We start from the raw sequence: 51,528 nt of genomic DNA, 5'->3' as shown, positions 1-51,528 counted from the left end.
AAAGAGCGATAAGCTCATTTTGAATCTGACGAGATTAAAAATCTCATTTGTGCTCCAGCCGATTCAAGCCAAGGCTTGTTTCCAACTTTCGCGTTCATTCTGCAAGCAGAATATTTACTCACTCGTTGTTCAGTTTTCAAAGATCAAACTTGTTTTTTTGTCACCATTTTCTCTCAGCGGCGACTTTTATAATATATCATACTTCGTTTGTTTTGGTCAAGTGTTTTTTTGAAATTCTTTTTCGAAGCTCGTTATGAACTTCTTCATTTCATCAAAAGCATGTAACCAAGCAAGCAAAGCAACGAGATATAATGTACCATATAAATAATCCCGAAGTCAACTATCCGAACAAAGAAATTTTTAACCCCAATAACAGCCCTACACCTGGCAATCCCAAAACAGTTACAGTCCCTATCGTTGCAGGGTTCAGCGGGATGTAGGTACCTGTAATCCAACCGGAATAATTCACGATGTAAATCCCTACTGCAGCCAGCACCAGATGAATTCCAAAAGACGTGAAAAACGATAACCCTATTCGCTTTCTGAACAATACAACGAAAAGTCCCAGTAACGATACAACCAATATACTCCCCAATACAATACTCTTCATATGTACACCTCCGTGTTTAATGTAAACCTGACTCTACATACTAACCCCTCGCTGTGATGTAACATCATCATTCGCCCGGGCTCGCTTCGCTCTCTTCAAATGAATCTGGTACTTCCGCTCGGCTGCCTCCAACACATAAATGGCATAATCAATCTCATCCTGCCCCTGCGCATCTTCGAACTGTCTCATTGCCCGCTCCCATTCCTGTTTTGCCAACTGAATATCTGCATAGATTTGATCCGCCTCAAGTTCCTTCAACATTCTGTTGCGCTTCTCCATCGAGTTCCGTATATTTCGCCACTTAAACATAAACTCTCCCCCTCCTGATCAGTGCAGCATATTCTCATACTTATCAGGGAAAGGACAAACTTAGAACTTGGACATTTCATTTTCCTCACAAAAAAAGAGAGCCCTAAGGCTCTCTTGGTTAAAAGAATCATATTTAGCACACAAAGTCTCTCCGGAGTATGCTGTGTTTAAAACAAATACACTAACGCATCTCCCTGCGCCCTTCCAAGGCTTTCGAAAGAGTCACCTCATCGGCATACTCCAGATCGCCTCCTACAGGCAATCCATGGGCGATTCGAGTCACACTGATCTCAAACGGACGCACCAAGCGGGAGATGTACATCGCTGTAGCCTCACCCTCAATATTGGGGTTCGTCGCCAGAATGATCTCTTTTATCCGTTCATCACTTAATCGAACCAGAAGTTCCTTCAAACGAATATCGTCCGGGCCAATTCCCTCCATAGGTGAAATCGCACCCTGTAACACATGATAGTATCCATCGAATTCCTTGGTGCGCTCCATGGCAACCAGATCTTTCGAATCCTGAACTACACAGATAACAGAGACATCCCTGGACTTATCCTGACAGATGCGACACGGATCCGTATCGGTGATATTACAACACACTGAGCAGTAATGAAGATTGCGCTTCACACTCACGAGTGCTTTGGCAAAATCGATAACGTCATCTTCCTTCATGTTAAGCACATGAAAAGCTAAACGCGCTGCTGTCTTGGGGCCCACACCTGGCAAACGGGTAAAGGCATCAATCAGCTTGGCTATTGGTTCGGGATAATACAATCGATTATGTCTCCTTTGACAGGATCAATTTAAATTAAAATAGTCCCGGAATATTCATGCCACCTGTGAACTTGCCCATATCTTTGTTGGCAATCTCATCGGCTTTGGCCATTGCATCATTAACTGCTGTCATAACGAGATCCTGCAACATTTCAACATCTTCCGGATCTACTGCTTCAGGTTTGATCGTGATAGCAAGCAATTTCTTGTGTCCGTTAACTTCAGCCGTTACAACGCCGCCGCCCGAAGTACCTTGGACTGTTTTGTCCGCCAGTTCCTCTTGTGCTTTCAGCATTTGCTCCTGCATCTTCTTCACTTGTTTCATCATTTGGTTCATGTTGTTCATAATTGTTCATCTCCTTTGTTATAGTTATCGCGCTATGCGCATTATTCTTTGATCACTACAAGGTCCTCACCAAAGAGCTGGATGGCTTCATCAATCCAAGGCTGTTGGTTGCCTGAACCGCCGTCTTCATGCTCAGGTTCAAGCTTAAAGTCCTCCTTTGGCGCTTCAGAAGCTCCTTCCATTGCTCCGGTCCAATCTTTGAGCATCATCGTCACCAATCGTGCCGGACGCCCAAGTTGTTCGGACAACACCCGCTCAATGACTTCGCGGTTAGCCTGCTTCTCCGTCGTTTCACGGTGAATATTGTTTTTGAAAGCAACCAGAACGTTGTCTTCAAGCAATGATACTGGCTCACCATCCACAAACCAGGCGTGAACGGTAACTCTCTCTTCCTTCACCCGTTGCAGGATCTGACTCCATTTTTTGCTGATCTCTGCGAACTCAGGGGCTCCCTTGCGCGCAACATATTGATCCAACTGTGCAGGAAGCTTCGCAGGCGAGTTCCCTCTCGATACAGGGGCTCTTGTTGCCGGACGCGACGGAGCACTTGATGCGCCATCTCCACCAGACAACCCGCTCTTAAGTGCACGATCCAATTTCTTCTCCAGCTCAGCAAGCTGCTGCTTCAAGCGGTTGATCTCTCCCCCATCAGCTGGCGCCGCATGAGTTGAAGCTCCCACCTGAACAGAAGCCTCTCCTTGTGCTGGAATACTACACAGTTTAAGCAATGCGACTTCAAATAATGTCTGTGGCTGTACCGCATATTTCATTTCACTCTGGTACCGATTAAGGGTGTCGATCATATGGAACAGTTGTTCCTTGGTGAATGACTCCGCCATATCACGGAAAGCTTCCGGATTAAGTACCCGGTCCGTCAGTTTGTCTGCATCAGGTACCATCTTAATCATAAGCAAATCACGGAAATAATACAGTAAATTCTCCATACACTTGTCTGCACTTTTTCCTTCATGCATGAAGCCTTCAATCATCTGCAAAATATGACCAACATCACCTTTGAGCAGTGAAGCAGCCAGTTTGGCAAATTGCTCTGAAGCAATTCCACCCGTCATGTCCATAACCTGCTGGTACGTTACTCGTCCATCCGTAAATGAAGAGATCTGATCCAGCACACTAAGTGCATCCCTCATTCCACCATCCGATAAACGGGCAATGTATTGGAGAGCGTCCTGGTCAGCTTCCATGCCTTCCTGTTCACAGATCAGTGTAAGTCTTGCTGTCTGCTCTTCTAGGGAAACCCGGCGAAAATCAAATCGCTGACAGCGCGATATAATGGTAGCCGGAAGGCGGTGCGGTTCCGTTGTTGCCAAAATAAACATCACATGTGGCGGTGGCTCCTCCAATGTTTTGAGCAAAGCATTGAATGCCTCCGTCGTCAGCATGTGCACTTCATCGATAATATAGACTTTCTGCCGGACTTCGGTTGGCGCATATTTTACCTTTTCCCGAAGATCACGGATCTCCTCAACGCCCCGATTGGATGCAGCATCAATCTCCTGCACATCCATCACAGCGCCAGTCGTAATCCTACGGCAAGCTTCACACTCGTTACAAGGTTCAGGCGCAGGCCCACGTTCGCAGTTCACAGCTTTGGCCAAAATCTTGGCGGCACTCGTCTTTCCCGTTCCTCTGGGCCCGCTAAATAAGTAGGCATGGGAAGTCCGCTGTTCACGAATCGCGTTCTGCAAGGTCTGAATAATATGCTGTTGTCCCACCATATCTTGAAACGACTGGGGACGCCAAGCCCGGTATAACGCGATATGCTCCATGATGCGTTACCTTCCTTCCACTTCGCATTCGAGTCCTTTGTCGTTCCCCTATTATACTATATTCCAGGGTGAATCCAAACTTTATCTGACTCATTCATGCGTGGTTTTTTAAGACATATCAAAAAGACCTCTGCATACATACAACTGCAAAGGTCTCTACATTTAAATGGTAAGCCGTGCACCTGCTATCGATATTTGCGATCCAAGTGGCACCCCTGAACAATAGCTCGGGCTAGGCGACCCTCCGGCACAAGAGTGATCTCACTTATGGCTGCTTCCTTCCGGACCTGACCAGGTTCATGAGTACTCATTGCGGAGGACCCAACCGTCAACACCACGTTCAGGGACCAAACCTCACATCGACAAAACCTCTAGCAGGAATTCAACCTCGCTATAGCGGATTGCGAGTTACAGGGCACCGCTACCTCCCCATCTAGCACGGTAAGAAATAGTATAACGTAAGGTTATCCAAATTGCAACCAGAAGGAACGCAGCAGCAACAATGTATATATAAAACATATAAAAAACCCCTGCCAGATCAGCAGGGGTGGGTTGGATGCAATTAGCAGACAACTCCAAGAATTGTCCTATTAGATTCCGTATTTCTTCTTGAAACGATCAACACGGCCGCCAGCATCGATAAACTTCTGTTTACCTGTGAAGAACGGGTGGCACGCGGAGCAAATCTCTACACGAAGTCCGTCTTTAACCGAACCTGTCTCAAAAGTATTCCCGCAAGCGCAAGATACTTGACCAATCGTGTAATTAGGATGAATTGCTTCTTTCATTACCTTTCACCTCTTTCCGCCCTGAGCCTCAAGCGGACCCAGAGTAAATGGCACAACTCTGAGATTATAACACGGCCTAATGCCTGTTGCAATCCATTATTGTTAAGAGGTAATTAACCGTTTTGGACGTGCCATTCCAGCTGGTGGAACGTGAGTATACGATCCAATCACCACATCAGGCAACTCATCTTCAAAGATTTCAATCATCTGCTTCATGCCCAAGATATCACCTTGAGCCGGAGGAATTAACTCCAGATAGCTCTCCGGATCAATATTGAGATTGCGCATCTGAATCAAACGCAGATCCGTTCTTCGTGCAAACTCAATCATTGCCTCAATCTCTTCCTCACGATCTGTTACGCCTGGGAAGATCAAATAGTTAATGGAGGTGTATACCCCCTGCTGCGCTGCATATTTCATCGACTTCTCGACATTGGCCAAGGTATAGCCACGCGGCTTATAGTAGGCGTTATAGTGGTCATCCAGTGCACTAATTGTACTTACGCGCATTAGATCCAATCCAGCGTCAACAATTCCTCTAATGTGATCATTCAGACCCGCATTGGTATTAATGTTGATATACCCCATATCCGTGACGGAACGCACTTCACGAATGGCTTCGATAATCAGCTTGGCCTGCGTGGAAGGCTCCCCTTCACAACCTTGTCCAAAGCTAATGATGGATTCCGGTGTCTTCAGGTGCTCCATCATGACTTGGACAATCTCATCCACCCGCGGGCGGAAGTTCATACGTGTCTGCGGGGAAACAAAACCACTATCATCCGGTTGCTCGGAGATACATCCGAAACAACCCGCATTACAGGAATAGGATACCGGCACCCCGCCTTCCCAACGATTCAGGAACGTGTTCGACGAAGTTAGACATTCATATCCGAGCGCACAATTGGACAGATGGGTATAAAGACGGTTCTCGGGATATTGCTCCGTCAACCGTTTAACTCCGGAACGCACATCATCCCGATCACAGTTCAGCGGATTCCATTGGTCAGGACTATCCGACTTCGCAGCCGTGACATAGAAACCGCCATCTTTCCAAACTACTGCGGAATAGCCGAATAACGGCAATTTATACTCTTTATCCGTCTTCACATAACCAGGGAGACACAAACGAGTGAATCCCTGTGGAAGCAACGCACCTACAGCCTGTGTGTCCGTTGGCATCGGCAACATCTCACCTGTATCCGGGTCCATACCAATGGGCCGAGTACTTGGGAGTCCAACCAAAGTCGCACCCTCCGGCAAAGGGATAAGTTCATCCTCCATAATTTCAACGATCATATCTCCGCTGCGGGCAAGCCCGTACAGGGATGGGTGATCAAATACATTACCTTTTTCATCTGCGTATACTAAATACATGATGTTCTCCTCACATCTAATGGGTTAAACCTAACGACGAGTGTATTGTAAAATTCACAGCAACGCTGCTAAACGCATGTTATGGGTCGAGCGACACTTATGTCGATGTACCTGACGTAGCTGTCTGTCTTGGTGAGCGACGGGTTGTTGTTGTCCCCGAATTGCTTGTTGGACTATTACCAGCTGAATCAAATGCCGCCAAAAACTCTGCATTTGTCTTGCTGTTGCGAAGTTTCTTCAGGAAACCTTCGACAAAGTCATGGGAATCATTCATATTCTTGCGAATCGCCCAGATTGTATCCAGCTCTTCCTTGCTGAGCAACACTTCTTCACGACGCGTACCAGAACGACGAATGTCGATTGCCGGGAATATACGACGTTCAGCCAGACGACGGTCCAGATGCAACTCCATATTACCCGTACCCTTAAACTCTTCATAAATGACGTCATCCATACGTGAACCGGTATCAATTAATGCCGTTGCCAGGATGGTCAAACTTCCGCCTTCTTCCACATTCCGTGCAGAACCGAAGAAACGTTTCGGACGATGGAATGCAGCTGGGTCAATACCACCACTAAGCGTACGACCAGATGGTGGAATAACCAGGTTATATGCACGGGCAAGACGTGTAATGCTATCCAGCAGGATAACGACATCCTTTTTAGCCTCAACCAAACGAAGCGCACGTTCAAGCACCAATTCCGCCACCTTGATATGATTCTCAGGCAGTTCATCAAATGTCGAAGCCACAACTTCCCCTTTTACCGAACGTGACATATCCGTTACTTCCTCTGGACGTTCATCAATCAACAGGACAAACAGTTCAATTTCTGGATTGTTAGTTGAGATGCTGTTGGCAATTTCTTTGAGGAGAAGCGTTTTACCCGCTTTGGGAGGTGCTACGATCAATCCGCGCTGTCCCAATCCTACTGGGGCGAGCACATCCATAATGCGTGTGGACAAATGGTTGGGGGATGTTTCGAGAACCAGTTTTTTCTGCGGATACAGTGGGGTTAGTGCCGGGAAGTGAAGTCGCTCTGCAGCCGCCGATGGATTCTCACCATTTACAGCGTTGACTTGCAACAAACCGAAGTATCTCTCGTTTTCCTTAGGCGTCCTACACTTGCCTGATACGAGGTCACCTGTTCTTAGGTCAAACTTGCGAATCTGAGAAGCTGAGATGTAGATGTCTTCCGTGCTTGGCAAGTAGTTGATCGGCCGAAGAAATCCGTAACCTTCAGGTAAAATTTCGAGTACGCCTTGCATGAACATCAGACCGCTTTGTTCGGCTTGTGCACGTAATATAGCAAAGATTAATTCTTTCTTTTTTAACGTACCATAGTAAGGAATCTGATATTTTTTGGCCAGCTTGTAGAGGTCCGTTAGTTTCATTTCTTCCAAATCGGAAATTTGTAGATCCATATAATAACCACCTATTCAATTAATAAGTCCGTGTGAAATGGATAGTTTCGCTAGATGTTCCGGCTATAGAGCGCAGCGTCTGCCACAATCTCTTCTGTCCATTGTACGGAATGTAACCGTTATAATGCAAATACTTGTCTTTGAGTGTAAGTTTCCGGGTGGGATGGCCATATTCGGCATAATCCGCTAATGAGTGAACACGATTCAATGAGGCGATCGATCCAGGTAGACCGGCTATGGCGCGCAGGTTCAAACAAAACCGGGGGTTGGGGAAAGAGAAATGATGTTCTTACAGCCATATGAAGTTTGATTCAAAAAAAGACCCTCCGGTAAAGGAAACAGAAACATTTCGTCTTATGCCGGAGAGACTGAGAACTCTATTAAAACAGGTTTACCCAATTACTGAAAGGATATGCAATCCAGCTAAAATAAACATGTGCATGACAGAATCATACATGATGCTTATCAATTAATCGGTTTCCCGCCATACATCTGCACCAAGCAGACGTAGATTGGTCACCAGGTGATCGTAACCACGATCGATATATTCGACCCCTGTTACTTCAGTCACACCTTCACTGACCGTAAGACCTGCGATCACCAGCGCTGCTCCAGCGCGAAGATCGGATGCTTTTACTTTGGCAGCGTTCAATGCACTGCCTTCAATAATCGCTGACCGTCCTTCTACCCGAATCTTAGCGCCCATCCGCACCAGCTCTGGTACATGCTTGAACCGATTACTGTATACAAAGTCGCTCAGGACACTAACACCGGTTGCCTGTGTTAAAACACTGGTCATTGGTGACTGTAAATCGGTTGGAAAACCAGGATATACAAGTGCCTTCACGTCAACGTGGTTATAGCTTGGTTTACCAATGACACGTATACTTTCATCCAATTCCTCAATGCCAACACCCATCTCCAGCAGCTTTGCCGTTAAAGCTTCCAGATGTTTGGGAATCACATTGTCAATCAGAACATCACCGCGCGTTGCCGCTGCAGCGATCATATACGTACCCGCTTGGATACGGTCCGGAATGATGGAATGACGGCAGCCTTTAAGCTCCGAAACCCCTTCAATACGGATCGTTTCGGTACCTGCACCCTTGATGCTGGCACCCATGGAATTCAGAAGTGTTGCTACATCTATAATCTCAGGCTCTTTAGCCGCGTTTTCGATAATTGTAGAGCCTTTGGCACGAGTAGCCGCCAGCATGATATTAATGGTTGCACCGACACTGCTTACATCAAGATAGATTTTTGCTCCGCGCAGCTCTTTGGCATGCAAATGAATGGAGCCGTGTTCGTTAGTTACGGTTGCGCCAAGCGCTTCAAACCCTTTGATATGTTGATCAATTGGACGAGGCTCGAAATTACAGCCCCCTGGTAAACCTATGGTCGCTTCTTTGAAACGCCCTAATAGTGCACCCATCATATAATACGAAGCACGAAGCTTCTTCACGGGACCATTCGGCATAGGAATGGATTTGATGTCAGAAGGATCAATCTTCATCTGACTGCCTTCCCAAGTTACATGTGCTCCGAGTTCCTCCAAAATTTCTGCATAAACCGCCACATCACTCAAAAGTGGAAGGTTGTCCAACACGACTTCTGACTCGGCAAGCAATGCTGCAGGAATAAGCGCAATGGCGCTGTTCTTGGCGCCGCTTATGGTTACAGTTCCCTGTAACGGACGTCCGCCACTAATCATCAATTTTTCCATAAAGCTTAATGTCCCCCTACGTGTTTTGCAGCCGATGAACGGCAATACGTGTTGTTGGCTTCCGATGTAGAAATAAGGTGTGAAAATGGAAAGACACCGGCTAGGCGGTGTTCTTCCATTTCACAGTATGGAACTGGTAAAGATAAATTACGCTTTGTTGTTGGAACCAAACTCGCGGATTTTACCTTTAACTGTTTCTTTGATTGCATCACGGCCTGGTACGATGAATGTACGTGGATCGTAAGCATCTGGTTTAGCTGCAAGCACTTCACGAACTACTTTTGCGAAAGCAATTTGGTTCTCTGTGTTTACGTTGATTTTGGATGTACCCAGGGAAATGGCTTTGTCGATGTCGTGTTTAGGAATACCTGTACCACCGTGCAATACGAGTGGAACTTGTACCGCGTCACGAACTTCTTCCATTTCTTTGAAGCCCAGGTTAGGCTCGCCATGGTAAGGACCGTGTACGGAACCAAGAGCAGGTGCCAATGTGTCGATACCTGTTTCTTTAACGATACGGATACACTCGTTCAGGTCAGCATACATGATACCGCCGATAACGTCGTCTTCTTGTCCGCCTACAGTACCTACTTCAGCTTCTACAGAAACGCCTTTAGCGTGTGCATATTCAACAACTTTTTTAGTCATTTCGATGTTCTCATCGATAGAGTGGTGGGAACCGTCGATCATAACGGATGTGAATCCAGCATCGATCGCTTCTTTACACTTGTCGAAGCTTGAACCGTGGTCCAGGTGAATTGCAACTGGAACAGTGATTTTCATGTCGTGAATGAGTCCTTCTACCATTTTAACTACAGTGTAGAAGCCACCAATGTGACGTGCTGCGCCTTCGGATACACCCAGGATTACTGGGGATTTCTCTTCTTCAGCAGCACCAAGAATCGCTTGAGTCCACTCAAGGTTATTGATGTTGTATTGACCAACTGCATATTTTCCTTCAAGTGCTTTGTTCAACATGTCTGTCATAGATACTAATGGCATGGTTTCAATCCTCCTAGGGGTTTGGGTTGTGTCTATGGTTTTTAGCCGAAATCACATACGGGCTTATTATACCACATCCCATGTCAAATACTAAACAAGCATTTGCAAAAATGCTGTGCTTTGCAGCACAGTTTTCATAGACACTGCTTTATGACTTCCCCATTTCCAATATTCCCCGGATGAGGGAGTGAAATACCCATTTTTCCACCACGCATCTTCTATGTTCTTCACACGCAAAAAAATCCTGTATCTACAGGATTCAGCTGCATTTATTGGCAGCACCATTGCGAAGCTGCATATTCACAGCCACTCGCATCTCATCGATATCAAATGGTTTTGTGAAATGCATGAGTGCTCCGAGATCCGTGGCTTCCTTAATCATGTCCAGTTCGCCATAAGCGGTCATCATGATGACCTTGATATCTGGATCAATTTCTTTAATATGCTTCAGGATTTCCAGGCCGTCCATCCCAGGAATCTTCATATCGAGCAGTACCAAATCAGGCTTGTCATTGTTCACAATTTCCAGGGCAATCTTGCCGTTGGGTGCTTGAAACGTGTTATATCCTTCACTGCTGAACACTTCCATTAACAGGATTCGAATACCATTCTGGTCATCAACAATTAAAACTTTTTTATCTTCCACTCTGTAACCTCCTAGAATTAGGAAAGCATGTACACCTTCGAATCTGGATAACTATCCCATAGTCGTCATGATAAGTATTCTACCTCTTCCATTAAAATCCTGCTACCTTCATAAAATGACAAAAAGCATTTCGAACTGCTTTTCACGCAAAAAAAAAGGGATGTTCCGGCATCCGCTGTGGTTGCCTGGAACATCCCAATATCTATTACGTTAACACTAATACCATGTATTATTTCTGTGCATTCTCCAGAGACGCTTTCACGAACTCACGGAACAATGGTTGCGGACGGTTCGGACGGGAAGTGAATTCCGGATGGAATTGTACCGCCAAGAACCATGGGTGACCTGGAAGTTCCACAATCTCAACCAGACGTCCATCCGGGGATGTACCCGAGATAACCAGTCCTGCTTTTTCGATCGCTTCACGATATTCATTGTTGAACTCATACCGGTGACGGTGTCTCTCATACACCAGCTCGTCATCATAACAAGCCATTGCCAAAGAACCTTCCTGAAGCTTACAAGGATACAGACCCAGACGCATCGTGCCACCCAGATTTTCAATATCTTTTTGCTCAGGCAACAGATCGATTACCGGGAATTCCGTAGCCGGATTAATCTCGGAGCTGTTCGCACCATTCAAGCCAACGATGGAACGTGCATACTCAATAACGGAAACCTGCATGCCCAGGCAAATACCGAAGAACGGAATTTGTTTCTCACGGGCATAACGGATTGCGGATACTTTACCTTCGATACCCCGGTCTCCAAATCCACCAGGAACCAAGATGCCGCCAACGCCATGCAAGAGGTCGCCTACGTTCTCATCGGTGATATCTTCGGAATGAATCCAACGAATCTTCACATCTGCATTGGATGCAAATCCTGCATGAGACAAGGATTCAACAACACTAAGGTATGCATCATGCAACGCTACATATTTACCAACAATAGCAATCTCAACCGTATGCTCCAGCTTGTTGATCCGGTCAACCAGTCCTTCCCACTCGCTCATATCCGGTGCAGGAGTAGTCAGTTTCAAGTGGTTTACCACGATCTCATCCAAACCTTCTTCACGCAGGTTCAGAGGCACTTGATACAACGTGTCTGCATCGCGACATTCCACTACAGCATTCTCATCAATGTCGCAGAAGAGAGCGATTTTGGCTTTCATGTCGTTAGACAATTCATACTCCGTACGGCAGACAATGACATTCGGTTGAATACCGATGCTGCGCAGTTCCTTAACACTATGCTGCGTTGGTTTTGTTTTCACTTCACCTGCTGCTTTGATGTAAGGAATAAGAGTTACGTGGATGTACATCACATTGTCGCGACCTACATCACTCTTGATTTGACGAATGGCTTCCAGGAAAGGCAAACTCTCGATGTCGCCCACTGTTCCGCCAATTTCCGTAATAACAACATCCGAACCCGCTTCACGTCCAGCGCGGAATACACGCTCTTTGATCTCGTTCGTAATGTGTGGGATAACTTGTACCGTTCCGCCCAGATATTCCCCGCGTCGCTCTTTGCTGATGACGGAAGAGTATACTTTACCAGTCGTGACGTTGCTGTTTTTGGAGAGATTGATATCAATAAAACGTTCATAGTGGCCAAGGTCCAGATCCGTTTCCGCGCCATCATCCGTTACAAAAACCTCGCCATGCTGATAAGGGCTCATTGTCCCTGGGTCGATGTTGATGTATGGATCAAATTTCTGAATCGTTACCTTAAGCCCTCTGTTTTTCAGCAATCTGCCCAGCGAAGCAGCAGTAATCCCTTTGCCTAGGGAGGACACAACTCCGCCCGTCACGAAAATATACTTTGTCACTGTTATTACCCTCCTAATATAAGTACAGAAATTCAGGCGATATATGGTGTTATCGTAACCTGTTTCCCAGGTAATCATCGTTAAAAAGAGCAATGGCAGAAATTCCCTGCATCTGCCGAACTGCTCTTTCTGCGAAGACGGTTTAAATAAACGTTGTTTTACAGCAAAAAATGGTGCAAACATTCCGGTAGCCTTCATTCCATTTCGTGTTTTTGATATACAAAAACGGGCCATGAAATGTTGGCCGGGAGCATGCGGAATTGAAAACTTTTTGCAAAATTATGCCTCTAAAAATACAAAAAAAAGTACTCCCGCAGGACGGGGCACCTTCTATAAAAAACATAAATATATTGTCGCTCATTCATAAGCCCATGCAATAGTTTACCCGTTACCCCGTCTGCTGTCAAGGCTGACTATTCCGGGGAAACGGGTAAATTATAGACGTCAAAAATGACTACCGATTATCAGAATCGTCGTCAAATTCATCCTCGTTTTCGGACTCTTCTTCGTCTTCTTCGAGGTCTTCATCTTCCAGATCGTCATCTTCGACCAGCACTTCTTCTTCGCTGTCTTCTTCATCAAAGATGTCGTCTTCGTCTTCATCTTCTTCGTCTTCATCTTCGTCTTTATCCGGGCTGTCGAAGTCTTCGTCGCTGTTATAGCTATCTTCTTCTTCACCGAAGTCTTCATCTTCCAGATCATCGTCTTCATCGTTGATGATACGCGGACGCTTCGCACCCGTCATGGAATCTTCTGTTCCGGCTACCGGATACCAGCGCTTCAAGCCCCACAGACTCGTACCGACACAAGCAAAACGGCCATCGATATTAATCTCGGTATATAGCTGGGCGATAAACTCGTTGATTTCTTCATCAGTCATTCCGCGCTGCTTCGCTACCTCATTCATCAAGTCACGATAGTAATACGGCGTATTAGCCGCTTTCAGCACCATAAAGGCAAGGTCCACCAAAGGGATCTCTTTTACCTTTTCTTTATCAATTTTCAAATTGAGCGAGGTACTCACTGCAGACACTTCCTCTCACACAAAATTCACTTTTTAACCCCTACGAACTGGACTGTTACGTATAACATATCCATTAACAAACCTAAGTAAAACCTATTTAGCGTTAAAAAGCAAGTTTTTATGTACGGATGTGACGCAAATACGGAGAGCGGCAACAATATGTCCATATATTAAACATGAAGTGACATCGAACTCATAGGAATGACTTCTTTTGCCAAAGCGACAACTTCATAATAAAAAAGACGGAGTCCCCTCCGCCTTCTGACTGTATACCCTTGAAGGATTGCTCCTCACCAGGTTCCCCGCAAGAGCCCTCTAGCTCTCCATCCATCATATGTCCCTGCGCCCGTTTTGACACGAAGAGAATGTGTTTTTGTAAAAAAAGGGCAAGTTCCCCATGCGGCGGGATGAGCGCATTCATAGAATACCTCAGCATGTTCATCCCGAAGGGGGCTGCCCATTATGGACTATACTGGTTTATTGCATCAATTGATTGACGGAATGCGACGCCCTGAACCAGAACAGGGAGGGCGATATTTGATCCGATTTGCCAAACCGCAGCAGTATGAGGCCTGTCTCGTAGAATTGTCTCGAATGCGGAATGAATTCACTGACCTTGAAGCTGTCCGCTCCTCGCGACTGGCTCGTTCCATTATTGCTCCAGTGCAACGCCCGGAGGATCTGTACCGTTATGGGGATGAGATTACGATTGAAGCAGACGTACCCATCTCACTTCACGCCACTGCACTTCACAGTAAACCGAGCAATGCCCAAGGCATACCTTGGGGAGTGAAACAAATCCGGGCACCCAAAGTATGGTCTGTGTCTACAGGACACCGAATTAAAATCGGTGTGATTGATACGGGTGCTGATTATCACCACCCCGATCTTCGTTATTCCCTGGCACGCGGAATCAATCTGTTAAACCGCAGCCTGCTTCCCCATGATGATAACGGACACGGTACCCACATTGCAGGGACTATCGCTGCAGCCAACAGCACCGCAGGCATGATTGGTGTAGCTCCACGCTCCCTGATCTATCCAGTGAAGGCATTTGACCACAACGGATCAGCTTATGTATCCGACATTGTGCTTGGCATCGACTGGTGTGTGCGCAACAAGGTCGATATCATCAATATGAGCTTTGGCATGAAAACACGGAGCAAGGCGCTTCTTGACGTGGTCAATCGTGCATATCATGCCGGCATCGTCATTGTTGCTTCGTCAGGAAATGACGGCAAACGCCGCAGTATTGATTATCCGGCAAGGTATCCGCAGACCATATCCGTTGGGGCAACCGACAAAAACAGACGTATTGCGTCCTTCAGCAATCGGGGCGCATACGTGGATGTCTATGCACCTGGCGATAAGATCGTCTCCTCCTGGGTACAAGGCAAGCATCACGAGATGAGCGGCACATCCATGGCAACATCCCATGTGAGCGGTGCAATCGCTTTGCTGCTGGCGAAACATCCCGGATTATCCCCCAGCGAAATCAAGACACTCGTCAAACGTGCTACGATCCCGCTGCGCGCCCGCAAGACCACCACCGCAAAAAGCAAGGTACGCGGTGGGGAGATTGACGCCCTACGGCTAATGCAGGAGGGCGGGGAGTGATCCTGATCTGCCCAGCGGTCAGCAGGACTCGCTTGAAGCTTGGTGGCGAAACGCAGTAGCTCGGCCCAGACAGCACACGCGCGAGTGATATTGCGTAGCGGCTGAGCCTCCAGGTTGCGACCGCTGCAATGGCAGAGCAGGGCTGGCTTTTGTACTCGGGGCAGGCCGGGTTCCTCAGCCACGAGTACACAAAAAAAGTCTCCATGTACCACGTTGATTACGCAACGTGGGCATGGAGACTTTTTTCCTTAGGCAGCGCGGCGATGTGCTGCGAGCCTGGCTTTACATTTTGTCTGGTGCAGTTACGCCTACCAGACGAAGTGCTGTTGCGATAACGGTACGCACAGCACCGATCAGCGCCAGACGCGCCTGAGTTTGCTGCGCGTCTTCCGTAATAACGCGTTCTGCACGGTAGTAGCTGTGGAACAGGGATGCCAGCTCGTATACGTAACGGATGATGCGGTGAGGTGCATATCCTGTTGCCGCTGCCGAGATTTCTTCAGGCAGCTCTCCCATTTTGCGGAGAAGGTCATACTCGTGCTCTGTTGTCAGCTTGGACAGGTCGATCTGTGCCAGTGGCAGCAATTCAATGCCTTGTTCTTCAGCTTGACGATATACGCTGCATACACGTGCATGCGCATATTGTACGTAGAATACCGGATTCTCATTGGATGTCGAAATAGCAAGGTCCATGTCAAAGTCCAGATGGGAGTCCATGCTGCGCATTGTGAAGAAGTAACGGATGGCATCAATGCCGACTTCATCCATCAGGTCTTCCATCGTTACAGCTTTACCTGTCCGCTTGGACATCTTCACTTTTTCACCGTTCTGGAACAAGCTCACCATCTGTGCAATCAAAACCACCAGTTTCTCAGGGTCATTGCCCAGTGCTTGCATGGCGGCCTTCATCCGTGGAATATATCCGTGGTGGTCCGCACCCCAGATGTTGATCATCGTGTCGTATCCACGGGCATATTTGTCACGGTGATAAGCAATATCCGGCGTCAGATACGTGTACGTGCCATCGTTCTTGATCAATACACGTTCTTTGTCATCGCCGTACTGCATCGTTTTCAGCCAAGTTGCTCCATCTTGCTCATAGATCTCATTGCGGTCACGCAATTCATCAAGCACTCGCAGCACTTCTCCGTTGTCATAGAGGGAAGTTTCGCTAAACCAGATGTCAAAGTTAACACGGAAGCGATTCAAGTCACGCTTGATCTTGTCCAATTCCTTCTCCAGACCAAAGTCACGGAAATAAGCCGCACGGTCACCAGGATGCATGGACAACAATTCTTCACCCTTTTCAGCAACAAGCTGCTTGGCGAACCCTTTAATATCTTCACCGTGATAACCGTCTTCAGGCATCTCAGCATCCTGACCCAGCTCTTGCAGATAACGAGCTTCAATGGAGCGCGCCAGATTAAACACCTGATTACCTGCATCATTAATGTAGTACTCACGGGTTACATCATAGCCTGCATAATCGAGAATGTTACATAGTGCATCACCTACAGCTGCTCCACGGGCATGACCCAGGTGCAAACTGCCTGTCGGGTTGGCACTGACGAATTCCATCTCGACTTTGCGTCCTTCTCCGATGCTAATTCTTCCGTAATCTTCACCCTGCTCCTGCACAAGCGCAAGTACCGGGTAAAGGTAACTCTTGTCCAATTTGAAGTTAATGAATCCTGGGCCAGCAATCTCAGCTTTCTCAATTCCTGCTTCAGACAGATTCAGATTGGCAATGATCTCTTCAGCAATCTGACGCGGATTGCGCTTGGCAATCTTGGTCAGCTGCATGGCAGCATTGGTCGCCAAGTCCCCGTGTGTCTTCTCACGTGGCACTTCCAATGTGATGGCTGGCAATTCTTCCTGCGTAACAATTCCGGCTGCCACAATGGCGTTGCCGATGGCCGTACTTACCCGTTCGTTAATCGTATCTAGTGGATTACGTGTCATGAAATTGGTTCCTCCTGTATATGCAAACTAATCGCGAAATGTCCGGATTCTTCATCAAAGCGGTAAAAGTCGTAGCTCCACGCTGCGCGTGCGCTCAATCCCTGAATGGAAAGTTCCAGCTTCTGTGTATGCGTGGACAGGGCAAACGACATGTACGGTGATCGATAGAAACCAGGAAGCTTCCGATTCAATTCAAAAGTCTGCTCCGATTCCACCTCACCGTGACGTATAATCTTGATGGATTGTCCGCCCAGCTTCAATGTTGTACGGGTTGTACCCCCCTCAGGTCCAACCTGCGGTTCTTCATAACGAACATAAAGAACGGACCCTTTTAACACGGCTTCACCCTGCATTTCCTGCAGCACATCTTCACCTTCATAACGGCTGTGCAGCCGGATGTGTACCGGTCGCATGTTCGACATGAATGTTAACCTCCATTATATTCGAGGCGACGCAAAATCAGGCACGGCCGGTGAGAACAGCCCTTCCCGTATTGTTGTGTCGCTATACGCGCTCATATTCCCGGATAGCTCGCTATCCTACACTCTACTGTATAACTATATCCAGTTCCCTCGCTCAATTCAAATCCAAATTCAGAGTTTTTTCCTCATAAAGCCAAAAAAGAAGAGTCACACCTGTAAAGTGCAACTCCCTTTTGCTTCATTATAATGAGATTCGTTCATTAGATCAGGCCCATTGCGATTCATAAGGAAAAGGACATGTCGACTCACTCAGCTTCGCTCGCACCTGTACGAGACAACCACAATGCCTGCAGGTTGTACCATATTGCAATCCCGGACAAGCAGAGCAGATGGATAGTCGACGCTCATATTCCTCATCCTGCACCGTCGGACGAGAACGTGAGGCAATCTCCACAAGTCTGGCCATTTTGGCGTCGCTAACCTTCACATCATATTGTTCATTGCACCCCTTGCAAGGTTCCTGCTTTTTCATGCATTAACCCTCTACAGCGAGTACCCCAACCGATGCTGGTGGAAGGACAAAACGCAGTGTGTTATTCTCCAGTGTGATTCCATCCCATGCTACAGGCTGAACGTGACTTGGTTGTTCAAAGGTATTGAATGCACCAAAATCAGCATGATGCAGAATCTGCCCAGATACTTTAGCCGCTTGAGCTGCTTCCAGCTGGCATACGACTTCCAACTCATCCGTGTGGCTTAGATTACAAGCCGTCACGTGAATGACCCCATCCTTGTTGCAGGATGCTGATAAGCTGAGCTGTGGAATGGTCTCTTCCCCGAATGTGTATCCTGGGCTTTCATAATTCAAGTCGAGTCGCTGCGCATCCATATGCACCTGATACATATCAAATACATGATACGTAGGGGTCAGGAGCATTTTGTCCCCTTCCGTGAGCACAAGTGATTGAAGCACATTGACGATCTGCGCAAGATTTGCCATGTGTACCCGTTTATTATGTTGATTGAAAATATTCAGATTAACGCCTGCAAGCACAGCATCCCGCATCGTATTCTGTTGATACAGGAACCCTGGATTGGTTCCCGGCTCAACGTTATACCACGTGCCCCATTCGTCCACAATAATGCCGACTCTGCCCTCTGGATCATATTTGTCCATAATTTCGGAGTGCTTCACCAGCAATTCATCCATATATAGCGTCTTCTTCAAGGTGGTGAACCACTCAGCCTCTCCGAATCCTGTGGCTGCACCTTTATCATTCCACTCTCCTGTAGGGATGGTGTAATAATGAAGACTGATTCCGTCCATATAGCGAGCAGACTCCCGCATCAGCACTTCCATCCATTCATAGTTGCCTTCGTTGGGTCCACAAGCGATCTTATAGATCTCGTTCCCGGAATAGTTACGTACGTATGTAGCATACCGGCGATATTCATCCGCATAATATTCAGGGCGCATATTTCCACCGCATCCCCAGTTCTCATTCCCCACGCCAAAATACTTCAGTTTCCAAGGCTCTTCCCTGCCGTTACTCTTCCGCCAGTTCGCCATCGGGGATTCGCCGTCAAACGTGATGTACTCCACCCATTCCTGCATCTCCTGAACCGTACCACTACCCAGGTTACCGCTGATATACGGCTCCGTACCGAGCAGCTCACACAGTCTCAAGAATTCATGTGTACCAAAGTGATTATTTTCTTCCACACCGCCCCAATGCGTATTGATCATACGAGCACGCTCACTCTTCGGGCCCACGCCATCTTTCCAGTGATATTCATCGGCAAAACAACCACCTGGCCAGCGAAGCACTGGAATATTAAGCTTCTGCAAGGCAGTCAATACATCATTTCGGATCCCATCCGTATTCGGAATAGGTGAATCTTCTCCTACCCACAAGCCCTCATATATACAACGTCCCAAGTGTTCGGAAAAGTGACCATATATATTGCGATTTATTAATCCTTGATCTGAATCAGCCTTTAGAATAACATCAACCATAATTTCAACCTCCAATAAATGTATTGTTATCGCTTACAATAACTTGTTTTGAAGCAGGTTTCAACCGTTATTATTTCCACGCAAACAAGCCCCTCCCTGTGAAGTTGATCAGGAAGGGGCTTGTTTGTTATACAAACTCATGCAGAGACATGCCAAATTGAATTTTATACATTTCTAATTTGGATTTGTCTGGTTGTTATTTCAGAATAACAGACCACTTAACCCTGCTCTGAGGGCAACAACATTTTTTGTGTCCACGTGGTTCCACCATCTGTAGTCTGATAGATTGCCGGGGAGTTATCACTTGTTACAACAAGCCAACCTGTTTTGGCGGATGGGAAAGAGATGCGGGAACTATATCCCGGATCTTTCAGGTCGACGTTTTTCCACGTGGAACCTTTATCATACGAACGTCCAATCCCCACTTTACCAGCTGCAGGTGAACCCGCGGAGAGATAAGCCGTCTGATTACCAATCAGCGCCATGTTGCCAGGATGACCACCAGGATTGGCAGGTCCGGTACCTTTACCTATACTGTTCGTACCAGGTGCAGGGCCTCCTCCTGCTGTGGATTGTGCAAATACTTGTGTCCAATTCTTGCCTTGATTACCGCTCGCATAGAGGGAGTAAGATTGTTGGGACATGCCTGCATCACCATACAGAAGGGCCCACACTTGCTGGCCGTGTGCATACAGATCCGCTCCGCTCCATGTGTCTGAGACAACGCGAAGAGAGGTTGTCCAGTTCTTCCCACCATCACTCGTATGCTTCAAATGATATCCTGATCCGGGTACAACCACGACAGCATACCCTTGTTTCTCTGTCGCGAAGGCAGCTGCTCGCGTATTGGCAGGTGTGTTGATTTTACTCCAGGTCACCCCGCCATCCTTCGTCTGATATGCACCATTATAGGTGTAGCCATAACCTACATCTTTATTGCGGAAATCGATGCGTTTGAATTGAATGCCCGGCGTATCGAGCCGCGTCCAGTGAGATCCCCCGTCATGAGTACGGATCAGATAGGTTGCAGGTGAGCTCTTCACTTGTGCCAGCGCATATCCGTTCACATTATTCGGAAAATCGACCTGTGTGAATTGCCACTGTCCGGTATATATGGACTGCCACGTACATCCTGCATTCGAGGTACCGATCAGGAAGCCTTCACCCCCAGCTCGTCCAGTCGTGTCATTAAGAAAATCAATATCGGTAAATTGCAGGTGTTGCTCTTCTACACCACTACCTTTTTCCAATGTAGCCGCTAGTCTGTGTTCTCCCTTTCCACATGCCTGCGAGGATGAAGCGTTAGCGCCTGATAGCGTATGTACTGGTCCCATCCCCCAAGCCAGCGTTAACGATAATGCGAGTGCACCAATCCGTTTCCATGTCATCGTTCTCTTGGTTGTCATCGTAACACCTCCTTCTATGGTTTTACCCAATTTCGATCTTGTTAACGTAACAATCCAGTGAAGCCCGATGACAATTTCGCAAGAAAAAAACCACCTTTACCCACGATTGGTATCATGCAGGCAAGGGTGATTCATCACTAAACACTGTGTACTCTAGGTTAAATCGGCAATGTCTAGATACCAATGATAACAAAACTGATACTTAAGAAAAGACATCAATATTAAGATAGAGTCATGTTAAGGCAGGACATCTGCATGTGTGAGCCTATACTAACACAAGCAATACATGGTAGAGACATAGGAACATACGTGCTATAATTAATGTTATGGACGTTTGAATAACGGTGGATGTTTTCTGAGCACGGCGCAGCTTCCCGAGAGGGGGTGACGTCGATGATCAAACTTGTGGCGTTGCTTGATGTGATCCGATGGATTGCTGCGATCCTCAGTATTATACTGAGTGGGCGAAAGCTTTACCGTTGGTTACGCAAAAAGTTTCGTAGCAAGCGAAAACCCACCTCATAAGGTCGGAAGCCTGACGGTGGGTTTCGCTTGAATAGCATTATTTAGTTCATGCGCGCCGTGGCAATCCACAGCCTTTCGGGTCCTAAGAGTCTTTACCGTTGGCGCGGTAAAGGCTCTTTTTAGTATATGGCCGAACCCATTCACCATATACTTCACGAGTGTAATATATCAATTCATATACTACTGAATACTGTTGTAGTCAGTATAACATAGCTCTGGACAGAAGTTAAATTAAGTAAGTTAACTTAACTTAATTATTCCTCTTGGGAGAATAGTTTCAGATACTTTATCCAGTCCGTTTCTTAAGCTGAAATAGTTAAGGACACGCAGATAAACGTTAGCAATAAAAAGTACTCTCTGTCTGCGCAGATTTGAAACCGCGCAGAAAGAGAGCATTAAGTTTATCGATCATTCTGTAATTATTTCACGAATCCAAGCAGCATTTCACGGATCATCTTCGCAGCCACAATCTGTGTCTGTTGTGTTGGATCGTAGATTGGTGCTACTTCAACCAGATCACAACCGACTACATTGACATCAGATCCTGCAATCATGTGGATGGCTTCAAGCAGTTCTTTGGACGTAATGCCGCCCGCTTCTGCTGTACCTGTTCCTGGTGCTGCAGACGGATCAAGCACATCGATGTCGATGGTCACATATACCGGACGGTTGCCCATCTTCGGAAGGGCTTCCTTCATCGGAGCTGCCACTTCAAACGGATAGAAGTTGATGTTCTCACGACCATACTGGAACTCTTCACGGGAGCCAGAACGGATACCGAACTGATAGATGTTTTTGCCACCCATTAACTCCGCTGCTTTACGTACTGGCGTGGAGTGGGACAATGGCTCGCCTTCATAGTTTTCACGAAGGTCTGCGTGTGCATCAATATGAATCAGGATAAGATCCGGGTATTTCTTGTACATCTGTTGGATGACTGGCCAAGTAACCAAGTGCTCGCCACCCAATCCAATTGGGAATTTGTCGTCAGCCAGCAGACTGCCGATGTATTCATGAATCACTTCTAGGCTGCGTCCCGCGTTACCGAAAGGCAGGAGCAAGTCTCCAGCGTCAAAGTACGTCATGTCTACAATGCTTTTGTCTAGGTACGGGCTGTACTCTTCAAGTCCAACCGATGCTTGACGGATATGAGATGGGCCGAAACGGGAACCCGGACGGAAGCTGACGGTGTAATCCATCGGCATACCATAGATAACTGCTTTGGAGTTCTCATAATCCTCAGAGCTGCAAATAAATACGTTTCCTGAATAAGCTTGATCCAATTTCATTAATGATTTCCCCTTTATTTCGTTAAATCTTCCACGAATTTAGGAAGTACAAATGCTGCTTTGTGCAGACGCGGAGAGTAATACTTGGTATCCATCTCCGGAATTTGAGTCTCATCCACTTCGAGCGGGTCATGTTTCTTGCTACCCATGGTGAATGTCCACAAACCACTTGGATAGGTTGGAATATTACAGCCGTACACATGTACGATCGGGAAGATTTCTTTGACGTCTTTGTTCACCTTCTGGATCAGATCCGCCTTGAACCACGGGTTGTCCGTTTGGGCAACGAAGATTCCGTCTTCTTTGAGTGCTTCGTAAATGCCTTGGTAGAAACCGCGCTCAAACAATGGAGCAGCCGGACCTACAGGCTCAGTGGAGTCTACGATGATCACATCGTATTCATTTTTATGTTCAATAATATGCATGTAGCCGTCGTTCACGAGCACTTCAACATTAGGCTCGTCCAACTTGCCGGCGATTTCAGGCAAATATTTTTTGGAGTATTCAATAACTTTACCGTCAATTTCGACGAGAACTGCTTTTTCTACAGCAGCATGCTTAATGACTTCACGAATGACTCCGCCATCACCGCCACCGACAACCAGAACTTTTTTCGGATTCGGGTGAGTGTTTAGCGCAGGGTGTGCCGCCATTTCGTGATATACGAACTCGTCTTTTACGGTAGTCATCACCATGCCATCAAGAAGCAACATGTTACCGAATTCCTCGGTCTCTACCATGGCCAAATCTTGAAAATCGGTTTTCTCTGTAACATAGGTCTGTTTAATCTTCGCGGTGATCCCGAATACCGGGGTCTGTTTCTCCGTAAACCACAATTCCATAATCTCTACCTTCTTTCCGTAAAGTTAATGATCAGCCATACCCGACCCAAGTGCTGTGCACTATAATCGGTTCGCCCAAGCACGTCCAGCGTTCGGCGCCATATCGCGTTATGATTTGCTGGCCTGCGGGAAAGGTCCGCGGTTCACTTCATTATATAGATTAAATTGACCAGAGCGTGCAGAGCGTCTGACTAATCAATGAATCAATGACCATTCGTCTGTTCGTCCTTACGCGCTTTAGTATCTTGTGCCGAATCTTACCTTTTCATTACCCTTTTGCATTATACGCGATTGACGTTTATACTGCAAAACGGTTTTCTCGGCGAAAATGCTACATTTTGTTCGCTTATGCACCCGATTGAATATCCCTGCCAATCAAGTCCCATACTGGAAAGAAAAGAGAGGAGCCCGTTCCATGACCAAGCCAAACCAAAAGACCCGCAAACGCGGGTTCCGTATACGGAAATTGTTTAAAAACCTGTCTCTGCTCACCGTGCTCGCCATACTCGCTACCGCTGCCGGATTGGTATATCTATATGCAACCAGCCTGCCCCTTGCAGACTCTGACCGGAATTCCAGATTGCTGGACAGTCAGGGTGAAGTCATCGCTACCTTCTCCGCAGGTGGCAAAGACTCTGTACCCGTTCAACTGGAGGAAATCGCTCCAGATCTGGTCAATGCCACTTTAGCTGTAGAGGACCGCAAATTCTATAATCACTACGGTTTCGACGTTCAAGGGATGGGACGGGCTGTGCTCGTTAACCTCGAACATATGGAGATGTCACAGGGTGCGAGTACATTGACCCAACAGTTGGCGCGTAACCTGTATCTGTCTCATGAGAAAACATGGACTCGCAAAGCAAAGGAAGCCATGTACACGGCGCAATTGGAAATGAAATATAGCAAAGATGAAATTTTGCAGATGTATCTGAACGAAATCTATTATGGGCACGGAGCGTACGGAATCGAAGCGGCTTCCCGAATGTATTTTGGCAAATCAGCCAAACAGCTGGATCTCGCAGAGAGTGCCATGCTGGCAGGAATCCCGAAAGGACCCACCTACTATTCACCCTATAACCATATGAAGAATGCCAAAGACCGACAGAAAATTGTGCTGAATGCCATGGCAGATATCGGCAAGATCACCCAATCCGAGGCGGATAAAGCCTATGAGAAAATGCTCTCGTTCAAGCCGGAAAGTGAACGTAAAACGGTGGAAAGTGCTCCTTATTTCCGTGACTATATTCGAAGTCTGGCCATCAAAGAGCTGGGAATCAGTGAAGCAATGCTGGATCATGGGGGATTGAATATCTACACCACACTGGATCTACGTGTACAAAAAGCGGCTGAAGATGCTGTAGCAAAAGGTATGGATGCCAAAAGCGAGCTGGAGACGGCTCTCGTGTCCATCGACCCTCGCACGGGTTACATCAAAGCCATGGTGGGCGGCAAAAACTACCGCACCAATCAGATTAACCATGTACTGGCGACCACACGCCAGCCAGGTTCGGCGTTTAAACCCATTATGTATCTGGCAGCCTTGGAATCCAAGCAGCTCACCAGTGCATCCATGTTTAACAGTGAACCTACGCTCTTTCATTATGACAATGACCGCAAAACCTATAAACCTGGCAACTTTGGAGACAAGTATCTGGGGGAGATCGATCTTAGACAGGCGATCGCCGCTTCAGACAATATCTATGCAGTAAACACCATCATGCAGATTGGTCCTGAGCAGGTTGTGAGCATGGCGAAAAACCTCGGCATTACAAGCAACCTGAGCGCTGTGCCTTCCCTTGCTCTGGGAACCTCACCTGTCAGTCCGCTGGAAATGGCGTCTGCCTTCTCCGTCATCGCTGCTGGTGGACAACGGACGCCACCTGTCGCCATTCTGCAAGTGACAGATGCCGCAGGGCGTGTACTCTATGAATCTCCACAGACCAAGGCTGAGACTGTGGTGGAACCTGCAGCAGCTTATGTTCTGACTCGTTTAATGGAAAGTGTCTTCGAAAATGGGGGAACGGGTAACCGGGTGTCTGCCACAATCAAACGTCCGGTAGCCGGAAAGACAGGGACGACCAATACGGATGCCTGGCTGGTTGGGTTCACACCCGAGCTCTCCACCGCTGTATGGGTCGGGTATGACCAGGGTAAAGCCATCTCGACTTCGGATGGCCGCCGGGCGGCACCGATCTTTGCCCATTTCACAGAGCAGGCACTTGCAAGCGTACCACCCAAAATTTTCACCGTGCCTGATCATGTTGTAAGTGTCTATATTGACCCGGAATCTGGCAAGCTTGCAGGCAACGGTTGTGAAGAGAAGCGACTGGAAGTCTTTATTGGTGGTACTGAACCAACAGAAGTATGTCATGGCACGACGGATGATTCGGATCCAGGAGAGGACCAGAAGGCCCGTCAGGTAGAGAATCAACAAGGCATTCAGGAAGAGAAACATTCCTGGTGGAGTGACTTCAAACGTTGGTGGGTTGAATGACGCAAACACAAGATGACTTAATTACGTCATCCCCATACCCTGATCATATTGGCCATTTGGAAATTCCACTTCGGATGGAAACTCATAATTATTCAGATCGATGAATACTGTTAACGCACACGCAAAAGGCCCCGAACCGAACTTTCCGGTCAAGGGGCCTTTTGTTTTTTTGCTTTTATACTGTATTGAATGATCTGCCTTAGGCAAGTGCTTCCTTCAATTCATCCGGAGAAGCATTCCACCATTCTTCGTTGTGTGAGATCAGCAGCGTCTTAAGTGCAGCTCGAGCTTCGGGTCCAAGCTCATCCAGCATGAAGCGACGTTTCAAGGCATAGTCCATGCGATTCACATGTTCCGCCAGCAGTTTCCACCCACGTCTTGCTTCTGTATCAATCCACATCTCACAAGCCGTTGCTCCACCATACAGTTGGCCTTCCTCCGTGCGATCGACAGCTACCCACACCAGCCATACTTGGCGTCCGTTGGGCACATCTTCACGATTGGTAGAGAACTTGATATTGCGTTCCACTTTGCTCTTCGCATGCATCGCACCGATATCGATCTTGGCTTCGCCATTATCAATAATGACCGGGGAAAGGTTATTCAGATCAATGGAGCCTGCACCGAAGCCTTTATGCTTGCTTTTTGCACTAACGATATTCAAGGCAATCTGTTTTTTGCCGTTTTGCTCGTTTTGGTCCATGTTTATAGCCTCCAAGGGTTGATACAAATATTTTAACTAATAATTGGCCCATTGCAAACATATACATGCTGTAGATGCTTGTCAACGGGAGGTATTTAACGATGATTCCACGACGCGCCAAGAGCTGGCTCACCGCATCCCTGGCCCTGTGTGTACTTGCAGGAGGGATATGGATCACTCTGGGTTATAATCGCTCAACTCACTCCGAATTGCCAGTACTCGCCCCCGAATCGGGCAAGCCCAAGGCAATAGCCCCAACCCCAGCACCTCCAGAAAGTGTACAGACCCCTACCGCCGAAGTGTACAGCAACCGTGTTGTGGAGTATCACATGGATGTGAAACTGGCCGAAGGGAACGTATTGAAAGGGACTCAGACGATCACCTGGACACATCCAGGTAAAAAAACCGTCAGTGAACTATATTTTCATATGTATCCCAACGCCTTCTCTTCTGCTGATACCACCTTTATGAAGGAATCCGGCGGAAAGCTTCGGGGTGATGTCATGCCTACCAATGGCTATGGCTCCATGAACATTACCGAAATGAAAACGGAGGACGGGCTCTCTCTGCTGCACCGGATGCAGTATGTGCAGCCAGATGACGGTAACATCAAGGATACCACCCTCATTAAAGTACGCTTGCCCAGACCCGTCAAAGGCGGGGAAAGCATCACACTCCACACCCGGTTCGAAGTAAATCTGCCGAAGATTTTTGCACGGATGGGAACCGCTGATGATTTTGTCATGGCCGGTCAATGGTTTCCCAAATTAAGTGCCTATGAACCTGTGGGCAGGCGTGGACGAACAACGGAAGGATGGAATCTGCACCAATACCACGGCAATTCGGAGTTTTACGCCGACTTCGGTATATATAGTGTGCGTATTCGGGTGCCTGAAACATACAAAGTGGCTGCTACGGGATTTCCAACGCAGCAAGCTGTGGTGAAGAATGGAGAGAAAGTCTATCAATTCTATGCCGATGATGTGCATGATTTCGCCTGGGCAGCCTCACCCGATTTTGTCTACGCCGAGGAACCCTTCTCTGCACCCAATGTTCCTGGTGTACGAATCAAGCTGTACCTGGACCCTGCTCATCAGGACCTGAAAGAACGATATTTCCATGCCGCGAAGGCCGCACTAGCCAATTATAGCAAATGGTTTGGTCCATATCCTTACGCGACCTTATCCATCGTTGTTCCACCCAAAACGGGGAACGGTGCCGGAGGGATGGAATATCCCACGCTAATCACAGCCTTTGGCGCGGATGATACCACGCCAGGCTATGACCTGGAGCGTACCGTAGTTCACGAGATTGGCCATCAATACTTCTACGGCATGGTTGCCAGCAACGAATTCGAAGAAGCTTGGCTGGATGAGGGGTTCACCTCTTATGCGGAGGACAAACTGATGGAGCAGGAATATGGACTGATCCCGAACCTGCCGGTACAATCGGGCCTGATTACGTCTCCTTCACCATTAACACAGGAATCCTGGAAGTTCGATTCTCAGAATGAGTATGCCGCCAATGTCTATACACGTGGCAAGCTTGTATTGCTCGGCATAGAACATCAAGTCGGGGCGAAAACAATGGAACGCATTCTCTCTACCTATGTGAAGAAGTACCGCTTCAAACACCCCACATCAGCTGATTTCCAGAAAGTTGTAGAGCAAGTAACCCGTACTTCCTGGTCTGATTATTTTGATCAATACATCTATGGTAACGGAATGGCTGATTTTGCTGTAGAGGATATTCATGTTACACCTGTGCAAAAAGACGGCCAAACATTGTACGAGTCATCCGTGACGATCGTGAAAAAAGGCAGTGATTACAACGCCGTTCCTGTTCGCATTGCTTTTGAAGACGGGCACATCCTCACCAAGCAATGGAAGGGTAAAGAAGATCGCATCACCTATAAATTGACTCACACATCCCCTGTTTCCTGGGCCATGACCGATCCCCTATACACGATCGTGCTGGAGAACCGCCACATGAACAATTTCCTGAAATCCGGACTGGATGAGCGGGCGAAATCCCGCTGGAGCATGAGTGTAACCAAACTAATAGAAGTCATATTCGGAGGTCTGTCATGGTGAGGTGGAAACAGTGAAAGCAAAAATACGTGAAGGTTGGTTTCTCGTCCGTCAGCATATGTTCATTGCAGCACTGTTATTTCTCTATCAGCTCATATGGGGATATTTCCTCTATCGAATGGTTCAATCGGCGGTCGTCCCACTACTCCTGCGCTACCCTGAACCTGATGCCGGGGAGTTAAGTACGCTTTTATTCAAAATGGAAAGCCAACTTAACCTGTCCACCCATCCGGAGGTTCATCGTTATCTGTGGATCCTGGGGGCTATGCTGTTGGTTCGCATGTTGATCAGCCCCCTCATTCAGGCAGGACTGCTCTACTCGCTTCAGCACTATAATAGTACAGAAGAGCGCATTCCATTCGTCCGCGGAATCAAAAATCTGTGGAAACCGATGCTGTTGCTCCACACCATACGTACATTATTAATACTTCTGCCCGCCTACTGGCTGGTGCCGAAGCTGTACTCCATTCTAATGGACGGATTTCATTCCCTTCAATTACTCTTGCCCGGCATACCATATGTAGCTGCCTGGATCATATATGGCTGGGTTATTCATCACATCCTGCTCTACATGCAGTTCGGTATTTCTGCACCGGAAGGAGAAGGTGGTACTCACGGCACACTCAAAGCGCTCTGGATTGCACTACGTCATCTCATCACTATGATTGGCATTGCACTGCTACTGGGCGGCATTCATCTGCTTATCTTCGGGGCATTCACCTCAGCATCATGGTTACTAACAGGACTCACTGGACTTATACTACAACAGACATATCCTCTTGCCAGATGTCTAATGAACCTGTGGAAAATATGCGCCCATTTTCGCTTATGGCAGTCCAAAACATCCAAAGGCTAGAGCAGATAGTTTAAAAATTGTTACCATCGCATGTTAAACTTATGGCCTAATATGTACTTACAAATAGGCAAACCTCAACCTTTCCCCGTCAAAGGTCGAGGTTTTTTTTACTAAATTTGTTGCTAAACGTTGCCAAATCAATACTCCTCTGTTACAATAATCGCAGTGAGTTTTTAGTAACAACTTTGTAATCTTTACATTCATATTTGTAACTACTTAAAATTAAATCGTCATTTCTTGATTTCGCAGGTGCATAACTAGCATAGCCAAATTCCTGGCACCTGGGAAGCGGGGGAACCAGTTATGGGTGAATTGATCTTGCTACAGAGGGATCATAGGGGACCTTCAACCGAATCCTTAAGCTAACCTCGCAGGCATTGGAAGGGGTATATCTCTTGTTCAAAAAGAAATTAACCGCAGCTGTACTTAGCCTCACATTCGCATTATCGCTTGGTGCAGGCAGCGCATTCGCAGATTCAAAAATGGATACAGTAATTGATTCAGCAATGGGAACTACATACAAAAGCGGGGGAACAACGCTTAACGGCTTTGACTGCTCCGGTTTCACACGGTATGTATTTGACAAGTTGGGTATTGATTTGGCACGCCAATCCAGTTCCCAATTCGAAATGGGCGATTCCGTATCCCGCATGGAGATGAGAGCTGGCGATCTGGTATTCTTTAATACAACAGGTAAAGGCGTATCCCATGTAGGAATCTTTGTAGGGGATGGAAAGTTCGCACACTCCTCTTCTTCCAAAGGTGTTACGATCAGTGCATTGAGTGAAAACTACTGGGCCAATCGTTATGTTGGCGCTAAACGGATTATGAGCACGGACGCATATGAATCACTGGCCCTTGACTAGGGACAAGCTGAGCAACATGATGCTGTAACCATTAACCATACTGGAACGAAATAAGAAGCATAACAGAACCGCCCGGTACATTCTCCGCAGGAATGTATCCGGCGGTTTTTTTGTGCTTCTTTCCCTGTTCACGTTGCAAGTAACACACGAGGCATATCCTGCGACATCAACAGCTTCACTTTGCGTTCGTTTGTCCGTGCCCTTATGATGTTTTTACCCATCCCGTTATAATATAAACGAAATTACTGGAACTTTTGTTTCATTTTTTTCCCAAAGCTGCAGACTTGCTAAAAGAACTGCTCTTTTGTAGAGTGGACTGAGGGTTTGGTAATGAATGAGAGGAGCGTGCAGATGTATGAATGAAGCCCCTGTGACGTTTCATGTTGTACCCATGCAAGAAGAACATGCGGAGCTTATCTGCAGTTGGCAATACGAGCCGCCTTACAATATTTACAGCTGGCTCCCCTGGGAGCAGATGAAAGCACTGGAAGTGGAATTTGGGGATGCACAGCTGCGGCAGGAACAATATGCGATTGTTCTAGATCAGAACGAACGCATATGTGGATTTGTTCAATACTTCCCCCTTCAAGGCGTAACTCGGATTGGCCTCGGCATGCATCCAGAGCTGTGCGGTCAGGGTCAAGGGAAAGCTTTTGTCACCGCCATTGTACAGGAAGCCATTCGCCGGAACCCGACGAATGAGATTGACCTGGAAGTGCTGACTTGGAATGCCCGTGCCATTCAAGTCTATCTGAAGAGTGGATTTGTCACCCAGGATACATACGAACGACAGACCCCAAGCGGCTTAAAGCCTTTTCACTGCATGGTCTATAAAGGGCCTCGTGATTAGAATCCATTGCAAAATAACCAAATCTGCCCCTTGTTATGTGATTAGTTCAAAAAATTACCACAAAATGCTATGATGTGACTACAGGTTCCGTTATAATGATATGGATAGTTTCAGGTTAGATGATCTTTCATTCTGGAGGGGACATAAGGGATGCACAAATGGATCATGAGCGGGGTATTTTTTGCAGCATGCGCTTTAGCTATTGTTTTAATGTTTACGCTTCCAGGGAAAGAGGAAGTGGCTGAAGAAGCGAAACCAACCATGCCGGAAGTAACGATGGATGCAGGACAGGCTGAGGCACTGGTCAAAGCCAACTGTATTACCTGTCACGGTGATCAGCTTCAGGGTGGCGTAGGTCCTGCTCTGGCAAACATCGGTAGCCAGGATGATCTGGAGAAGATCTATTCTACGATTGTCAAAGGTAAAGGTGGCATGCCTGCCTTTAAGGGCAAACTGCAGGATGAAGAGATTGCCAATATCGCCATGTGGCTGTCAGAGAAGAAATAATCTCTGCATACGCATAACACAGAGGCCCTTAATCCCCTTTTGGGAGAATAAGAGCCTCTTTGTTATGCAGATTATTGAGCTTCTGGCGTGTGTTCGGCCAGAAAGGCCTCGACTTCACGTGCGGACGGCATCCCGGACTGGGCGCCGAGCTTCGTCACAGATAACGCGGCCGCGCCCATGGCGAAGCCTACAGCCGCGTCCAAGGTCTCACCGCGCGCTAGGGCTACCGCCAGCGCGCCGTTGAAGCAATCGCCAGCGCCGGTCGTATCGACGGCGCTTACGGCGTAGCCGGGCGCACGGCACGCGCCGGCATGCCCTGCTTGTACGCGGCCACCAGGCGCCGCCGCGTACACTGCCCCCTCGGGGCCGAGCGTCGTGACGACAGCGGCCCCGAGGGATGCGGCGAGCTCTGCGACCGCCGCATCCAGGTCTTCCGGCCGGAGATGATCCCGGCCGGTAAGCACGGCAAGCTCGCTGCGGTTCGGCGTGACAACGTCGACGCACCGCAGGAGCTCCTGGGGCAGACCCGGCACCGCGGGAGCCGGGTTGAGCACTACCAGTGCGCTGCCTTCAGCCGCCAGTTGGGCGGCGCGGGTGACCGCAGGCAGCGGGATCTCCAGCTGCAGCAGCACCGCTGCGGCTGCAGTCAGGCTTTTTACCGTATCCGCCTCTTCCAGCATCGCAGGCACAACTTGTCCATTCGCGCCAGGAATAACAATAATCCGGTTGTCTCCCCTAGAAAGCCAAATGGACGCCGTCCCTGTAACCGTGTCTTCCAATATGCGAACCTGCGAGGCATCTGCACCACTCTCCGTCAGACTGTGCAGTAGACGTTCGCCAAAACCGTCCGACCCCACCGCACCAATCATCGTGGTTTGTCCACCCAGACGTGCAGCGGCAACAGCCTGGTTCGCCCCTTTGCCACCAGCGAGATAATGCAGTTCCTCCCCGCTCACCGTCTCTCCCTCTTCCGGAATCGTGTCTGTCTTCACCACGAGATCCATATTGAGACTGCCTACGACAGCAATAAGAGGTTGTTTCTGATTATAGTCTGACATGTATGGTTCACTCACTTCCGCCGTGCGATAATAACCGAACTCGTTATTCCGACCTCATTTTGTCATAAGCTTCGTTATACTGTCCTGCTTCCTTAATATCTACAGATGTAATACCGCCCGCATCCCATGACGTAAGACGCAGCGTAACCGTTGTATAGTCAATCGTGATAAAAGGATGATGATTGAATGCTTCCGAGATCGCAGCGACCTCATCCACAAATGCAATCCCTTTCATGTAGTTGGAAAACACGAATTTACGTACAATCCACCGTCCCTCTTCCAGTTCCCAGCCTTCCAGCCTCCCCAGATGAGCTTCGACTTCCTCTTGCGAAAAAACCATGCGTTATCTTCCTCCCCATAAGATGGTACATTACAGACGAATGTCCGTATAACCACCGACACCTTCGATGCGATCTATAGCAACCTCAAAGGGCAGGCTCACTGCCATGCAGTTGGCCCATTTCACGACTAACATCTTACCACGGACAAGCTTCAAAATACAATTAACTGAATGGCATAGATCCAATAACCGTAAGGCTTTGAGGACATGTGCACACACTAAATTAAAGGTACAAACGTTAACTCTTCTTCCCCGATCAAAATATGAATGCGGTGCTGATCCTTATCATGGATGACGACTCCACTTCCAACCGGGATGACAGACTCTTCACCCAGTGCATAGAACAGATCTTCCGCCAACGCCTCATCCACTTCAAGTTGCTCAGGCGCGCCTAGTCTCTCCCACTCTTCCGAGTCCATTTCAAAGAAAACATACCGATCCGGTATGCGTCCGAGTGCCGTTGTCAAATCTGTCAAAATTCCTTCATAATCCCGTCCATGCTTTACGCCCATTGGCTTTTCACTCCTATTCGGCCCCTAAGGAGCGGATTTGATCTTATTATACCTGAAAATAGCCCTTAAAAAAAAAGGCCTATTGGTCGATAAATACTATACATGATCGTTTTAACTGTTTTGGCAATCCAAAAGAGTGCCAAGCATTAAACGAATTGCGGCTCTACGTTCGTCCGGAAGCCCGAATTTAGCCGCTTGAAAGGATTCAATTTTATCTCATGGATGAGGTGTATGATGAACATTTCAACAATTATTGGACTTGTTTTGGGACTCGCTTCACTTGTAATCGGTATGATGTTGAAGCATGCTCCCGTAATTAATCTGGTCAACAACCCAGCAGCCTACATGATTATATTTGTTGGTACCGCAGCAAGTATTTTTATGGCATTCCCTATGTCAGAAGTCAAGAGAATTCCGAAGCTCTTCGGAATTTTGTTCAAACAGCAAAAATTGATCGATCGCGTATCCCTAATCGGCACATTTATGGACTGGGCTTCCACTACCCGTCGTGAAGGTTTGCTTGCACTAGAATCAAAAGTTGAAGAAATCGACGATCATTTCCTTCGCAGCGGCATGCGAATGATTATCGACGGGAACGATCAAGATTTCGTCAGCGATGTTCTAATGGAAAATATTCACACTACAGAGGAACGTCACCGCAGTGGTGCACTGATCTTCTCCCAAGCAGGTATGTATGCTCCAACACTTGGCGTTCTTGGAGCCGTAGTTGGTTTGATCGCAGCCCTTGCGGACCTTAGCGATATGGATAAGCTCTCTCAAGCGATCGCAGCAGCATTCATCGCTACCCTCTTGGGTATCTTCACAGGTTATGTACTGTGGCATCCAATGTCCAACAAGTTGAAGCGGATGTCCAAGCAAGAGATGGAAATCAAGCTCATGATGGTTGAGGGTCTGCTCTCGATTCAATCCGGTGTTTCCACCATTGCTATCAATCAGAAATTATCTGTATTCCTGACACCTTCCGAACGTAAACAACTGGAAGAGAAGGAGGGTTCATCAGGTGAAAAAGGCTAAGAAGCATGAGCCACATGAAGAGCATGCAGACGAGAGTTGGTTGCTCCCTTATTCCGACTTGATGACCTTGTTGCTCGCTCTGTTTATTGTGTTGTTCGGCATGAGTTCCATTGATGCGGGTAAGTTTGAACAAATGGCTTCCGCACTAAGCAGCGCATTGAATGGTGGATCAGGTGTCCTTGATTATAGCTCCATGAATCCTGAAACTCCGGGTGCTGATCTTGGTAAGAAGAAAGAACAGCCTGAGGAGATTACGAAAAAATCACCAAATCAGATCACCGATGCTCAGATGGCTCAGAAAGAGCAAGAGAATCTGGAGAAGCTCAAGAAACGGCTTGACCAGTATATCTCGAAGAACGGGCTTTCCGACCAGCTGAACACCAAGCTGAATCAATCTGAATTGAAGATCACCATCAGTGATAACGCCCTGTTCTCCTCAGGCCGAGCAGATGTGAAGCCTGAATCACGATCCCTGGCCAAAGCAATTTCAAGCATGCTGCAGGAGTTCCCTGAGTATGAAGTGGTGGTATCCGGTCATACCGATAATATTCCCATTTCGAACAACCAATATAAGGATAACTGGGATCTGAGTGCGGATCGTGCGCTCAACTTCCTGAAAATCCTGTTGCTGAACACGCAATTGGACCCTTCCAAATTCACACCAAGTGGTTATGGAGAGTATCACCCCATTGCCAGCAACGATAACAATACCGGACGCGCACAGAATCGCCGCGTAGAGGTGTCTATCATTCGGAAGTATCAAAGTAACAACACGAATGTAAAAGCCGTAGGCGAAGGAAACTAGAGGCCTGCAGCGATTCATTAACCAAAGACCGTTCTCCGGATACAAGGAGAACGGTCTTTTAGGTTTATATAGGGCTTACGCTTAGTTTATCTACATATTTCCGTACTATTCGGTATTATTGACCAGCCTTCATTAACTCTGCACCAAAAAGCCCTGCGCTCCTTTTCGGAAAGCAGGGCTACAATCGGTTAAATTAGTCAAAGTTGAGTCGACTATTCCAGTGAATAGTCCAGCAGACCGCCCAGTTCCGCTTTTTCTACGGCGGTGAGCTCTCTCCATGAACCTGTCGCCATTTCTCCAAGATGAATGTTCATGATCCGAATACGCTTCAACTTACGAACCTCGTAGCCAAAGGCACTACACATACGCCGAATCTGACGGTTCTTTCCTTCAGTCAGGATAATACGGAATACTCGATCCGTCATCCGGGTCACTGTACAAGGCAGGGTCATCTCACCCAGGATCTTCACCCCGGTGCTCATGCCTCTAAGGAAACTCGGGGTTACAGATCGATCAACAGTGACGATATACTCTTTCTCATGGCGTCCTTCTGCTCTAAGAATCCGGTTAACGATATCTCCGTCATTGGTCATCAGGATCAAACCTTCTGAGTCCTTATCCAGACGCCCAATTGGAAAGATGCGTTCATCGTGCCCGACAAAATCAACGATATTCCCCTGAATATGCTGCTCGGTTGTGCTTGTGATCCCAATCGGTTTATTCAGGGCAATGTATACGTGTTTTCTCTTTTCCTTGATCGGCTTGCCATTGATTCGTACATCGTCGCCTTCTTCTGCCTGACTACCCAGTTCAGCCTTAACTCCATTAATCGTTACCTGACCGCTATCCACCAACTTGTCTGCTTCACGCCGGGAGCAGTAACCTGTTTCACTAATAAATTTATTAATACGCAAAAGGTAATCTCACCTCATCTATTTCTCTTCATCTGTAAGTGATTCATCCGTTACCTGATCTACCTCAATAACTTCCGGTTGTTGCTCGGATGCAGGCAGTTCAATAATAACCGTTGTTCCCTTGTTCATGACGCTTTTAATATCCATCATGCCCTTATGTGATTGAATAATGCGTTGACTGACCATAAGGCCAAGCCCTGTTCCAGACTCTTTATTCGTAAAGAAAGGCTCCCCAAGTTTGGGCATCATCTCTTCCGGGATACCAATCCCTTCATCCTTGATCTCAATTCTGACGCGGTTCAGCTGTTCGTCATGCTTGAGCTTAATATGGATGCTTCCTCCATTTGGCATAGCCTCCATGCCATTTTTCAGCAAATTGATAAATACCTGCTTCAACTGGTTCTCTTCACAGTGTACCATAGCCGAATCGGATGAGGCACGCAGTACAAATTCTACACCATGCAGATGCGCCTGACTATCCAGCAACGAGATGACATCACCGAGAATAAACCGAACATCCCGATTCTGAAAATGAACTGCCTGCGGTTTCGCCAGAATCAGAAACTCACCGACAATAAGGTTGATGCGATCCAGCTCCGATAACATCAGATCCAGATGACGATGATTCAGCTTATTGCTCTCTTGCTGGAGCTGCAGGAACCCGCGCAGTGTGGTCAGTGGATTACGAATCTCATGTGCCACACCCGCTGCAAGCTGGCCCACCGTTGTTAGTTTCTCAGAGCGTCTGAGCAGCTCTTCCATCCTGTTACGGCTTGTAATGTCCCTGGAGACACTAATAAGCGCGGTAATCTCTCCAGCTTCGTCTCGTACTGGAGCCGTACTGACACTGACCTCTACCCGGGTTCCATCTTTCTTCATCCAGGTGGTTTCATTGGACGTAATGGACATCCCCTCAACGAGTTGGGCATGCTGACGTTTCATTTCTTCCTCTGCCTCTGGCGGGATGATCTTCAGATTACGACCTTCCACCTCACGACTTCGAAAACCATATAATTGTTCAAATGCCCGGTTAACCCGTAGCACTTTCCCTTCAAGATCCGTAATGTGAATGGCATCAGCCGTCTGATTGATGATGGACTCCAGATGCTCTTTAACCGCCCGATTCTCTTCATACATCTGTTTCAGGCGGCTCGTATAATGGCCGAGATTGCGAATCATGGCATTAATACGGTTGGCCAGCTGGCCAAGTTCATCCTTCCTCCGGACTTTCAGACGAAAATCAAAGTGTCCATCCGCTACTTCATTCACTTTGCCCAGTATGGATTGGATCGGGCGTGTAATATAGCCTGCGAGCAAATAGCTACCAAAGATCACGATCTCCAGTAAAACCAGAGATATTGAGGCATGGCTCACCAGCTGCTCCGATACCATGGAGGATATTTGCTTATAGTCCATGACAATACTGATGACATAGGAAGACTGATTGGGTGTGAAAATGGGAATAAAACTCTTCAGTACCTTCTGTTCGTGCGTTTCACTGACAAAAGACACATTTTGCCCTGTCCGAATGGCACGCACCACAGCACGATGGTCCTCATCCGTAGAACCATACTGGTATGTGCCGAAACGAATCGGTCTGTTATTCAACTTGCTAAAGTTCGAATCTCTTCCGTCACCACCCATGTTCGGGCTGCCGAAAGTTAACGGATTGATGCCTGTAATCTCCAGAATGGAGGGATTGACCTCACGGATTTTATTCAAAATCTCATCCGGACTAGAGATTTTCACATAGTCATCAACTTCCGTATTATTATAGAAAGGATTGATTATGTAGTTTCTCTTTCCATCATGGTAGTAACCCCAGATATCAATATCCGAAGGACTGGATGTAGAATACTCGAATCCATCTGACCAGAAATGATCCAACTTCTGCCCTTGGGGAATCGTCACCTGTTGTTTTTCAAACAACTGCTTAAAGGCCTGATACCAATAGGTCATGGATTTGGTGGATAGTCCGATCTCTCTCGGATCTGAAGAGCGACTGACCACAATGTCATCATCCGTCTGCTCCATCAACGAAATATGCGAGACGCCGACCTTTTGGCTCATGCGAACAAGTTCTTCATTTGTGATATTATTAATATCCGGGTCCAATTCTTCCGCTGCCATTACGGCAGCAAGCCACAGATTGTTTCCAATCTGTCGTTTTACATAATCCGAACTGTATTGATTCTGTTCGACAGCAATTGCAATCTGCTTCGCAGTGAGCACCATCTTGTTTTCACTGTCCTGCCGCAGATTCTCTTCTGTAGTATAATAACTCAGTGCGATATTCAACACTAAAATCACGAGCACTGAGCACGACATAATCATGGATAATTTCGTTTTAATAGACAACTTTTTTGTTCACCTCTCGGCTTGTACCCTCTGGCGATATATGGCAAAACCTATACCCATCATAACGCTTGTATGTCTATTTGAAAAGTATAATTGACCTCCGTCCAAAAGTTACCGATTGGCTGAAATGCTCGAAATTCGTTGTTTTTTGCCTTTTTGGACTCTACAATGAAATTAATCACTATATTTATCCACAAATCCACAGGCTTGTGGATAGTTTGTTTATAACTATGTGAGCAACTGCATGGTTATCCACAATTCTATGCACAACATGTTAACAACCCGAATGCTTGTTCGCTGAATAAACGCTTTTGGAAGGAGTTATATTGTAATGACTGACCATTCTCTCCAGCCCGACCTTTCACATTTATCCGAGGAAGCTCAGCATGAGCATTGGATGCGAGAGGCCATTGCCGAGGCTTACAAAGCCGAAGCTCTTGGGGAAGTTCCGATTGGAGCTGTAATCGTACAAAATAACCAAATCATTGGTCGTGGATATAATCTGCGTGAAACTACCCTGGATTCCACCGCCCACGCGGAGATGGTAGCTATCCGTCAGGCAAGTGAGACGATTGGAGCTTGGCGTTTACTGGATTGTGCGCTATACGTCACTCTGGAACCCTGTCCAATGTGTGCAGGTGCAATTGTACAATCCAGAGTCCCCCGCGTAATCTATGGTACAGCTGATCCCAAGGCAGGCTGCGCAGGTACACTGATGAATCTGCTACAGGAGCCTCGTTTTAACCATCGTACCGAGGTTGTCCCGGATATTCTTCAGCCTGAATGCTCCACGATGCTGACTCAATTTTTCAGACGGTTGCGCAAAAAATGACAGTAATTATCAAATACGACATCCCAAATGGAAAGGAAGTGTGTTGCAATGGCACTAACGCTCTATGATACAGCCAATGGCATAAGCCTTCGGTTGCTCACACCCCAAGATACACAATCCTATCTGGACCTCATTCAGATCACACGCATCCCATATCAAGCTGTAGAACCTGTGCGAGAGGACGATTTCTATACACTGGATGCTCAGACTCGGCGGATTCAGGATCGGGCCAAGGCAGCAGAAGAAGGTACAGGATATCAATTTGGAATCTATACCATTAAAGACAGCCTGCTCATTGGACAAGTAAGTCTCAACAATGTGGTACTGGGCGTTGCCAATTATGCTGACATGGGTTACTTTATCCATCCGGATTATCAGGGCGGTGGACGAATGACAGCAGCGGTTAAACTCGCCGTAGCTTATGGCTTCCGTGCGCTGAAGTTAAATCGGATTCAGGCTGCGGTATTACCCTCCAACAAGGGGTCGCAGCGAGTTCTAGAGAAGAACGGATTCCAATTCGAAGGTACTGCTCGCAAATATCTCAAGATCAACGGCAAATATCAGGATCATCAGATCTACGCTGTACTTGCTGAAGATTTGGATGAACTTGCGAATTAATTGAGAAGAAACTTATCCTCACAACCTTCTGTATTTCCAATTCAACAATATACAAATTCAATGTACAAAACCGCACTACCCTAGTATTTAGGGAAGAGTGCGGTTTTATTTGTATGGCACTTTTTTATTGGGCTTTCAAACTATTCGTTATTTGCTCTACACCGTAAGACTTACTAACCGGCCCAAAACCAAAGGCAACCTGTCCATTTATCTTATAAACATGCCCATTCTTCACTGCCTTGAGTCCTTTCCAGACAGCGCTTTTCTCCCATTCATCCGTTACAGCAGACAGAGATGGATCTTCCATATTGAAGTACCCCAAAAATAGATAATCCGGGTCGAGCTTCGCAATCCCTTCCAGTGTAAGCTCTCCAGCCTCTGTGGACGGAGGTGTTAGTCCGAGACCTTCATAATATTCCGAGATATAGTCGGCACCCTGAAGATAGGCCTGTTTCTCACGAACCTGCATGAATGCAACCGTTCCTTCGATGGATTGAAGCTCGCTTTTACCATCTGCAAGTTTTTGATCAAAATCATTAATATACTGTATAGCCGTTTCTTCCTGTCCCAAAATCTGCCCCAGATCTGTAATGACTTTACGCCATTCCTTGAATACATCCTGCTTGGTCTCATCCAGTACAACAGTTGGTGCGATCTGATCGAGTTGCTCCAGAATGTCCTTGTTCGTCTCATTGCCAGCAATAATCAAATCCGGTTCATAAGCAAGTAATGCTTCCAGATTCACTTGTGTATTCTCACCCACGATATCAATCGTGTTTTTGTTTTCAACATACGGTTTGTACAAGTCACTTTTCAACAACGATTGATCTTCTGTAAAAGGAAGCGTGATAGCCACGGAATCCAGATCAAATACGAGCAGATCATCACTCAATCCCCAATGCGCCAAAGCTATCTTTTTCGGTTGTTGTTTGATTTCCATGTCTCCCCGAGCAGTCTGTACCGTACGTGGATAGTTATCAGATGACCCATCTGCGGATTCAGATGATGAGCCGGAACTCTCGACTGTACCAGTAGCACTTTGCTCCGTCTGACTTGTCGTTTGCTCTGACTTTTTTTCACCCGACGAGCAGGCAGCCAATAGTAAAACTAAACTCAATACTGCAATTAGCATGACCCAACCCTTATATCTTGTTCTATGCATCTCTAGAGCTCCTCCAATTACTTCAGCGAATTTATGATAACAATTATCATTATCAATTATATCAGTGATATCCGCCTGTACAATGGACACTGTCCGATTCAGGATGGATTCTTTCCAGGTCCCATAATCTTTCTCACTTCAGACGGGGCACAGCCCTTATGCAATTTATACACCCGACTGAAGTAGTAGGGGTCCGCATAACCTACCTTTGCAGATACCTCTTTCACGGTGTAACTTCCGATCTCCAGCAACTCCTGTGCGCGATTCAGACGATACTGCATCAGATAACGCATCGGACCCATCCCCGTGTATTTTTGAAACAAATGTGAAAAGTATTTCGGTTTCATATCGAATTGAGCAGCAACACCTTCAAGCGTCAGTGGTTCAGCATACTGATGTTGAATGAATTCCTGAGCTGAATCTACCCATTTAACACTTGATGTATTCCTTGCATTTCTCGCTCCACGGAATACCGAGATGAGCAGTTGATAAAATAGGGTCTGCTTCTCCAGTTGGTTCATATACCCCGGATTGGAAGCAACGTTAAGGAGAGCCAGCATCAATTCCCCTTGAACTCCAGACTCTGAATCATTCAAGCTCATCCGCAGCTCATAGACTTGATCCGTATGAAACGAGTGAAGCCCCTTTTCCTTTTGCATTGCCGGCAAGTAATGAACTAATACATACTCAAAGTTCCTGTCTCCGACATGGATCTCCAGGTGCATATTCTTACCCCCGATAAAGGCCTTGCCTGGTTGCATATGATAAAGATATTTCGTACCATCCGTATTCGTAAAATAAAACTCTGCCTGTCCTTGTAACACCAGCAGCAAAGCACTTTTTTCTGTTCGTTTCTCCCGGTGCCCATCGTAAATCATGTCTGCACGCAATACAGTACGATAAATCCCACATACATGAACAGGATGCTCAATGAATTCATAAGCAAGCTGCTCTTCATCCGGTGTTATCATTGAGTACTCCCCCTAATCCCCTCTCATTTATAAATAGTTTATCCTCCGTCCGATTCATTGTATAGACTATATTTTCATTCAAAAAAAACCGCCTGTATCCAAGCGGAAGGAGAATATCCTTCACTTGAATCACAGACGGTTTTGGTTGAACTCAGCGAGATTAGTAACCGTACGAAGCGTTCATCAGTTCTTCGAACTCTTGCATGGTAATTACGTCATCGCCCGTAGGGATGTTGATTTTGAATGCTGCTTTTTCGTTAATCTTGGTATACGTATTGGAACCGGTAAATGCCAATTTCACTTCGTCTTTCGTATCTTCCGGCTTGATCAGCACATCAGCAACCATCTTTTGATATACCGGGAAGTCGTTTTTGTCCAATGCGAAATCGATGTTGAATTGGTTAATTGTCAGAACATCTTTCAATTTGTCCAAGTCTTTAGCCATTTCAGCCTGATCTGCCTCAGTGATTTTCAGATCTTCTTTAGCTTTGTCTATATCAGCCTGATCCATTTGCAGCAATTCACGATATTCCTCTTTGGACAGAATATCCAATACTTTAGGCATAGCTTTCGTTACCAGTACAGTAACCGCTTCTTTAACATTGTCATTATTCACCGAGAATTGTACAACCTGCTTCGCATCTACACCTTCAGGAAGTTGTGCATCTTTGGTGTCTAGGTTTTTAAAGAATTTAGCTTGATCGTACTCGCCCAGCACTGCGTCCATTACTTCGTTGCTCAGCTTTTGCGTTTTGGCTGCGTCCATAGCATCCGGGTTCCATTCTGTGCCCTCTTGCTCAGCCAATTCTTTCAGATCCAGCTCCAGGAATTTACCAACAACATTCTCAGGAATCGGGAAGAATGGAATGTTCGGCACCTTCACATAGAGTTTCTCTGCCGTCATCACCATTGGAATGTTAAAGGTCATACCCATGTCGCCTTTAAGCTCGATGCCAACAGTCATCTCTGTCTGCATTGGCTCACTTTGGTATACACCCGTTACATTCAATTGAGCATCCTTCAGCATGCTCATAAACTGAGTCATAGTAGGATCAGTTTGTGACGCATCCCCAGGTTTATAGCTCAATTCATTAATTGTAAAGTTGGAACTCATTTCATACGAAGTCAATTTGGAAGCATTGGCCGCAGCCGTCTTCAATGCCTCTTTTGGTTCCTGCTTGCTGCTACATGCTGTCAATGCCATAGATACGGTCAACAGCAATGTAAGAAGAAGCGCCCCCATACGTTTAGTCATTTTTTTCTCTCCTCTCGTGATAACCCCAAAAAAAGTAATTCAATCTCAATGATATACCATATCACCCGATACCGAAACCTAATTTGGGAAAAATGTGATCTTTCCTCTTTAAAATGGCTACAAAGACCTATGTCAGCTTTGGGAAAAACCATGTGCATGTCTTTATATATGTATGAATACGCAAAAGCCCCCTGTTAGGTAACAAGGGACTTTTGCTGTAAATCTGTTTCTTCTATTAACCTTGAGGATTCAAATGATCCACGTGGTTTTGATTTTTAACTTTTTTGGAACCGGATAAGGGCTCCTGCATGGAAGAGCGTTTGGATGAATGATGATGCTGTTCGGATGCTTGCGCTTCTGGTACGGGAATTGTTTTCGGTTTGCTCATATTATTGCCCCCTCATCATTGTTTAGGAATGGGATGGGTCCCTATCTTCCGTTTTATCATGATTCAGTGCATCCTGATGACGGCGATCATTAATATCTTGCTGAATCTGCTGAGCATGATGACTGTTTACGGCTGGCTGCTCCAGATCATCAATTACATTTTGCAGGTTTTTGTCTACTCCCGCTTTGGCTTTAGTCAATTGAGTTCACTCCTTCAGATTTCAGGCTATTATCTCGTCTGGGATTGTAACGACTGGGCGCATTCATGAATGTGCCGTGTATAATCGTGAGCCAGTTCCTGAATCGGTTCTGTACGCTCATCTGTCGTTCGTCCATCACGTTCCACATCAATCAGCTGTACGCTGACTTCACGGGAATCGACATATGCACATTTGAAATCAAAAGAGTACATCTCGTGCCCTGCTGTAGCAATGTGTATCCGAATAGCCTGCTGATCGGCTTCATCGGCCATTACCTGAGCCTGGTCTCCAACATTCAGGACTTGAGGCAAACGTTCTTGCCAGGCCCCTACAAGCTCTGTTTGATCGATGTTTAACTCGCGGTTCATCTTACCACCTCCACTCCTATAAAGTGCGGCGATGAAGATGTTTTTATACATAACAGCGTGATTGAAATATGCCGTTACACTGGGCAACCTATACAACGGCGACCAACTTGTAGATTCAGGGCTTTATACGTACATAGAACGCAAAAAAGGACCCGAGCGATATCGCTCGAATCCTTATTATAAGTGTAGTATGGCGGAGAGGGTGGGATTCGAACCCACGTGGAGTTGCCCCCTAACGGTTTTCAAGACCGCCCCGTTATGACCGCTTCGGTACCTCTCCAGGGAATTAACTTTTATAAACTTGCCACGAAAAGTATCATACCACAATTAGATATGAAGATGCAACCTTTTTTATATCGCTATTTGAAATTTAGTTCAGATCGCGGATTTAGATATACAATACCTTCCTATCCGCCATTCAGAAATGACGGACAGAATTGGTATTCTTTTTGAGATGTGAACCGTTAACTCACTCTTAAGAACGACGTGCAATCACACTGATACCGCCCATATAAGGACGCAATGCTTCCGGAATAACAACCGTGCCATCTTCCTGTTGATAGTTCTCCAGGATTGCTGCTACAGTACGACCAACGGCCAATCCTGAACCGTTCAATGTATGAACAAATTCCGGTTTAGCTTTTGGCTCTCTGCGGAAACGGATATTGGCACGACGTGCCTGGAAGTCCTCACAGTTGGAGCAGGAAGAAATCTCACGATAGGTGTCGCTCTCAGGCAACCACACTTCAATATCATACGTTTTAGCTGAAGTGAAGCCCATATCTGCGGTGCAAAGTGTTAGAACACGGTATGGCAAGCCCAGTAATTGAAGCACGCGCTCCGCATTTTGTGTCATTTGCTCCAGCTCTTCATACGATGTCTCTGGAGTAGAAAGCTTCAGCAACTCTACTTTGTTGAATTGATGCTGACGAATCAACCCACGTGTATCCCGTCCAGCCGAACCGGCTTCAGAACGGAAACAAGAGCTGTAAGCCACAAAGTGCTTAGGCAATTGATCTATATTCAGAATCTCTTCGCGATGGTAGTTCGTTACCGGAACTTCAGCGGTAGGAATCAGATAATATTCAGTATCTTTCAACTTGAACAGATCTTCTTCGAACTTAGGCAGTTGACCTGTTCCGAACAGGCTGTCCCGATTGACGATATATGGAGGCAAGATCTCCTCATATCCATGCTGATCGCTGTGCAGATCCATCATGAAATTGATCAATGCACGTTCCAGACGTGCACCCAGACCTTTATAAAAGGTAAAACGGGACCCTGTTACTTTGGCAGCTGCTTCAAAATCAAGGATATCGAGATCCTGTGCAATTTCCCAGTGTGCTTTTGGTGCAAAAGTAAATGACTTGGGCTCTTCCCAGCGACGAATCTCAACATTATCCGCTTCAGAAGCTCCAATAGGTACACTTTCGTTAGGAATGTTCGGAATGGCCATCGTGAGATCATTGATCTTCACTTCCAGTTCACGAACTTCTTCGTCCATGGCTTTGATTCGGTCAGAGACTTCACGCATCTCCACAATCAGTTCGTCTGCATTCTCACGATTCTTCTTCAATCTAGCGACTTCACCAGATACCGTATTACGGCGACTCTTCAGCGTTTCACTCTCTTGAAGCAATTCCCGACGCTTGGCATCCATTTCCGTAAATCCAGCGACAAGATCCAGCGATTTGCCACGGTTAGTCAATGCTTCTTCTACACGTGCATACTCATTCCGCAATATTTTCACATCAAGCACGATATAACCTCCTAAATAACCCCACGAAGTGAAGCTTTATGTTTAATCCAATCTCATAACTCTACTGTGTATACCTTACTATATACTTATCGGACCCTGTAACCAAAAAAACAACCTATGGTCCAGGTGTCACCCTCCGCTGCGATTCCCGCTTTGAAGCAGATACAAGCAACATCAGGCATCCGTCAGATGCAACTGCCAACCAGCGGCCCTACAAGGCTTCTGGGGAAGTGATCCGATGACCGGGAGATCATAGGTTGTACATCATGCTTTATTTAGGGTCTACCGAGGGTCTGTAGGATTTGGCCATGTCTACAAAATAAGCATGCAGACGATAGTCATCCGTCAACTCCGGATGATAGGAGCAAGCCAGCAAATGTCCCTGGCGTGCAGTAACAATCTCATCTTTGTAAGTGGAGAGAACCTCTACCTGGTCTCCAACACTCTCAATTAAGGGTGCACGGATAAACACAGCCCTTACCGTTTCCTCAATACCTTTGACTGGTAAGTCTGTCTCAAAGCTTTCTCTCTGCCGTCCAAATGCATTTCGGGATACAGTCATATCCATTAGCTCCAAATGAGCCTCTTCTTGCCCTGCAATATGTTTGGCCATAACGATCAAACCAGCACAGGTACCAAATACCGGTTTGCCCTCAGCAGCAAACGCTCGAATGGCATCCATAAACCCGTACTTGCGCATCAGTTTACCGATCGTGGTGCTTTCCCCGCCAGGAAGGATAAGACCGTCCAGATCCTCTAATTGCTGAACCTGTTTGATTGCCACACCTTCTGCTCCGGCACGTTCAATACTCCGAATATGCTCTGTGACAGCTCCCTGAAGTGCTAATACGCCGATCTTCATATGAACATTCCCCTTCTCTTACCAGCCGGATCTTGCATACGCTCAGAAGGTGCAAGTTTGGAAATCTCAATGACTTTCATCGCTGCTCCAAGATTCTTAGACACTTCGGCCCGTAATGCATATGTCGTTCATTACCTTGAATATAACGGTTAACCCGCTCTCCCAGGTAAAAGAACAATGGACTTATTTACATCATCATACGTAGAATTCTAACTTGATATTTTACCGGAAAAATTGTAAATATACAATCCATCCGGTTGGAATAACTTGCATTTTATCAGTGATTTGACCACATCAATATTAAAAAACATGATCATGCTCTTTTTCGAGAAATTCGCTATTGGTTAAAACAGGTTTTTGATGCCGTCAAAGAGATCCACGAAGAAATCCTTTACAGCACGGAAGAACAGACGGAACCATCCGCCTTTATCAGCCTCTTCAGCAGTGATCAAGTTCACTGTTTTTTCCTGAGGCTCAATTCCATCCGCTTTGTACGTGTACGTTACCGTACCAACCTTCGTACCTGCCTTGATTGGTGCTACTAGCTTATCGGCCTCAGTTACGTTGGCTTTGAACGTCACATCCAGGTTTTGAGTACCTTTGGGAACAACGAAACTTACCGCATTATCTGTTACGACAGGAACGGTCGTTTCTTTCCCTTTTTTCAAAGGTACAGCTTCCCAACCCGTTACTTTGTTCTTGCCTGCGACAGCTTGTTTCACTTCAAAGTTGTTAAATCCAAAGTCCAGTACCTTTTTGGTTTCTCTGAAACGTGCAGATTCCGAATCAGTGCCCATAACAACACTGATCAGACGCATACCGTTACGCTCCGCCGTACCCGTGAAGTTATTGCCCGCATTCGTGGTATGTCCTGTTTTCATTCCGTCGAGACCTTCATAGGCATAGCTTTTGAAATTGGTTATATTTTTATTCGCTTCCAGCATCCAGTTGTAATTGATGATTGGAGCTTTATCATTAGGACGGAACTTGTAGGATTGAATGGTTGTGAATTCTTTGTAGTCCGGGTGATCCATAATGATATATCGGCACAGAATCGCTGCATCCAGCGCAGACATCACTGTTTCCTTATCTTCCGCCGGGCGGAAGTCGGCAGGCATATCTGCACGATCCAGACCCGAAGAGTTAATAAAGAAGGTATCCTTCATCCCCATACGCTTCGCTTCATCATTCATCATTTTCACGAAAGCTTCTTCCGAACCTGCAACATGTTCAGCCAAAGCAACCGTAGCGTCATTGGCAGAGCCAACAGCCATAGCAATATAAAGATCCCTAACCGTATGCTGATCTCCTTCCGCCAAGAAGATACGTGATCCGACACTTTGTGCAGCATTCTTTTTGACAGTTACAATATCGTCCCAACCGAATTTTCCTTGTTTGACCTGTTCTGCGACAATGTACTCTGTCATCATCTTGGTCATACTGGCAGGCGGCATTGCTTTATCCGCATCGACATTTAGTAGGATCTGTCCCGTTGAGGCTTCCATAAGCACTGCTGATCTAACTTCAAGCCCCAGTGAGTCTACTCCAGGAACTTGTACGGCTTTCTCCGTCTTCGTTGTTGTCGCTGCAGCAGTCAGAACCTGACTGGAGTTATCGGCAGCAGCCATAACCGGCATTACTGCAGACATGCATAGCATGTTAATTAGCATAACCGAGGCTACGCTCTTTTTGAGCATTTGGCGTTTCTTTTTATTCATGTGTTTGGCTTTCAATGATGAATACTCCCTTCGATCCAAAGCATGGTTAAATGCTTCAGTGCAGCTTAAGCTGCAATTTTCTTATTCCCTAGCCTGTGCAAAGATGTATGAGATGTGTGGTATATGCGCTATATCGAACAAGCAATATTATTGCTCCTAAAGTTCGTTATTAATTGTCACTTAGTCCGCATTTTGCGAATGCTTATGTAAAAGGACGTCCGCGCTTCTGTTTAGCTTCCAGTCTTTTCTGGCATTCCGTTTGCTTTTCAAAACCATATTCATAGATTCACGTCAAATAGCCGCCGCAACACCTTAATCCATTCCTGGATCGCACCGCTTGTTCTATTCTATCACAGGGGTATCTGCAAAAAAAGACAGACCCGGTGAAAATCACCGAGCCTGTCCTGGAAATGATTAACTCTCTTCCGATTACAACGAGTAGTTAGGTGCTTCTTTGGTAATCTGTACATCATGGGGATGACTTTCGCGCAGTCCCGCACCTGTAATTCGGATAAAGCCCGTATCGTTACGAAGCTGCTCCAAGTTGCTTGTACCACAGTATCCCATACCCGAACGCAGACCACCAATCAGTTGGTGGATCGTATCGGACAATGGTCCTTTGTAAGCGACACGACCTTCGATTCCTTCCGGAACCAGTTTCTTGTCATCATCTTGGAAGTAACGATCTTTACTACCTTGTTTCATTGCAGCCATTGAACCCATACCGCGATATACTTTGTAGCTACGTCCTTGGAAGATCTCAGTTTCCCCCGGGCTTTCCGCTGTGCCGGCAAACAAACTTCCCAGCATAACCGCGTGTGCTCCTGCAGCCAGTGCCTTCGTGATTTCACCAGAATATTTAATTCCGCCATCTGCGATAATCGGAACTCCATATTCACGTGCAACTGTTGCGCAATCGTATACTGCAGTTACTTGAGGTACACCGATACCAGCGATAACACGTGTTGTACATATCGACCCTGGGCCAATACCCACTTTGACCACTGAAGCACCTGCTTCGATCAGGTCACGAGTTGCTGCGCCAGTAGCGACGTTACCTGCAACGATGGTCAGGCTAGGGAAACGTTCACGAAGCTGACGTACAGCTTCAATGATGTTGATGTGGTGTCCGTGAGCCGAGTCTACCGTAATCAAGTCGACACCAGCTTGTACCAAAGCATCTGCACGTTCGAATGTATCTTTGGAGATACCAATCGCTGCACCAACCAACAAACGGCCTTGAGCATCTTTGGCTGCATGAGGGAATTGAATAGCTTTTTCAATATCTTTAATGGTGATAAGACCTTTCAACGTGTTCGTCTCATCAACTAATGGAAGTTTTTCAATCTTATGCTTCTGAAGGATACCTTCAGCTTCTTGCAGTGTAGTACCTACAGGAGCTGTAACCAGATTCTCACGAGTCATGACTTCGCTAATTTTGATGCCGTAATCATGGATAAAACGCAAATCGCGGTTGGTCAAAATACCAACCAGCTTCTGATCTCCTTCAATAATAGGTACACCGGAGATCCGATATTTCGCCATAACTGCTTCCGCATCAGATACCAGGTGATCTGCTGTCAGTGAGAACGGGTTTGTAATTACACCACTCTCCGAACGTTTAACTCGATCCACTTCTTCTGCCTGTTGTTCAACCGACATATTTTTATGGATAATACCGATACCGCCTTCACGCGCAATGGCAATAGCCAGTGTCGCTTCAGTTACCGTATCCATACCTGCACTGATCAAAGGGATGTTTAACTTTACACTATCGCTCAAACGAATAGATACATCTACTTCTTTAGGCAGTGTCTCGGATTTCCGTGGCACTAGCAATACATCATCAAAGGTGAGGCCTTCCTTACCAAATTTATCTTCCCACACGCAAGTGTTCCTCCTTATGTTTGCTCAGCTTTACGGTCCAAAACCCGAAGATTCCAGGCTGTATTTCACGCCGAAAATACGTTTTCTGAAAAATTTATTATTGCCATCTTAGCAAAGCGATATTTAGACTGTCAAGGAAAAGTACTTGGTTATATCAGGTGTATTGCCTGATGAACACAACTGTTTTTCCAGAGCGGACAAGTCTAGTTATTACGACAAAAAAACGTCAATTCGTATCGAATAACGTCACCTTTATACATACTATTGTGCTGATAAATCACCAAATTCAATCTGTATTTTAATCCCATACTGCATATTACAACTATATAATAAAAACCACCACCGAATAACATCGGCAGTGGTTCTTTGCTTGGCGGCGTCCTACTCTCCC

At 46.6% G+C, this 51,528-nt stretch carries 47 protein-coding genes, 1 tRNA gene, 1 other RNA gene and 1 riboswitch; of the genes, 11 read left to right on the top strand and 38 right to left on the bottom strand.

The features are described from left to right. Nucleotides 1–340: 340 nt before the first annotated feature. From FS628_RS29920 to rpoE, 14 genes are all read right to left on the bottom strand, one after another. The gene (locus FS628_RS29920) at nucleotides 341–610 is read right to left on the bottom strand and encodes a pro-sigmaK processing inhibitor BofA family protein (protein WP_145326616.1); all 270 of its coding nucleotides are present in this window, start codon (nucleotides 608–610) and stop codon (nucleotides 341–343) included. 33 nt (nucleotides 611–643) lie between these two features. Then, nucleotides 644–919 carry a YaaL family protein gene (locus FS628_RS29915; protein ID WP_260871236.1) on the bottom strand — a complete coding sequence of 92 codons (276 nt, stop codon included), beginning with the start codon at nucleotides 917–919 and terminating at the stop codon, nucleotides 644–646. A gap of 181 nt (nucleotides 920–1,100) precedes the next feature. After that, nucleotides 1,101–1,700 carry a recombination mediator RecR gene (recR, locus tag FS628_RS29910; RefSeq protein ID WP_036607246.1) on the bottom strand — a complete coding sequence of 200 codons (600 nt, stop codon included), beginning with the start codon at nucleotides 1,698–1,700 and terminating at the stop codon, nucleotides 1,101–1,103. Nucleotides 1,701–1,734: 34 nt separating this feature from the next. Further along, a complete protein-coding gene (locus tag FS628_RS29905; RefSeq protein ID WP_036607248.1) occupies nucleotides 1,735–2,046 on the bottom strand; it encodes a YbaB/EbfC family nucleoid-associated protein in 312 nt (103 codons plus the stop codon). Nucleotides 2,047–2,087: 41 nt separating this feature from the next. After that, nucleotides 2,088–3,833: a DNA polymerase III subunit gamma/tau gene (gene dnaX, locus FS628_RS29900; protein WP_145326615.1), complete on the bottom strand. Its 1,746-nt coding sequence runs from the start codon at nucleotides 3,831–3,833 to the stop codon at nucleotides 2,088–2,090. Nucleotides 3,834–4,007: 174 nt separating this feature from the next. Then, an RNA gene (gene ffs / locus FS628_RS29895) (signal recognition particle sRNA large type) lies at nucleotides 4,008–4,275 on the bottom strand. Between the two features lie 148 nt (nucleotides 4,276–4,423). Further along, a complete protein-coding gene (gene rpmE, locus FS628_RS29890) occupies nucleotides 4,424–4,621 on the bottom strand; it encodes a 50S ribosomal protein L31 (protein WP_036607255.1) in 198 nt (65 codons plus the stop codon). 102 nt (nucleotides 4,622–4,723) lie between these two features. After that, the gene (locus tag FS628_RS29885; RefSeq protein WP_145326614.1) at nucleotides 4,724–5,998 is read right to left on the bottom strand and encodes a radical SAM protein; all 1,275 of its coding nucleotides are present in this window, start codon (nucleotides 5,996–5,998) and stop codon (nucleotides 4,724–4,726) included. 97 nt (nucleotides 5,999–6,095) lie between these two features. Further along, nucleotides 6,096–7,421, bottom strand: a complete 1,326-nt coding sequence (gene rho, locus FS628_RS29880; protein WP_036607258.1) for a transcription termination factor Rho — start codon at nucleotides 7,419–7,421, stop codon at nucleotides 6,096–6,098. A 469-nt stretch (nucleotides 7,422–7,890) separates the two neighbouring features. Beyond that, a complete protein-coding gene (locus FS628_RS29875) occupies nucleotides 7,891–9,144 on the bottom strand; it encodes a UDP-N-acetylglucosamine 1-carboxyvinyltransferase (RefSeq protein WP_036607261.1) in 1,254 nt (417 codons plus the stop codon). Nucleotides 9,145–9,291: 147 nt separating this feature from the next. Further along, nucleotides 9,292–10,146 (bottom strand): class II fructose-1,6-bisphosphate aldolase, encoded by an 855-nt coding sequence (fba, locus tag FS628_RS29870; protein WP_145326613.1) that lies wholly within the window; start codon nucleotides 10,144–10,146, stop codon nucleotides 9,292–9,294. Between the two features lie 259 nt (nucleotides 10,147–10,405). Beyond that, the gene (locus tag FS628_RS29865; RefSeq protein WP_145326612.1) at nucleotides 10,406–10,792 is read right to left on the bottom strand and encodes a response regulator; all 387 of its coding nucleotides are present in this window, start codon (nucleotides 10,790–10,792) and stop codon (nucleotides 10,406–10,408) included. 229 nt (nucleotides 10,793–11,021) lie between these two features. Then, nucleotides 11,022–12,626 (bottom strand): CTP synthase, encoded by a 1,605-nt coding sequence (locus FS628_RS29860; protein ID WP_145326611.1) that lies wholly within the window; start codon nucleotides 12,624–12,626, stop codon nucleotides 11,022–11,024. Nucleotides 12,627–13,080: 454 nt separating this feature from the next. Further along, entirely contained in the window at nucleotides 13,081–13,650 is a 570-nt protein-coding gene (rpoE, locus tag FS628_RS29855) for a DNA-directed RNA polymerase subunit delta (protein WP_091039194.1), read from the bottom strand. 462 nt (nucleotides 13,651–14,112) lie between these two features. On the opposite strand from rpoE, the gene FS628_RS29850 reads away from it, so the two are divergent. After that, entirely contained in the window at nucleotides 14,113–15,267 is a 1,155-nt protein-coding gene (locus tag FS628_RS29850) for a S8 family peptidase (RefSeq protein WP_145326610.1), read from the top strand. Between the two features lie 282 nt (nucleotides 15,268–15,549). On the opposite strand, the gene argS is transcribed toward FS628_RS29850, so the two are convergent. The 7 genes from argS to speE all read right to left on the bottom strand — a co-directional run bounded on the left by argS (nucleotide 15,550) and on the right by speE (nucleotide 23,730). Further along, a complete protein-coding gene (gene argS, locus FS628_RS29845; RefSeq protein ID WP_145326609.1) occupies nucleotides 15,550–17,229 on the bottom strand; it encodes an arginine--tRNA ligase in 1,680 nt (559 codons plus the stop codon). Next, nucleotides 17,226–17,651 carry a DUF1934 domain-containing protein gene (locus FS628_RS29840; RefSeq protein ID WP_017691299.1) on the bottom strand — a complete coding sequence of 142 codons (426 nt, stop codon included), beginning with the start codon at nucleotides 17,649–17,651 and terminating at the stop codon, nucleotides 17,226–17,228. The genes argS and FS628_RS29840 overlap by 4 nt, the downstream gene beginning before the upstream one ends. 265 nt (nucleotides 17,652–17,916) lie before the next feature. Beyond that, nucleotides 17,917–18,183, bottom strand: a complete 267-nt coding sequence (locus FS628_RS29835; RefSeq protein ID WP_145326608.1) for a DUF6171 family protein — start codon at nucleotides 18,181–18,183, stop codon at nucleotides 17,917–17,919. Between the two features lie 3 nt (nucleotides 18,184–18,186). Beyond that, complete coding sequence (locus FS628_RS29830) at nucleotides 18,187–19,668, bottom strand: alpha-N-arabinofuranosidase (protein WP_145326607.1); 1,482 nt, start codon at nucleotides 19,666–19,668, stop codon at nucleotides 18,187–18,189. Between the two features lie 218 nt (nucleotides 19,669–19,886). Further along, the gene (locus FS628_RS29825) at nucleotides 19,887–21,074 is read right to left on the bottom strand and encodes a WD40/YVTN/BNR-like repeat-containing protein (RefSeq protein ID WP_145326606.1); all 1,188 of its coding nucleotides are present in this window, start codon (nucleotides 21,072–21,074) and stop codon (nucleotides 19,887–19,889) included. Between the two features lie 944 nt (nucleotides 21,075–22,018). Next, a complete protein-coding gene (gene speB / locus FS628_RS29820) occupies nucleotides 22,019–22,888 on the bottom strand; it encodes an agmatinase (RefSeq protein WP_145326605.1) in 870 nt (289 codons plus the stop codon). A gap of 14 nt (nucleotides 22,889–22,902) precedes the next feature. Beyond that, nucleotides 22,903–23,730 carry a polyamine aminopropyltransferase gene (gene speE / locus FS628_RS29815; protein WP_017691306.1) on the bottom strand — a complete coding sequence of 276 codons (828 nt, stop codon included), beginning with the start codon at nucleotides 23,728–23,730 and terminating at the stop codon, nucleotides 22,903–22,905. A gap of 415 nt (nucleotides 23,731–24,145) precedes the next feature. Between speE and FS628_RS29810 the strand changes: the two genes are divergently transcribed. Beyond that, nucleotides 24,146–26,224 (top strand): transglycosylase domain-containing protein, encoded by a 2,079-nt coding sequence (locus FS628_RS29810; RefSeq protein ID WP_145326604.1) that lies wholly within the window; start codon nucleotides 24,146–24,148, stop codon nucleotides 26,222–26,224. A 199-nt stretch (nucleotides 26,225–26,423) separates the two neighbouring features. On the opposite strand, the gene FS628_RS29805 is transcribed toward FS628_RS29810, so the two are convergent. Beyond that, nucleotides 26,424–26,927 carry a YwhD family protein gene (locus FS628_RS29805; RefSeq protein ID WP_124118860.1) on the bottom strand — a complete coding sequence of 168 codons (504 nt, stop codon included), beginning with the start codon at nucleotides 26,925–26,927 and terminating at the stop codon, nucleotides 26,424–26,426. A 101-nt stretch (nucleotides 26,928–27,028) separates the two neighbouring features. Between FS628_RS29805 and FS628_RS29800 the strand changes: the two genes are divergently transcribed. The 5 genes from FS628_RS29800 to FS628_RS29780 all read left to right on the top strand — a co-directional run bounded on the left by FS628_RS29800 (nucleotide 27,029) and on the right by FS628_RS29780 (nucleotide 32,096). Beyond that, nucleotides 27,029–29,020, top strand: a complete 1,992-nt coding sequence (locus tag FS628_RS29800) for a M1 family metallopeptidase (RefSeq protein WP_145326603.1) — start codon at nucleotides 27,029–27,031, stop codon at nucleotides 29,018–29,020. 10 nt (nucleotides 29,021–29,030) lie between these two features. Further along, on the top strand, nucleotides 29,031–29,873 hold the full coding sequence (locus tag FS628_RS29795; protein WP_145326602.1) for a hypothetical protein: 843 nt from the start codon (nucleotides 29,031–29,033) through the stop codon (nucleotides 29,871–29,873). Between the two features lie 254 nt (nucleotides 29,874–30,127). Continuing rightward, nucleotides 30,128–30,265, top strand: a riboswitch (cyclic di-AMP (ydaO/yuaA leader). A gap of 3 nt (nucleotides 30,266–30,268) precedes the next feature. Then, complete coding sequence (locus tag FS628_RS29790; RefSeq protein ID WP_145326601.1) at nucleotides 30,269–30,739, top strand: C40 family peptidase; 471 nt, start codon at nucleotides 30,269–30,271, stop codon at nucleotides 30,737–30,739. Between the two features lie 355 nt (nucleotides 30,740–31,094). Continuing rightward, entirely contained in the window at nucleotides 31,095–31,589 is a 495-nt protein-coding gene (locus tag FS628_RS29785; protein WP_145326600.1) for a GNAT family N-acetyltransferase, read from the top strand. Between the two features lie 150 nt (nucleotides 31,590–31,739). After that, nucleotides 31,740–32,096 (top strand): c-type cytochrome, encoded by a 357-nt coding sequence (locus FS628_RS29780; protein WP_145326599.1) that lies wholly within the window; start codon nucleotides 31,740–31,742, stop codon nucleotides 32,094–32,096. Between the two features lie 71 nt (nucleotides 32,097–32,167). Here FS628_RS29780 and rbsK read toward each other — a convergent pair whose 3' ends face one another. From rbsK to FS628_RS29765, 3 genes are all read right to left on the bottom strand, one after another. Next, the gene (rbsK, locus tag FS628_RS29775) at nucleotides 32,168–33,154 is read right to left on the bottom strand and encodes a ribokinase (protein ID WP_145326598.1); all 987 of its coding nucleotides are present in this window, start codon (nucleotides 33,152–33,154) and stop codon (nucleotides 32,168–32,170) included. Between the two features lie 43 nt (nucleotides 33,155–33,197). Continuing rightward, nucleotides 33,198–33,494 carry a 4a-hydroxytetrahydrobiopterin dehydratase gene (locus tag FS628_RS29770; RefSeq protein ID WP_062838136.1) on the bottom strand — a complete coding sequence of 99 codons (297 nt, stop codon included), beginning with the start codon at nucleotides 33,492–33,494 and terminating at the stop codon, nucleotides 33,198–33,200. 218 nt (nucleotides 33,495–33,712) lie between these two features. Next, nucleotides 33,713–34,006: a hypothetical protein gene (locus FS628_RS29765; protein WP_145326597.1), complete on the bottom strand. Its 294-nt coding sequence runs from the start codon at nucleotides 34,004–34,006 to the stop codon at nucleotides 33,713–33,715. A gap of 234 nt (nucleotides 34,007–34,240) precedes the next feature. On the opposite strand from FS628_RS29765, the gene motA reads away from it, so the two are divergent. After that, nucleotides 34,241–35,041 carry a flagellar motor stator protein MotA gene (gene motA / locus FS628_RS29760; RefSeq protein ID WP_056698100.1) on the top strand — a complete coding sequence of 267 codons (801 nt, stop codon included), beginning with the start codon at nucleotides 34,241–34,243 and terminating at the stop codon, nucleotides 35,039–35,041. Continuing rightward, entirely contained in the window at nucleotides 35,028–35,846 is an 819-nt protein-coding gene (motB, locus tag FS628_RS29755) for a flagellar motor protein MotB (RefSeq protein ID WP_145326596.1), read from the top strand. The genes motA and motB overlap by 14 nt, the downstream gene beginning before the upstream one ends. A 212-nt stretch (nucleotides 35,847–36,058) precedes the next feature. Here the strand turns inward: motB and rluF are convergent, their stop codons facing one another. Beyond that, nucleotides 36,059–36,760, bottom strand: coding sequence for a 23S rRNA pseudouridine(2604) synthase RluF (gene rluF / locus FS628_RS29750; RefSeq protein WP_145326595.1), 702 nt, complete (start codon nucleotides 36,758–36,760; stop codon nucleotides 36,059–36,061). Nucleotides 36,761–36,778: 18 nt separating this feature from the next. Continuing rightward, nucleotides 36,779–39,118, bottom strand: a complete 2,340-nt coding sequence (locus tag FS628_RS29745) for a PAS domain S-box protein (RefSeq protein ID WP_145326594.1) — start codon at nucleotides 39,116–39,118, stop codon at nucleotides 36,779–36,781. A gap of 331 nt (nucleotides 39,119–39,449) precedes the next feature. On the opposite strand from FS628_RS29745, the gene tadA reads away from it, so the two are divergent. Then, nucleotides 39,450–39,950, top strand: coding sequence for a tRNA adenosine(34) deaminase TadA (tadA, locus tag FS628_RS29740; protein ID WP_145326593.1), 501 nt, complete (start codon nucleotides 39,450–39,452; stop codon nucleotides 39,948–39,950). 48 nt (nucleotides 39,951–39,998) lie between these two features. Then, nucleotides 39,999–40,568, top strand: coding sequence for a GNAT family N-acetyltransferase (locus tag FS628_RS29735; protein ID WP_145326592.1), 570 nt, complete (start codon nucleotides 39,999–40,001; stop codon nucleotides 40,566–40,568). 124 nt (nucleotides 40,569–40,692) lie between these two features. Here FS628_RS29735 and FS628_RS29730 read toward each other — a convergent pair whose 3' ends face one another. The 11 genes from FS628_RS29730 to guaB all read right to left on the bottom strand — a co-directional run bounded on the left by FS628_RS29730 (nucleotide 40,693) and on the right by guaB (nucleotide 51,137). Continuing rightward, entirely contained in the window at nucleotides 40,693–41,730 is a 1,038-nt protein-coding gene (locus FS628_RS29730) for an ABC transporter substrate-binding protein (RefSeq protein ID WP_260871235.1), read from the bottom strand. Between the two features lie 98 nt (nucleotides 41,731–41,828). After that, a complete protein-coding gene (locus tag FS628_RS29725; protein WP_145326591.1) occupies nucleotides 41,829–42,701 on the bottom strand; it encodes a helix-turn-helix transcriptional regulator in 873 nt (290 codons plus the stop codon). A 160-nt stretch (nucleotides 42,702–42,861) separates the two neighbouring features. After that, nucleotides 42,862–43,956 (bottom strand): hypothetical protein, encoded by a 1,095-nt coding sequence (locus FS628_RS29720; RefSeq protein ID WP_145326590.1) that lies wholly within the window; start codon nucleotides 43,954–43,956, stop codon nucleotides 42,862–42,864. A gap of 235 nt (nucleotides 43,957–44,191) precedes the next feature. Then, nucleotides 44,192–44,344 (bottom strand): small acid-soluble spore protein P, encoded by a 153-nt coding sequence (locus tag FS628_RS29715; protein ID WP_145326589.1) that lies wholly within the window; start codon nucleotides 44,342–44,344, stop codon nucleotides 44,192–44,194. Nucleotides 44,345–44,366: 22 nt separating this feature from the next. Continuing rightward, nucleotides 44,367–44,543 (bottom strand): hypothetical protein, encoded by a 177-nt coding sequence (locus FS628_RS31555; RefSeq protein ID WP_186328016.1) that lies wholly within the window; start codon nucleotides 44,541–44,543, stop codon nucleotides 44,367–44,369. Between the two features lie 29 nt (nucleotides 44,544–44,572). Further along, on the bottom strand, nucleotides 44,573–44,911 hold the full coding sequence (locus FS628_RS29710; protein WP_036607297.1) for a hypothetical protein: 339 nt from the start codon (nucleotides 44,909–44,911) through the stop codon (nucleotides 44,573–44,575). 191 nt (nucleotides 44,912–45,102) lie between these two features. Then, nucleotides 45,103–45,191, bottom strand: a tRNA-Ser gene (locus FS628_RS29705). Between the two features lie 195 nt (nucleotides 45,192–45,386). Then, nucleotides 45,387–46,670, bottom strand: a complete 1,284-nt coding sequence (gene serS / locus FS628_RS29700; RefSeq protein ID WP_145326588.1) for a serine--tRNA ligase — start codon at nucleotides 46,668–46,670, stop codon at nucleotides 45,387–45,389. A 271-nt stretch (nucleotides 46,671–46,941) separates the two neighbouring features. Further along, the gene (pdxT, locus tag FS628_RS29695; protein WP_145326587.1) at nucleotides 46,942–47,532 is read right to left on the bottom strand and encodes a pyridoxal 5'-phosphate synthase glutaminase subunit PdxT; all 591 of its coding nucleotides are present in this window, start codon (nucleotides 47,530–47,532) and stop codon (nucleotides 46,942–46,944) included. A 344-nt stretch (nucleotides 47,533–47,876) separates the two neighbouring features. After that, entirely contained in the window at nucleotides 47,877–49,265 is a 1,389-nt protein-coding gene (locus FS628_RS29690; protein ID WP_145326586.1) for a D-alanyl-D-alanine carboxypeptidase family protein, read from the bottom strand. Between the two features lie 414 nt (nucleotides 49,266–49,679). Further along, nucleotides 49,680–51,137, bottom strand: a complete 1,458-nt coding sequence (gene guaB / locus FS628_RS29685; protein WP_062838151.1) for an IMP dehydrogenase — start codon at nucleotides 51,135–51,137, stop codon at nucleotides 49,680–49,682. Between the last annotated feature and the right edge of the window lie 391 nt (nucleotides 51,138–51,528).

The sequence above is a fragment of the Paenibacillus xylanexedens genome (genome assembly GCF_007676705.1).
Classification (GTDB): Bacteria; Bacillota; Bacilli; order Paenibacillales; family Paenibacillaceae; genus Paenibacillus; species Paenibacillus xylanexedens_C.
This window is presented reverse-complemented; position numbering and strand designations above follow the sequence as displayed.

What these genes read in the sequence shown, in the direction of transcription:
- pdxT (WP_145326587.1), bottom strand. Translation starts at nt 47,532, where the DNA reads ATGAAGATCGGCGTATTAGCACTTCAGGGAGCTGTCACAGAGCATATT.
- FS628_RS29905 (WP_036607248.1), bottom strand. Translation starts at nt 2,046, where the DNA reads ATGAACAACATGAACCAAATGATGAAACAAGTGAAGAAGATGCAGGAG.
- speB (WP_145326605.1), bottom strand. Translation starts at nt 22,888, where the DNA reads ATGAAATTGGATCAAGCTTATTCAGGAAACGTATTTATTTGCAGCTCT.
- FS628_RS29710 (WP_036607297.1), bottom strand. Translation starts at nt 44,911, where the DNA reads ATGAACCGCGAGTTAAACATCGATCAAACAGAGCTTGTAGGGGCCTGG.
- FS628_RS29840 (WP_017691299.1), bottom strand. Translation starts at nt 17,651, where the DNA reads ATGTCGAACATGCGACCGGTACACATCCGGCTGCACAGCCGTTATGAA.
- FS628_RS29885 (WP_145326614.1), bottom strand. Translation starts at nt 5,998, where the DNA reads ATGTATTTAGTATACGCAGATGAAAAAGGTAATGTATTTGATCACCCA.
- tadA (WP_145326593.1), top strand. Translation starts at nt 39,450, where the DNA reads ATGACTGACCATTCTCTCCAGCCCGACCTTTCACATTTATCCGAGGAA.
- FS628_RS29800 (WP_145326603.1), top strand. Translation starts at nt 27,029, where the DNA reads ATGATTCCACGACGCGCCAAGAGCTGGCTCACCGCATCCCTGGCCCTG.
- FS628_RS29715 (WP_145326589.1), bottom strand. Translation starts at nt 44,344, where the DNA reads ATGAGCAAACCGAAAACAATTCCCGTACCAGAAGCGCAAGCATCCGAA.
- FS628_RS29920 (WP_145326616.1), bottom strand. Translation starts at nt 610, where the DNA reads ATGAAGAGTATTGTATTGGGGAGTATATTGGTTGTATCGTTACTGGGA.
- FS628_RS29720 (WP_145326590.1), bottom strand. Translation starts at nt 43,956, where the DNA reads ATGACTAAACGTATGGGGGCGCTTCTTCTTACATTGCTGTTGACCGTA.
- FS628_RS29785 (WP_145326600.1), top strand. Translation starts at nt 31,095, where the DNA reads ATGAATGAAGCCCCTGTGACGTTTCATGTTGTACCCATGCAAGAAGAA.
- FS628_RS29805 (WP_124118860.1), bottom strand. Translation starts at nt 26,927, where the DNA reads ATGGACCAAAACGAGCAAAACGGCAAAAAACAGATTGCCTTGAATATC.
- FS628_RS29765 (WP_145326597.1), bottom strand. Translation starts at nt 34,006, where the DNA reads ATGGGCGTAAAGCATGGACGGGATTATGAAGGAATTTTGACAGATTTG.
- speE (WP_017691306.1), bottom strand. Translation starts at nt 23,730, where the DNA reads ATGGAATTGTGGTTTACGGAGAAACAGACCCCGGTATTCGGGATCACC.
- FS628_RS29915 (WP_260871236.1), bottom strand. Translation starts at nt 919, where the DNA reads ATGTTTAAGTGGCGAAATATACGGAACTCGATGGAGAAGCGCAACAGA.
- FS628_RS29730 (WP_260871235.1), bottom strand. Translation starts at nt 41,730, where the DNA reads ATGCATAGAACAAGATATAAGGGTTGGGTCATGCTAATTGCAGTATTG.
- FS628_RS29825 (WP_145326606.1), bottom strand. Translation starts at nt 21,074, where the DNA reads ATGACAACCAAGAGAACGATGACATGGAAACGGATTGGTGCACTCGCA.
- FS628_RS29770 (WP_062838136.1), bottom strand. Translation starts at nt 33,494, where the DNA reads ATGGTTTTTTCGCAAGAGGAAGTCGAAGCTCATCTGGGGAGGCTGGAA.
- FS628_RS29810 (WP_145326604.1), top strand. Translation starts at nt 24,146, where the DNA reads ATGACCAAGCCAAACCAAAAGACCCGCAAACGCGGGTTCCGTATACGG.
- FS628_RS29875 (WP_036607261.1), bottom strand. Translation starts at nt 9,144, where the DNA reads ATGGAAAAATTGATGATTAGTGGCGGACGTCCGTTACAGGGAACTGTA.
- FS628_RS29725 (WP_145326591.1), bottom strand. Translation starts at nt 42,701, where the DNA reads ATGATAACACCGGATGAAGAGCAGCTTGCTTATGAATTCATTGAGCAT.
- rbsK (WP_145326598.1), bottom strand. Translation starts at nt 33,154, where the DNA reads ATGTCAGACTATAATCAGAAACAACCTCTTATTGCTGTCGTAGGCAGT.
- FS628_RS29835 (WP_145326608.1), bottom strand. Translation starts at nt 18,183, where the DNA reads ATGAAAAAGCAGGAACCTTGCAAGGGGTGCAATGAACAATATGATGTG.
- motA (WP_056698100.1), top strand. Translation starts at nt 34,241, where the DNA reads ATGAACATTTCAACAATTATTGGACTTGTTTTGGGACTCGCTTCACTT.
- FS628_RS29830 (WP_145326607.1), bottom strand. Translation starts at nt 19,668, where the DNA reads ATGGTTGATGTTATTCTAAAGGCTGATTCAGATCAAGGATTAATAAAT.
- FS628_RS29735 (WP_145326592.1), top strand. Translation starts at nt 39,999, where the DNA reads ATGGCACTAACGCTCTATGATACAGCCAATGGCATAAGCCTTCGGTTG.
- FS628_RS29850 (WP_145326610.1), top strand. Translation starts at nt 14,113, where the DNA reads ATGGACTATACTGGTTTATTGCATCAATTGATTGACGGAATGCGACGC.
- fba (WP_145326613.1), bottom strand. Translation starts at nt 10,146, where the DNA reads ATGCCATTAGTATCTATGACAGACATGTTGAACAAAGCACTTGAAGGA.
- FS628_RS29780 (WP_145326599.1), top strand. Translation starts at nt 31,740, where the DNA reads ATGCACAAATGGATCATGAGCGGGGTATTTTTTGCAGCATGCGCTTTA.
- argS (WP_145326609.1), bottom strand. Translation starts at nt 17,229, where the DNA reads ATGACACGTAATCCACTAGATACGATTAACGAACGGGTAAGTACGGCC.
- rpmE (WP_036607255.1), bottom strand. Translation starts at nt 4,621, where the DNA reads ATGAAAGAAGCAATTCATCCTAATTACACGATTGGTCAAGTATCTTGC.
- dnaX (WP_145326615.1), bottom strand. Translation starts at nt 3,833, where the DNA reads ATGGAGCATATCGCGTTATACCGGGCTTGGCGTCCCCAGTCGTTTCAA.
- rho (WP_036607258.1), bottom strand. Translation starts at nt 7,421, where the DNA reads ATGGATCTACAAATTTCCGATTTGGAAGAAATGAAACTAACGGACCTC.